The organism is Microbacterium sp. CFBP 13617, from assembly GCF_014839445.1.
GTDB lineage: Bacteria > Actinomycetota > Actinomycetes > Actinomycetales > Microbacteriaceae > Microbacterium.
Window position 1 is genome coordinate 53,731 of record NZ_JACYNW010000003.1, and the last position, 57,671, is coordinate 111,401.

Consider the following 57,671-nt stretch of genomic DNA (forward strand, 5'->3'; position numbering starts at 1 on the left):
CGACCGCTTTGCATCCCGAGTGTCTCATCACGAGACAACAGCGCAGCGTCGCGAGAGCGTCCACCACGCGGGATTGTCAGCCCCACCGCTAAACCGCCAACCACCAGCCCGATGGCCAACAGGCCAATTATGGCCGGCAGCAAGATAGTCGGTGCCGCCGCCTGGTCTTCCAGGTCGAGAGACGACCCAATCTCATCGAGCCACGTGCCGTATTGCGTGCCGTAGACGACAAGCAGCGCAATCATGGTCAGTCCGATCGCCGCAGTGAGTAGCCCCCAAATGATCCCGCGCACCTGGACAGCTTTGCAGGATGAGAGGCGATGCGGAACCAATCAGTTCCGCACCACTGAGATGACGGGGATTTCCACGTGCGGCGGCGTGACAAGTGAGCTGTGACCCGTCGGCGTCGTCGGATGATCAACACGACGGGTCCCGCCAGGCCCGGCCCGGCCAGACGTCGTACGCCTCAGGCTGTTTCGACGTCCTCAGCGAACCAGCGCGCAGCAGAACCCGAGAAGACGGGCTCGCTCGCGATCGGCTCGTCGTCGTCGACGACGTCGCACACGACGACCGTCACGTTGTCACGCGTTCCGGCCTCGAGAGCGAGCGCGACGGCGGAGGCGGCCGCAGCGCGGGGATCCGAAGCCTCGGCGATGATCCGGGCGACGTCGGTTTCCGGAACGTAGTCGGTCAACCCATCGCTGCACAGCACCCAGCGGTCACCGACGACCGGGGGGCGCTCGGCGACGGACACGACGTCGCCCTCGGCGCCCCCGAGCGAGGCCGTGATGATGTTGCGACGCGGGTGGGCCGCAGCGGCCTCCGGCGGGATGATGCCGTGATCGACGAGAGCCTGCACGTACGAGTCATCACGCGTCTCTCGAGTGAACTCGCCGTCGCGGAGCAGATAGGCGCGAGAGTCGCCGGTGTGAGCCAGCAGCAGGTCGCCGCCCGTGCTGAGGAACAGACCGGTGAAGGTCGTCGCCATCCCTTGGAGCGCGGGGTCACGCTCGACATGGGCGCGGATATCCCAGTTCGCCTCGCGAATGCGCACCAGGAGTCCATCGGCGTCGAGGCCACCGCCCCGAGTCGCGACAAGTCGGTGCAGGAGCGCCGCGGAGGCGAGGTCTCCCGACGGGCCTCCACCGACGCCGTCTGCCACTGCCGCACCCCAGGACGCCGCGAAGGCGGCGTCCTGATTGGTGGGACGGTGGGAGCCGGCGTCGGAGACGGCGGCCGCGATCAGCCGAACGGGCACAGGATCAGCGTGCGAAGTACCCGCGGTAGTACTCGTACACCCATCCGACGATGGCGATGACGAAGACCAGGAATCCGACGGGGACGAGCCAGCTACCGACAGCGAGACCGATCACGGCGATCGCGGCGGAACCGGCCAGGACGATGGGCCACCACGACCACGGGCTGAACTCGCCCATCTCGGGGTCACCGTCGTCGATGTCGGCCGTCAGAGTGTCCTCGGGCAGCTCGCCGTTCTGTGCCTTGAGCACGCGGCCGATGTAGAAGGCGATCATGGTCGACATGAGGCCGAGGAAGGCCAGGGCGACCGTTCCGACCCACTCGACGCCACCGTGCTGGAGCAGGCTCCACACGGTGTAGACGCCGGCGATCACGAACGCGAAGACGGCCAGGAGCCACCAGAGTCCGACATTGGTACGCATCGTTACTTGACCTCTCCGGCAGCGGCGTCGACAACAGGCGCGTCGGGGGCATCCTTGGCCGGACCCACACCGACCGGAATGCCGGCCTCGGGGTGGTTCAGGTCGAAGGCGGGGCGCTCGCTACGGATACGCGGGATGGAGGTGAAGTTGTGACGCGGCGGCGGGCACGAGGTGGCCCACTCGAGCGACGCTCCGTAGCCCCACGGGTCGTCGACCGTCACGCGCGGCGCCTTGCGCGCGGTGATCCAGACGTTCAGCAGGAACGGGATCATCGACGCACCGAGGATCATCGATCCCACCGTCGACAGCTGGTTCTCCCACGTCCATCCGTCTGCGGCCGCGTAGTCGGCGTAACGACGCACCATGCCGTCGACGCCCAGCCAGTGCTGGATGAGGAAGGTCATGTGGAAGCCGACGAACAGCATCCAGAAGTGCACCATGCCGAGACGCTCGTTGAGCATCTTGCCGGTCCACTTCGGCCACCAGAAGTAGAAGCCCGCGAACATCGCGAACACGACGGTTCCGAAGACGACGTAGTGGAAGTGCGCGACGACGAAGTACGAGTCCGACAGGTGGAAGTCGAGCGGGGGCGACGCGAGGATGACACCGGTCAGACCGCCGAAGACGAACGAGACCAGGAAGCCCAGGGCGAAGACCATCGGGGTCTCGAAGGTCACCGAGCCGCGCCAGAGCGTACCGATCCAGTTGAAGATCTTCACGCCCGTCGGCACAGCGATCAGCATCGTCATCAGGGCGAAGAACGGCAGCAGCACGCCGCCCGTGACGTACATGTGGTGGGCCCACACGGCCACCGACAGCGCGGCGATCGCGATCGTGGCGTAGACGAGGGTCTTGTACCCGAAGATGGGCTTGCGGCTGAAGACCGGGAAGATCTCGGAGACGATGCCGAAGAACGGCAGCGCGATGATGTACACCTCGGGGTGACCGAAGAACCAGAACAGGTGCTGCCAGAGCAGGACGCCGCCGTTCTCGGGGCTGTAGATGTGCGAGCCGAGCACGCGGTCGGACGCGGCGGCGAAGATGGCCGCGGCGAGCACGGGGAACGCCAGCAGGATCAGGATGCTCGTGATCAGCGTGTTCCACGAGAAGATCGGCATGCGCCACATGGTCATGCCGGGCGCGCGCATCGTGAGGATCGTGGTGATGAAGTTCACCGCGCCGAGGATCGTGCCGAAACCGCTGATGCCGAGTCCCAGCATCCAGAGGTTTCCACCGACGCCCGGCGAGAAACTCGCATTGGCGAGCGGCTGATAGGCGAACCATCCGAAGCCGGCCGCACCCTGCGGGGTGAGGAAGCCGGAGACGGCGATCGTGGATCCGAACAGGAACAGCCAGAAGGCGAAGGCGTTCAGACGCGGGAACGCCACGTCGGGAGCACCGATCTGCAGCGGCAGCAGCGCGTTGGCGAAGCCCGCGAACAGCGGCGTCGCGAACATGAGCAGCATGATCGTGCCGTGCATGGTGAAGAGCTGGTTGTACTGCTCTTTCGTCGGGATGATCTGCATGCCGGGCTCGAAGAGCTCGGCGCGGATGATCAGCGCCATGACGCCACCGAGCATGAAGAACATGACGGAGGCGATCAGGTACATGTACCCGATGGTCTTGTGGTCGGTGGAGGTGATCCACTTGACGACCAGGTTGCCCTTCTGCTCAACACGCGTGGTGCTCAGCAGTGCGGCTTGACGCGGCGGGAGAGTCGTGGGGCGCGAGGCCCCCTTCTCCTGGAGCGGAAGCGTCGTGGCCATGATCACTCGTTCCCTTCGGTGCCGGCCGTGCTCAGGTTCTGCAGGCGCGACAGGTCGCTGATGTCGCCCACGTCGCCGGCCGAGCGCAGCGAGTCGAGGTAGTCCTCGTACTCGGCGTCGCTGACGACCTTGACGTTGAAGAGCATGGCGGAGTGGTATTCACCGCACAGCTCGGCGCACTTGCCCTCGTACGTGCCCTCACGAGTGGGCGTGAACGACCACTCGTTGTCACGGCCGAGGTACATGTCTTTCTTGTAAAGGAAGTCGATGATCCAGAACGAGTGGATGACGTCGCGCGAGCGGAGGTCGATCTTGACCGTCTTGTTCACCGGCAGGTACAGGGTGGGCACGTCCTGCAGGTCGTAGCCGTCGGACGTGGCCTTGGCCTGGACACCCATCGAGTAGACGGCGTCGGAGTTGTCTTCCTGCGTGCCGTTGTACTGGAAGTCCCACGCCCACTGCTTGCCGTACGCCGTGATCGACACATCGGGGTCGTCGTACTGCGTCTCGAGCGTGTTCTGGTCGCGCGCCGTGAAGGCGAAGAAGCCGACGACCAGGATCAGAGGAACGATCGTGTAGAAGATCTCGACCGGCATGTTGTAGCGCAGCTGGACCGGCAGACCGGACTGCCCCTTGCGCCGGCGGTACGCGATGACCGACCACAGCATGAGGCCCCAGGTGACGACACCCACGGCGAGGAGCACGATCCACGAGTTGACCCACAGACCGGCGACCATGTCGGTGTGGTTGGTGGCGGGCGTACCGTCATCGACGAAGCCGGGCAGGAAGCCGTGGAGCTGTGTCGTGGTGCAGCCGGACAGGAGCGCAACCGAGGCGATCCCGACGGGGAGCGCAGCCCAGCGAAGGCGACGTTTGGAGGGCACAGTGCACCTTTCCGGGTCGTGGATGAAGCTTTGACAGTCTACGGCAACCTCTCACCGTTCTCAGGCCATTCGTCCAGTGCCGAGACATCGAGAACCCCCGGGTTCCGCGGTGTGATCCGGGGTCCGGGGGTTCTCGATGTGGCGCCGTGAAACGGCGGCTGAGATCAGTGGAAGCTGTCGCCGCAGGCGCAGGAACCGCCGGCGTTGGGGTTGTCGATCGTGAAGCCCTGCTCCGAGATCGTGTCCTTGAAGTCGATGTTCGCACCGTCGAGGTACGGAACGCTCATGTCGTCGACGATGACCTCGACGCCGTCGAAATCGGCGACCTTGTCACCGTCGAGGTAACGCTCGTCGAAGTAGAGCTGGTAGATGAGTCCGGAGCATCCGCCGGGCTGAACGGCCACGCGCAGACGAAGGTCGTCGCGACCCTCCTGCGAGAGCAGGCTCTTCACCTTGTCGGAGGCGGCGGCGGTGAGGCCGACACCGTGCTCGCGGGTCTCGGCGGAAGACGACAGTGTGGTGTCGGTCATGGCGATGCCCTTCGGTTGATCGGTCGCGGGGACGTGACGAGTCTACGCCCGCCACGGCCCCGCGGTCCGCTCAGACGGTGCGCTCGTTCAAACGCGTCAGCAGGAGGGCCTCCGACACCAGGGCGTTGCGGAACGTGTCGAGGTGCAGCGACTCGTTCGGGCTGTGCGCGCGAGCGTGGGGGTCCTCGACACCGGTCACGAGAATCTGGGCGCTCGGGAACTCGCGGACGAGGTCGGCGATGAAGGGGATCGATCCGCCGACGCCGACGTCGACCGAGTCCACGCCGTACCCGTCGGCGAACGAGGCGCGAGCGTCTTCGACGGCCCATCCGCTCGTGTCGACGAGGAACGCGTCGCCGCAGTCGACGTCGGTGAACTCCAGCTGCGCGCCGAACGGCGCATGGGCGCGCAAGTGAGCCTCGATCGCCCGGTAGGCCTCGTGGGCGTCCTGCCCCGGGGCGACGCGGGCGCTGATCACCACGCGGGTCTGCGGGGCGAGGGTGTTCGACGCCGAGTCGACGGGCGTGGCGTCCCAGCCGGTGATCGTGACCGACGGCTTGTTCCAGATCCGGCTGAGGATGGCGTCGCGGCCGATCGGCCGCACCCCGTCGAGCAGTCCCGACTCGGCGCGCAGGGTCTCTTCGCTGTAGTCGGGCGTGGGGGCGTCGCGCTCGAGGAGACCGTCGACGGCGACGGCGCCGTCGTCGTCCCACAGCGTCGCGAGCAGCTTCACCGTGGCGAGCATGGCATCCGGGACGGCGCCGCCCATCATGCCGGAGTGCGATGCGTGCTCGAGGGTGCGCACGGTGAGCGTGAAGCGCGCGTTCCCGCGGAGCGACACCGTGAGACCGGGGGTGCGGTCGTCCCAGTTGCCCGAGTCGGCGACGACGATCACGTCGGAGCGCAGCACCTCGGCGTTGTCGGAGAGGAACTGCCCGAACGAGCGCGAGCCGTACTCCTCTTCGCCCTCGATGAACACCGCGATGCCCAGGTCGAGGTCGTCTCCGAGGACTTCGCTCACGGCGCGGATGGCACCGACGTGGGCCATGACCCCCGCCTTGTCGTCGGCGGCGCCGCGGCCGTAGAGGCGGCCGTCGCGCACGGTGGGTTCGAAGGGCGGTGAGTCCCACAGGGCTTCGTCGCCGGGAGGCTGGACGTCGTGGTGCGCATAGAGAAGAACGGTGGGCCGACCGTTGCGAGCGGCGCGCGACGCCAGCACGGCGGGCTGTCCCATCTCGTCGGTGCCGGGGATCGCGGCACGCGCGACCTCGACGGAATCGAAGACGCCGGTGCCCCTCAACAGGGCGGCGACGGCGTCGGCGCTCTCGACGAGGGCGGACTGATCGAACGACGGCCACGCGATCGACGGGATGCGTACGAGGGAGCCGAGATCGGACAGGGCGGCGGGGATGCCGGCGTCGGCTGCGCGATGCACAGCCTCGTGCCGGGACAGGTCGGGGGTCATGCGGGTAATCTTAGATCTCCCGATCCGCGAACTGCCGAGGTAACCCGTGGCCAAGTCCCCCGCCCCCGCCCCCAACGACACCCCCGTCGAGCCGACGGTCCTCGGATCGGGCAAGGGTCGCGCGACCCCGTCGCGCGCCGAGCAAGAGGCCGCCCGCAAGCGCCCGCTCGTCCCCGACACCAAAGAGGCCAAGGCCCGCGCCCGAGCCGAGCTCGCCGCCCAGCGCGAGAAGGCCCGCGTCGGCATGGCCGCCGGCGAGGAGCGATACCTCCCGGTGCGCGACCGCGGTCCGCAGCGCCGCTTCGGACGCGACTTCGTCGACGCGGGCTGGCACCTCGGTGAGGGCGTCATGCCGTTCATGGTCCTCGTGATCGTGGCGACGCTGATCCCCGTCGCGTTCTTCCAGTACTGGTCGTTCGTGGCGCTGTGGATCTTCATCCTGTTCGTCGTCGGCGACATGATCATCACCTCGATCCGCGTCAAGCGCGCCGCGAAAGAGAAGTTCGGCGAGAGCAAGCTCGAGAAGGGTCTCGGCTGGTACGCGGCGATGCGCACCGTGCAGATGCGGTTCATGCGTCTGCCCAAGCCGCAGGTCAAGCGCGGGCAGTACCCCGTCTGACACGACCGATCTCCTCGAAGCGGCGCGCCTCCGGGCGTGCCGCTTCGTCGTTTCCGGGGCCACCACCGGCGCGCTCCGGGTCAGCGAATCGCAGCCCGCGCACTCCGGGTCGGCAAATCGGAGCCGGCGCGCTCCGGGTCAGCGGCGCGCGGCGAGACCGCGGCTGATCTGCCGGGCCCACAGCGGACCGCGATACAGGAAGCCCGTGTAGCCCTGCACCAGCGTCGCGCCGGCGGCGAGGCGGTCGCGCACGTCGTCGGCGGTCTCTACTCCCCCGGCCGAGATGACCACGAACTCGGCCGGAACGGCGGCCCGCACGAGTCGGAGCACCTCGGCGGCACGCGCTCTGAGGGGCGCCCCCGACAGGCCACCCGCTCCCGCTGCCTCGACCTTCGCGGCATCGGTGGAGAGCCCCGAACGCGAGATGGTGGTGTTGGCGGCGATGATCCCGGCGAGTCCCGCATCGACCGCGAGGCGCGCGATGTCCTGCACCTCGGCGTCGTCGAGATCCGGAGCGATCTTCACCAGCAGCGGGGTGTCGCCCGCGGCATCCCGAACCTCCGTCAGCAGGGGGCGGAGCGTCTCGACCGCTTGCAGCCCGCGGAGGCCGGGGGTGTTCGGCGACGACACGTTCACCACGAGGTAGTCGGCCAGCGGCGCCAAAAGGCGGGCGCTGCGCACGTAGTCGGTGGCGGCGTCGTCGACGGCGACCACGCGGCTCTTGCCGATGTTGACGCCGATGACCGGACGACGCCGCGCACGACGCAGCCGCCGCAGCTTCGCCGCCGCCGCCGCTGCGCCGTCGTTGTTGAACCCCATGCGGTTGATGACCGCACGGTCGGCGACGAGGCGGAACAGACGCGGACGGGGGTTGCCGGGCTGCGGCAGCGCCGTGACCGTTCCGACCTCGACGTGTCCGAACCCGAGCGCGCCGAGTCCCCGCACCATGGTGACGTTCTTGTCGAAGCCCGCCGCGACTCCGAACGGCGAATCGAAGTGCAGTCCGAGCGCATCCACTCCGTGGCCCGCGGGGGGCGCCGTGAAACGACGGACGACGGATGCCACCGGCTCGACGCCCGCGACACGAATCACGAGCGCACCGAGGTGGTGGGCGAACTCGGGGTCGAGGCGGGTCAGGACCGTGCGGAAGAGAAGGGGATACATCCCCGCCAGGTTACTGGACGTCGTCGCTGTCGTCGGGCACCGCGGTCGGTCGTGCCGCGTGGTCGGCGCGCAGCTGCGCGATGGCCGCGTCGAAGTCGTCGAGCGAGTCGAACGCCTGGTAGACGCTGGCGAAGCGCAGGTAGGCGACCTCGTCGAGCTCGCGGAGCGGTCCGAGGATCGAGAGGCCGATCTCGTTGGCCTCGATCTGCGACGACCCCGTCTGGCGGATGGCCTCTTCGACCTTCTGGGCGAGCACGGCGAGGTCGGCGTCGGTGACGGGTCGACCCTGACAGGCCTTTCGGGCACCCGACATGACTTTCTCGCGGCTGAAGGGTTCGACCACGCCCGAGCGTTTGATGACGTTCAGGCCGGCCGTCTCGACCGTCGAGAAGCGCCCACCGCAGTTGGGGCACTGACGACGCCGACGGATGCTGAGGCCGTCGTCGCTCGTGCGCGAATCGATGACGCGGGAGTCGGGGTGGCGGCAGAACGGGCAGTGCATGACGGCGCCAGACTACGCGTCGAAACGCGCGGTCACGGCCTCGCCGTGCGCGGGCAGCGCCTCGGCCTCGGCGAGGACGACGATGGCGTCGCGCACCTGGGCGAGCGCCGCGCGGTCGTACTCGATGACCTGCTGGGGTCGCAGGAACGTCGACGCCGACAGCCCGGCTCCGTACCGGGCCTGTCCCCCGGTCGGCAGCACGTGGTTGCTGCCCGCCAGGTAGTCACCGAGGCTCACCGGCGTGTAGGGACCGACGAAGACGGCACCCGCGTTGACGAAGTCCTCGGGGCGGGGGTCGGACAACTGCAGCTCGAGGTGCTCGGGCGCGTAGGCATTGCTGAACGCGGTGGCCTGGGCGATGTCGTCGACGAGCACCACGGCCGACTGCGGACCGTCGAACGCGGCGATGACCCGGTCCGTGTGGCGGGTGGCGGCGACCCGGTCCGGCAGCGCCGCCCGCACGGCGTCGGCGAGCTCGACGGAGTCGGTGACGAGGACGGCCGAGGCCTGCTCGTCGTGCTCGGCCTGGCTGACGAGGTCGGCGGCGACCAGATCGGGGCGCGCCGAGGCATCGGCCACGACGAGGATCTCGGTCGCACCGGCCTCGGAGTCGGTTCCCACCCGGCCGGCGACCGCGCGCTTGGCCGAGGCCACGAAGTTGTTGCCCGGTCCGGTGACGACATCGACCGGGTCGAGACCGATCTCGGCCACGCCGTACGCGAAGGCGCCGATGGCACCGGCCCCGCCCATCGCGTACACCTCGGTGACGCCGAGCAGACGCGCGGCGGCCAGGATCACGGGGTGCACACGCCCCCCGAAGGCCGACTGCGCGGGAGAGGCCAGCGCCACCTCGCGCACGCCCGCGACCTGCGCGGGAACGACGTTCATCACCACGCTCGACGGGTAGACGGCCTTCCCGCCCGGAACGTAGAGACCGACGCGGCGCACGGGTTGCCACCGCTGCGTGACACGCGCGCCCGCGCCCAGCTCGGTGACCACGGGGGCCGGAATCTGAGCGGCGGATGCCGCGCGCACACGCGAGATCGCCTCATCGAGGGCGGCCCGGATCGCCGGGTCGAGATCGCGCAGGGCCTCGTCGAGGTGCGCGGCGGGCACGCGGATGACGTGGTCGCTGACGCGGTCGAAACGGGCGGCCTGTTCGCGGAGCGCCTCTTCGCCCCGTCGCGCGACATCGTCGACCAGACGGGCGGCGGTGGCGAGGGCCTCATCGCGGGCGGCCTCGGCCCGCGGAACCACAGCGAGGAGCTCGGCCGGCGAGAGCACGCGGCCGCGGAGATCGATCGTGCGAAGCATGAGTCCAGGCTACCGGCCGCCCGCGAGCCGCTCCGCGCGCGGCGGGCGGCTCGCAGGCGGTCCTCAGCCGCGCGGGTCAGCCGCGGGTGACGCCCGAGACGTCGTGGAGGTAGCCGATGCGACCGTCGTCGTGACGGATGACGAACGTCTCGCCGCGGTCCTCGACCACCAGGGCCCAGGCGGTCGGCCCGACCCGGAAGATGGGCGTGCCGTAGTCGTCGACGACCTCGCGCTCGACTGGGGCCAGCGCCCAGAAGGCCTGGGCGTGGTGTGGTGCGTGCCGGTGGTCGTCCTGAGCATCGTGGCTCGGCGCGTCGGACGCGTGATCGTGCCGGGGATCTTCGTCGCGGACTCCACGGCCATCGTGGTCGTCGCCGCGGAGGGGAGCGAAGACGTCGGTGTCGTTGTGGTCGTCGGCGTGCGTGGGGAGCACGCTGGTGGCCGGGGCGCCCTCGTGCGTCAGGTCGGTCGAACCGGTGTAGCTGCCGGGCACCGGCGCCTCGTCGTGCGCCGACGCGGAGTCGGGGCGCGACCCGTCGTGGTCGTCGGTCACGGGCGCACCGGCGGCGACGTGCACGGGCCGCGGGGTGCGCGGGCGCGGCACGACCGGGCGGATCGGGCGCGCGTTGCGGTGCGCGGCGACCTCGTCACGACCGCGGAAGTCGCGCGAGAACGGCGGGATCCACGGACCCGCCACGGTGAGCACCACACCCGCGAGAAGGAGCACGGCCTCGACCCAGACCACCCAGGAGCGCGTCCAGATGCCCGTGTCACCGAACACCGCGACGGTGTCCCACACCCACGCGACCCACACGAGGGCGGAGATCGAGAACGCCACCGAGGCGAACTGGTCGATCCCGAGCGAACCGACGCGACGAATGCCCTGGGGCGACAGGCGGCGCAGCGCGATCAGACCGACCGCCGCTGTCGGCAGAGCCATCGCCGGGATCCACCACAGCCCCGAAGACCACACGTTGACCCCACCGACGAGCACTCCCGACGGTGAATCGAGGATGTTGGTGCGGAAGAACGAGACGAAGAAGGCGAGGATCCACGTGCCCAGCAGTGCGACTTCGCGGACCGAGAACGGTCCGACACCGAACTGCGGTGCGTCGCCCGGGTTCGCGGTGCCGCCGACGGCGGACGCGTGGCGCGGCGCGCCCTCGTCGACGCGGTCGCCGGTGGAGGCACGCCCGGCGTCGCCGTGCGGGTCGTCGCCGTCGGATGAGGGGTTCGCCGCCCCATCCCGCGCGTGGTCCGCGGCGTCGGGGGAAGCGTGGTCGAGGGAGACGTTCTCGGAGGAGGCGTCGGCAGCGGAGGCGCTGTCGGAGAAAGCCGTGTCGGCGGAGGCGGACGCGTCGTACGCCGGGGCGTCCGGCGCGAAGATCTCGTCGACGTCGCGGGCGGTGCCGGGAGTACCCGGCGCCGTCGCGCGGTCGTGGGGGGTGTGATCGGTCACGGTGGTCCTTTCCGAAGGGCGGCGGAACGCCCGGTCATCGTAACCAGCGGGGGTTCGGCACCGCCGGGGATTGCGGCGCGCCCGTTTCGGCGCGCGAAGTGGTCGTCAGCCGAGGCAGTTGGGGCCGAGCAGACCCTTGAGCTCCCCGAACAGATCGGCGGTCACCCGCACCGGCATCGGCACCTCGAAGACCTTGGCGGTGCTGCCCTTGTGGAGTTTGAGAACGACCTCTGTGCTGCCTGAGTGGCGACGCAGCATCTGCGCCAGTTCTCCGACCAGCGCCTCGCTCGCCCGCTGCTCGGGCACCATCAGCGTGAGCCCGCCGGTCTCGTCGAGACCTTCGAGATCGGGCGCGAAGGCGCTCTGGGCGTGCAGGTTGAGACCGTCATCGCGTCGCGATACGCGCCCTCGGATGACCATGATGCCGTCGGCCACGAGCGCCGGCGAGAACTCGGCGTACGTCTTGCCCATGAACATCACGGTCACCTCACCGTTGAAGTCCTCGATGGTGACCATGCCGTAGGGGTTGCCGCTCTGCTTCGCGACGCGGTGCTGCACGCTCGTGAGCAGACCCGCGACGGTGACCTGGTCGCCGTCCTGGACGTCTTCGGAGGCCAGCAGGTCGTGGATCGAGGTCGACGCGTGCTTGGCCAACGGCACCTCGAGCCCGGCGAGCGGGTGATCGGACACGTACAGGCCGAGCATCTCGCGCTCGAAGGCGAGCTTGTCCTTCTTCGTCCATTCCGGCCGCTCGGGAACCTTCTGCACCTGCTGCGGTTCGTCCCAGAGCGAGTCGAAGTCGAACCCGACCTCGCCGTTGGCTTCTCGCCGCTTGTCGAGCACGGCGCCCTCGCAGGCGTCCTCGTGCACCTCGATGAGCGACCGTCGCGTCGACCCGAGCGTGTCGAAGGCCCCGGCCTTGATGAGCGACTCGACGGTGCGCTTGTTCGCCACGTGCACGGGCACCTTGGACAGGAAGTCGTGGAACGAGGTGTACTTGGCGTCTTGGCGCGCCGAGACGATGCCGTCGACGACGTTGGTGCCGACGTTGCGGATCGCGCCCAGACCGAAGCGGATGTCTTCGCCGACGGCCGCGAAGAACCGGATCGACTCGTTGACGTCGGGCGGCAGAACCTTGATGCCCATGCGACGGCACTCGTTGAGGTACACCGCCATCTTGTCTTTCGAGTCGCCGACGCTCGTCAGCAGCGCGGCCATGTACTCGGCCGGGTAGTGCGCCTTGAGGTAGGCCGTCCAGTACGAGACCAGACCGTAGGCGGCGGTGTGCGCCTTGTTGAAGGCGTAGTCGGCGAACGACTCGAGCACCTTCCACAGCGTCTGCTGCGCGGCGTCGCCGAACCCGCGCTCGGTCATGCCACCGAAGAACGTCTCTTTCTGCTTGTCGAGCTCGCTCTTCTTCTTCTTGCCCATCGCGCGACGCAGCAGGTCGGCCTGGCCCAGGGTGTACCCGGCCACGCGCTGCGCGACGGCCATCACCTGCTCCTGGTAAACGATCAGCCCGTACGTCGTGTCGAGGATGTCGGCGAGGGGCTCCTCGAGTTCGGGGTGGATCGGCTCGATCTCTTGCTGCCGGTTCTTTCGCAAGGCGTAGTTGATGTGCGAGTTCACGCCCATGGGGCCGGGGCGGTACAGCGCGAGCACCGCCGAGATGTCCTCGAAGTTGTCGGGGCGCATGAGCCGCAGAAGCGAGCGCATGGGACCACCGTCGAGCTGGAACACGCCGAGCGTGTCGCCGCGGGCGAGCAGCTCGTACGAGGCCACGTCGTCGAGTTCGAGGTCTTCCAGCACGAGGGGGTGCCCGCGGTTGGCCTCGATGTTGTCGAGGGCGTCGTTGATGATGGTGAGGTTGCGCAGCCCCAGGAAGTCCATCTTGATCAGGCCGAGCGACTCGCACGCGGGGTAGTCGAACTGCGTGACGATCTGGCCGTCCTGCTCGCGGCGCATGATCGGGATGATGTCGATCAGCGGCTCGCTCGACATGATGACGCCGGCCGCGTGCACGCCCCACTGGCGCTTCAGGTTCTCGAGGCCGAGCGCGGTGTCGAAGACCGTCTTCGCCTCGGCGTCGGTCTCGATCAGCGTGCGGAACTCGCTCGCCTCTTTGTATCGCGGGTGCTCGGGGTTGAACATGCCGTCGAGCGGCATGTCTTTGCCCATCACGGCGGGGGGCATGGCCTTGGTGAGCCGGTCGCCCATGCTGAAGGGGAAACCGAGCACGCGCCCGGCGTCTTTCAGCGCCTGCTTGGCCTTGATCGTGCCGTACGTGACGATCTGCGCGACGCGCTCGTCGCCGTACTTCTCGGTGACGTACTGGATCACCTCGCCACGACGACGGTCGTCGAAGTCGACGTCGAAGTCGGGCATCGAGACGCGGTCGGGGTTGAGGAAGCGCTCGAAGATGAGGCCGTGCTGCAGCGGGTCGAGGTCGGTGATCTTCATCGCGTAGGCGACCATGGAGCCCGCGCCGGATCCACGGCCGGGGCCGACGCGGATGCCGTGGTCCTTGGCCCAGTTGATGAAGTCGGCGACGACGAGGAAGTAGCCCGGGAACCCCATCTGCAGGATGACGCCGGTCTCGTACTCGGCCTGCTTGCGCACGGCGTCGGGGATACCGCCCGGGTAGCGGTCGTGGAGGCCGTTCTCGACCTCTTTGATCATCCAGCTGTCTTCGGTCTCGCCCGCGGGGACCGGGAAGCGCGGCATGTAGTTGGCCGAGGTGTTGAACTCGACCTCGCACCGCTCGGCGATGAGCAGCGTGTTGTCGCAGGCTTCGGGGTTGTCGCGGAACACCTGCCGCATCTCGGCGGGCGACTTGACGTAGTACCCGTCGCCGTCGAAGCGGAAGCGCTTGGGATCGTCGAGCGTCGATCCCGACTGCACGCACAGCAGCGCCGCGTGACTCGTGGCGTCGTGCTGGTGGGTGTAGTGGAGGTCGTTGGTGCCGACCAGGGGGATGTCGAGGTCTTTGGAGATCTTGAGCAGATCGCTCATGACGCGACGCTCGATCGAGAGTCCGTGGTCCATGATCTCGGCGAAGTAGTTCTCTTTGCCGAAGATGTCCTGGAACTCGGCCGCCGCGGCGCGCGCGGCCTCGTACTGCCCGAGTCGAAGACGCGTCTGCACCTCGCCCGAGGGGCACCCGGTGGTGGCGATGAGCCCCTTGCCGTAGGTCTGCAGCAGCTCGCGGTCCATGCGGGGCTTGAAGTAGTAGCCCTCCATGCTCGCCTTGGACGACAACCGGAACAGGTTGTGCATGCCCTCGGTGGTCTCGGACAGCAGCGTCATGTGCGTGTAGGCACCGGAGCCCGAGACGTCGTCGCCCTGCTGCTCGGGGGTGCCCCAGCGCACGCGGGTCTTGTCGGAACGATGGGTGCCCGGCGTGACGTACGCCTCGATGCCGATGATCGGCTTGATGCCGGCGTCTTTCGCGGTCTTGTAGAACTCGTAGGCCGCGAAGGTGTTGCCGTGGTCGGTGACGGCGATGGCCGACATGCCCTGCTTCGCCGCTTCTTGGACCATCGGTCCGATGCGGGCCGCACCGTCGAGCATCGAATATTCACTGTGAACATGAAGGTGAACGAAGGAGTCTGCTGCCACGTACCGAGTGTACGTTCGGCCTCCGACATCGGTTCCGGAAGTTCGCGGCGGACGCCCAGTTCGCGTGTCGTCCCCGGGCGCGTCGCCGGGGTCCGGCATCCTGTTCGCGCCCGACGTCGAGATCAGATCGAGTCGGAGAGGATCTCGAGCGCGCTCGCGAGATCGGCGGGGTACGGCGACTCGAACGACACCCACTCCCCCGTACCGGGGTGGCTGAAGGCCAGCCGATGCGCGTGCAGCCACTGCCGCGTCAGCCCCAGGCGCGCCGACAGGGTCGGGTCGGCGCCGTAGAGCGGGTCTCCCGCGCACGGATGCCGGTGCGCGGCCATGTGCACACGGATCTGGTGCGTGCGTCCGGTCTCGAGATGGATCTCGAGCAGCGACGCGCGAGGGAACGCCTCGAGGGTCTCGTAGTGCGTGACCGAGTCTTTTCCGTCGGGGGTCACGGCGAACTTCCACGAGTGGTGCGGATGCCGCCCGATGGGTGCGTCGATCGTTCCCGCGAGGGGGTCGGGGTGCCCCTGCACCACCGCGTGGTAGATCTTCTCGACCTCGCGCTCTTTGAAGGCGCTCTTGAGGAGTGTGTACGCGCGCTCGGTCTTGGCGACGACCATGAGCCCGCTCGTACCGGCGTCGAGACGATGAACGACGCCCCGGCGCTCGGCCGGGCCGCTGGTGGCGATGCGGAAGCCCGCCGCGGCCAGGGCGCCGAGCACCGTGGGCCCGTCCCACCCGACGGAGGGGTGCGCGGCGACACCCGCCGGCTTGTCGACCACGACGATGTCGTCGTCGTCGTGGACGATCCCCAGATCGGGCACGGCGACGGGGATGATCTCGGGGTCGCGCTTGGGCTCCCATTCGACGCTCAACCAGGTGCCCGCGCGCAGGCGGTCGGACCGGCCGGCGGGGCGACCGTCGACACTCACTCCCCCGGCGTCGGCGACCTCGGCGGCGAAGGTGCGGGAGAACCCCAGCATCTTGGCGAGCGCCTGGTCGACGCGCGTTCCGTCGAGCCCGTCGGGGACGGGCAGGCTCCGCGACTCCATGTCAGCGCGTGCCCGTGTCGGTCGACGCGTCGACGACGCCGTCGTCGGCAGCCGCCTCGGCGGCGCGCGACGCGCGGGTTTCACGGGTGCCGTCGAGTCGTAGACCCGAGAGGACGAGGATCGCCACCGAGATCATCATCGACACGATGAAGATGTCGGCGACGTTGTAGATGGCCGGCATCATCCACGGGGTGGAGATGAAGTCCACGACGTGGCCGACCGGGAAGCCGGGCTCGCGGAGCAGGCGGTCGGTGAGGTTGCCGAGGACACCGCCGAGGAGAAGGCCGAGCACGACGGCCCACAGGCGCGAGCGCACCCGTCGGACCGCGAGGTACGCGATGACCACCGCGACCACGGCCAGAGCGATGGTGAACACCCAGGTCACGCTCTCGCCGAGCGAGAAGGCGGCTCCGGGGTTTCGGACGAGGTAAAACTGCAGGGCTTCACCGATCACCGGGACGACGCGCTCCGGGGGGAGGTTGTCGATGGCGACGGTCTTCGCCAACTGGTCGGCGGCCAGCACCACCACCGCGAGAATCGCGATGACGATGCCGGCCGCCGCCGGACGCAGAGGAGATCGACTGCGCAAAGAGTGGTCCTACAGACCGATCGCCGACACCGGCGTCGAGCCCGAGGACGATGCCGTGGTGTCGAGGTCGCGGAGCTGACCCTCGATGTAGGAACGCAGCTGCGAGCGGTAGTCGCGCTCGAAGTTGCGGAGCTCGGTGATGCGTCCCTCGAGCGTGGTGCGCTCCTTCTCGAGACGGGCGCGCTCCTCGCGGCCCTTCTGCTCGGCCTCGGCGACGATGGACGCCGCCTGTGCCTGCGCCTCGCCGATGAGCTGGTCGCGCTGGGCCTTGCCCTCGGCGACGTGCTCGTCGTGCAGACGCTGAGCGAGCTCGATGATGCCGGCGCTCTGGGCCACGGGGGCCGCGTCGTCGGCGGTGGACGCTGCGGGCGCGGCGGCGACGGGAGCCGGAGCCGGCACCTCGGAGACGACGGGCTCCTCGACCTGGGCGGTCTCGGCCACCGGAGCGGCAGCGGCGGGCGCGGCCTCACCGGACTCGAGAGCGGCGAGCTTCGTCTTCAGCTCTTCGTTCTCAGCGATCGTCTTGCGCCACTCGACGACGATCTCGTCGAGGAAGTCGTCGACCTCGTCGGGGTCGAAGCCCTCCTTGAAGCGGACGTGCTGGAACTGCTTGGTGACGACGTCATCGGGGGTCAGTGCCATGGTGTTTCCTCTTTCGAGAGCTCTGAGTCGGAACTGTTAAGGGTGTCGCACCGGGGCGTACCGCTTCGGAACAGCATAGCCGTAGCCCTTCGTCGGTGTCGAAGGGCGACGGCTATGGATGTCAGGCGGCCGCGAGCGACCGGGTGACGCTGAGAAGCATGAAGCAGACGAACAGGGTGATCGCGAAACCGAAATCGAACGCGATACCCCCGATGCGCAGGGGCGGAATGATGCGGCGGATCAGCTTGATCGGCGGATCCGTCACGGTGTAGACGATCTCTGCGGCCACCAGGGTGGCGCCACGCGGACGCCATTCCCGGTTGAACATCGGGATGTACTCGAGCACGAGGCGCGCGAGAAGCAGGACGATGTAGATGAACAGGATCGCGCTGAGGATCGAGCCGACCAGGCTCAGTACGGCCACGAGGGGTTACTGGGGCGCGAAGGGCGCACCCTCGGGGTCGGCCTGCGCGATCGCTCCATCGCCGGAGACGGCGATGTTCTCGGGCGAGAGCAGGAAGACCTTGCTCGTCACCCGCTCGATACGGCCGTACAGCCCGAGCGACAGGCCGCTCGCGAAGTCGATCAGGCGACGCGCGTCGGCGTCGCTCATCTGCGACAGGTTGATGATGACCGGGATTCCCTCGCGGAAATTCTCGGCGATCGTCTGCGCATCCCGGTACTGCTTGGGGTGCACGGTGAGGATCTCGCTGACGGGGCCCACCGAGGGCTGACGCACCACGGCGGGACGGTGCAGCGGGGTCACCGGAGCAGCCTTCTCGACCGGGGCCGTCTGCTGAGGCTGCTTCCGCGCAATGGGCTGCGGCGCAGTCTCCTCATAGGTCTCTTCCTCGTCGGCGAGGCCCAGGTACACCATCGTCTTCTTGAGGGGGTTCGACATCGCATCCTCCGTTCGCTCGTCTGATCCGAGGCTAGTCGCGCGGGGGCCTCGGGCCCGTGATTGCGGAACCGATCCTCAGGTGTGTCGCGCCCATTGCCACGGCTTCCGGGAAGTCACCGGTCATTCCGGCCGAGATCCAGTGCGCGTCGTCGACCACCCGACGCACGGCGTCGGACGAGCGGCGCAGACGCTCGAAGGCGCGAGCGGCCTCTTCGTCGAGCGGCGCGACGGCCATGACACCCCGCAGGCGCACCGTCTCGAGCCCCGCGACATGGGCGGCGAGCTTCTCGACCCCGTCGGGCTCCACCCCTCCGCGACCGACGTCGTCGGTGAGGTTGACCTGCAACAGGACGTCCAGGATGCCGTCGCCCTCGGCCGCGTCGAGGGCGTCGGCGATCCGCGTCCGGTCGACGGAGTGCACGGCGTGCGACGCCGCCCGCACCGCGCGGGCCTTGTTCGTCTGCGCCTGCCCGATGAAGTGCCAGACGAGCCCGTCGAGCCCGCCGGTCTCGGCGCGCTTGGCGGTGAGCTCCTGCTGGCGGTTCTCCCCCACGTCGCGTACCCCGAGGGCGTACAGGTCGGCGACGAGCGACACGGGGTGGAACTTCGTCACGACGATCCGCGTGATGTCGTGCGGGTCGCGATGGGCCGCGCGGGCGGCATCCGCGATGCGGGCGTCGACGGCGGCGAGGCGATCGGACAGGGCGGCATCCATGGTGCTCCTTCGACGACGCAGCGGGCCCGGTGATCACCGGACCCGCTGAATCGAACGCTCGTGCTTACTTGAGGAAGTCCGGCACGTCGAGGTCGTCGTCGGCGTAACCGCTGTCGTACGACGTCTCGGGAACGCGGGCGGCGACCGGGGCCGGCTCCGGGCGACGCTCGGGGGCGCGCTCGGCGGGGCGATCGGTCGAGGCCTTCTGCTCCTCGGCGGCGTCGAGGTCGCGCGCGACGTCGTCGCTCGGGATCACGGGCACCACGGGGGCGGCGACCGAACGCTGCGCTCCGACGGCGTCGATGCGCAGCGAGGGCTCTCCCCCGTCGAATCCGGCGGCGATGACCGTGACACGCACCTCGTCGCCGAGGGTGTCGTCGATGACCGTTCCGAAGATGATGTTGGCCTCGGGGTGCGCGGCCTCCTTCACCAGCTGGGCGGCGTCGTTGATCTCGAAGATGCCGAGGTTCGATCCGCCCTGGATCGACAGCAGCACACCGTGCGCACCCTCGATCGAGGCCTCGAGCAGGGGCGATTCGACGGCGAGCTCGGCGGCCTTGATGGCGCGATCCGCTCCCCGCGCCGAGCCGATGCCCATGAGGGCCGAGCCCGCACCCTGCATGACCGACTTCACGTCGGCGAAGTCGAGGTTGATGAGACCGGGGGTCGTGATGAGGTCGGTGATGCCCTGCACACCGGCGAGCAGCACCTGGTCGGCGGTCGCGAAGGCCTCGATCATCGAGATGCCGCGGTCGCTGATCTCGAGCAGACGGTCGTTGGGGACGACGATGAGGGTGTCGACCTCCTCCTTCAGGCGTCCGACGCCGGCCTCGGCCTGGCTCTGTCGGCGACGCCCCTCGAAGGAGAACGGCTTGGTGACCACACCGATGGTGAGGGCGCCGATCGACTTGGCGATCTTGGCGACCACCGGCGCACCGCCGGTGCCCGTGCCGCCGCCCTCGCCCGCGGTGACGAAGACCATGTCGGCGCCGCGCAGCGCCTCTTCGATCTCTTCCGCATGATCCTCGGCGGCGCGACGGCCGACCTCGGGGTCGGCGCCGGCACCGAGGCCGCGCGTGAGCTCGCGTCCGACGTCGAGCTTGACGTCGGCGTCGCTCATCAGCAGCGCCTGTGCGTCGGTGTTGATCGCGATGAACTCCACGCCGCGCAGGCCGAGCTCGATCATGCGGTTGACGGCGTTGACGCCGCCACCGCCGACGCCGACGACCTTGATCACAGCGAGGTAGTTCTGGTTGTGGCTCATGCCGGCCTCCGTTTGTCCCCGAACCCGAAACTTTAAACCTCATGTTGAGGGTTAAAGAATTGCCCGGTATGCAATTCCTTAGCTCGAAGGTATGCGGCCAGCCCGACGCCACCGGGGCGACACGCGGGGCGCCCGACGATCATCGGGAAAATCCCTTCGGCGCGCGCGGACGCGGCAGCGGTCGCGCGCAGACGGTCGCGGAGACCGAGGCGGAATCAGCGGACGACGCCCGCCTCGGGCGAGGTCACGTCGTACTCCTTCGTGCGGTCGGGCGGGCTCTTCGCCATCAGTCGGTCGAGAACGACGGCTTTCTCGGCCGAGCGGTCGGAACTGCCCCACGCCACACGCGATCCGGTCGCGCCGAGCGTCAGCGTGACGTCGTCGGGGGTCGAGGCCGACACCCCGGTCACCTGCGCGCGCACGGCATCGGGCAACGCCCGCATGACGCGCCCCGCCGCGCGGAACGCGTCGGAATCGGTGCCGCCGGCGATCTCGAGCAGCGGCTGGCCCGCGGGCGCGTCGGGCGTGGTCGACAGGGCGACGCCCGCGGCATCCACCACCGTGAAGCCGGCGGTGCTCTGCAGCACGCCGATGGGAGTGCGTTCCACCACGCGCACGACGAGGTCGTGCGGGGGCCGCGCCTCGAGCGTGTACGACTCCACGAGCGGGAAGCGCACCAGCGCCGCCTTCACGGCGCTGTCGTCGACCAGCGCCAGGGGCGTACCGACCTGCCCGTCGAGGGCGTCGGTGACCGCGGCGACATCGAGCTGCGACGCGCCCACGACCTCGATGCGCTCGACCGCGAACAGGGGGCTGTACGCCGCGCCCGCCGTGCCGAGCACCATGACGAGGAACGCCGCCGCCACCCCGATCCACACGCGCCGGCGCCGACGCTGACGCACCGTGAAGCGCCGCACCTCGGCGGAGAGCGCACGACGACGGGCGCGCGAGGCACGCCAGACGTCGCGCAGGCTCGCGCCCTCGGCATCCGGAGCCGCCACGAACGACGCGGAGCCGGTCGGCTCGGAACCGTTCGCATACGAGACGCTCGGCCGCACGAGCGGCACCACGGGCGCGGTCTCGTCGGCGGGATCGGGATGCCGCGTCGGCGGTGCGGAGACGGGCTCGTCGACCCGCCGGCGGGAGGGCTGCTCCGACGCCGGGGGCGGGGGCAGGGGCGACGGCCGGCGCACGCTCAGACCGCCGCGGCCTCGGTGCGGGAGAGCGCCTCGAGCACCTGCGGGATGATCTGGTAGACGTTGCCGCACCCGAGGGTGATGACGTAGTCGCCGGGGCGGGCGATGTCGGCCGTGTAGTCGGCGGCCGCCTGCCAGTCGGGCACGTAGTGCACGTGCGCCGGATCGGCGAAGGCGCCGCTGACGAGTTCACCCGTCACTCCCGGCACCGGGTCTTCGCGGGCGCCGTAGACGTCGAGCATGACGGTGTGGTCGGCGTGCGTCTCGAGCACCTCGGCGAACTCGCGGTACATCTCCTGCGTGCGCGAGTACGTGTGCGGCTGCTGGATCGCGATGATGCGCCCCTCGCCCACGACCGTGCGCGCGGCGGAGAGGGCCGCGGCGACCTCGGTGGGGTGGTGCGCGTAGTCGTCGTAGACGCTGACGCCCTGCGACACCCCGTGCAACTCGAAGCGACGCACCGTGCCGCCGAAGCCCTCGACGGCGCGGGCGGCGGCGGCGAGCGGGTGGCCGAGCACGCGCAGCACCGCGACGGCCCCCGCGGCGTTGACCGCGTTGTGCGCACCGGGGACGCGCAGCTGCACCTCGACGCTCTCGCCGTCGGCGGTGAGCGTGAAGGCGACGGGGCCGTCGGTGCGGATGCCGGTCAGCCGGACGTCGGCGGAGGGATCCTCGCCGAAGGTGACGACGTGGGCGTGCGTGATGCGCTCGCGCACCGCGCGGGCGCCGGCGTCGTCGGACGAGATGACCACGGCCTCGCGCGCGGCATCGGCGAAGCGGGCGAAGGCGGCGTCGAACGCATCGCGCGAGCCGTAGTGGTCGAGGTGGTCGGGATCCACGTTGGTGATGAGCGCCACGGAGGTGTCGTACAGCTCGAAGGTGCCGTCGGACTCGTCGGCCTCGATCACGAACAGCTCGTCGCCCCCCGTGCCGCTGGAGGCGCCGAGGTCGGCGATCACTCCGCCGTTGACGAATGTCGGGTCCTCGTCGAGGGCACGCAGCGCCGTGACGATCATGCCGGTCGAGGTGGTCTTGCCGTGCGCGCCGGCGACCGATACGAGACGGCGACCGCCGATGAGCCAGTGCAGCGCCTGCGAGCGGTGGATGACGTGCAGCCCCCGCTGCTTCGCCGTGACGAACTCGGGGTTCTCGGGCCAGATCGCCCCCGTGTGCACGACCGTGTCGGCGTCGCCGAGGTGCGCCGCGTCGTGGCCGACGTGCACCGTGGCTCCGCGCGCGGCGAGGTCGCGCAGCGCGGCGCTGTCGGAGCGATCGGACCCGGAGACCCGGATGCCGCGGTCGAGGAACATGCGCGCGAGTCCGGACATGCCCGAGCCGCCGACACCGATGAAGTGCGCGGAGGAGATGGACTCGGGGAGGGGGAGACTCAGGTCGGGTCTGATCATGGCGAATGCGAGTTTACGTCGCCCACCCGGGGCCCAGGCCTCGGCGCGCCCGGGAGCGTGCGTCAGCGGCGATCGGTCGGCGTGCGGCCCCTCAGCGGTCGGTCGCGCCCGCTGGGCGGGCGCCGCGCGCCGCGCGCGGGAGCACCCGCACCCGGTGTCAGCGGGCGAGCGCCTCGTCGACGAGGGCGATGACGTTCTCGGTCCCGACCCGGATGCCGGTGCGTGCGGCCGCGGAGCGCATGGTGTTGCGGCGCTCGTCGTCGCGCAGCAGCGGCACCACCTCGCTCCGCACGCGCTCGGGGGTGAGGTCCGCGTCGTCGACGAGCAGGGCGGCACCCGCGCGGACCGCCGCCGCGGCGTTCAGCCGCTGCTCGCCGTTGCCGACGGCGTAGGGCACGTACACGGCGGGGATGCCGAGAGCGCTGATCTCGCTCACGGTGGCCGCACCCGAGCGAGAGACGATGAAGTCGGCGAGGGCGAACGCGAGGTCCATGCGGTCCACGTACCGCACGACGGCGTACCCGTCGACGCCGGGGTCGGGCAGGTCGGAGTTCTGCCCGGTGACGTGCAGCAGCTGCCAACCGGCGTCGAGCACGTCTCGCCATGCCTCGCCGAACGCCGCGTTCAGTCGCAACGCCCCGAGCGAGCCGCCGAAGACGAGGAGCGTGGGGCGGGCGGCATCCAATCCGAAATGGGTGGCGGCCTCGTCGCGGAGGGCCGCGGGGTCGAGCTCGACGATCTCGCGCCGCAGCGGCATGCCCACCACGCGCGCGCCGCGCAGCGGTGTGCCCTCGAAGGCCACACCCACCCCCGCCGCCCCCCGCGCTCCGAGCACGTTCGCCAGCCCCGGCTTGGCGTTGGCCTCGTGCACCACGAAGGGCACCCGCTCGCGGCGCGCCGCGACGTACGCGGGGGCTGCGGCATAGCCGCCGAAGCCCACCACGACGTCGACACCACGCTCGCGGATCAGGCGGCGCACCACCGCGACCGCTCGCAGGAACTGGGCCGGGAACACGGCCGCTGCCCGGTTGGGTCGACGCGGGAACGGCACCTTCGCCACCGTGAGCAGCTCGTAGCCCCGCAGCGGCACGAGGCGGGCCTCGAGACCCTCGCGGGTGCCCAGCACCAGCACGTCGGCCGACGCATCGCGCGCGCGCAGACCGTCGGCGACGGCGAGGAGGGGGTTCACGTGCCCGGCGGTACCGCCGCCGGCGAGGAGGTAAGTCGTCACCGTACGACCCTAGCCAGAACCGCGGAGCGTTCCGCGCGGGGCGGACGCCGGGTGGGCTGTTCGCCTACTCAGAGATGCGGGAGCGCGTTCCGGACGGCGCGGTGCAGCCCGGCGCCGGCTCCCCGCGTCTCAGCGCGTGCGGGTCTTCGTCGCCGGGGCGGTCGCCGCACGGCGCCGCGGGGCGCGCGCGGGAAGCTCGGCGACGGCGCGCCGGTCGGGCAGCGTGCGCGCGCACGACAGCAGCACGCCGCAGGCGATCAGCACCGACAGCAGCGAGGTTCCGCCCTGCGACATGAACGGCAGCGGCACACCCAGCACGGGGAACACGCGCAGCACGACCGCGACGTTGATCAGGGCCTGGCCGATGATCCAGATGGTGATCGCGCCGCACACGATGCGCACGAACGGGTCGTCGGTGCGGCGGATGATGTGGAACGCCCCCACGGCGAAGAGGGCGAACAGCGCGAGCACGACGATGCAGCCGATCAGACCGAGCTCCTCGCCGACGATGGCGAAGATGTAGTCGTTGGCCGCGGCCGGGAGCCAGTCGTACTTCTCGGCCGAGTTGCCCAGGCCCACCCCGAACACTCCCCCGGCGGCCAGACCCCAGATGCCGTGCAGCGGCTGGTAGCAGTCGCCGAGGTAGTTCGCGATGCAATCCTGGTCGAGGAAGCTCATGATGCGCCGCATGCGGTCGGCGCTGGTGATGGCGAGCAGCGCCACCGCCCCGATCGCCCCGATCGCCGGCAGCAGGAAGATGCGCAGTCGCACCCCGGAGAAGAACAGCGCCCCCAGCAGCACGAGCACGAGGATCATCGCGGTGCCGAGGTCTTTGCCCCCCATGACGGTGGCGATGACCAGCGCCGCCACCGGCACGATCGGGATGAACACGTGGCGCCAGTTGCCGAGCAGCGTCTGCTTGCGGAAGAGCACGTAGCCCAGCCACAACGCCAGCGCGAGCTTGAGGAACTCGGCGGGCTGCGCCTGGATACCCGCGAGGTTGATCCAGTTGCGGTTTCCGTTGGCCGAGATACCCAGCGGGGTGAAGACCAGCAGCTGGAACATCGTGGCCAGGATCAACGCCGGCCACGCCATGCGCTTCCAGAACTTCAGCGGGGCGCGGCTGAGCACGAACATCAGGGGGATGCCGATGACGGCGAACACGCCCTGCTTGAGCACGTGCTCGAACGGGCTCTGCGCACCGTCGAGAGCCGACGTGGCCGACAGCACCATCACCAGGCCGAAGCCGGTGAGCAGGAGCGCCGCCGACGTGATGAGCAGGAACTCGCTCGGCACCGGCCGGAAGGCCCGACCGAGCGACACCCGCGCCGCGAGACCCGCGCGGGCGGGCTCGTCGGGGGTCTGCCGGGAACGAGGCGCCGTCGTGGTCACGCGTGTCCCCTCAGTCCTGCGATCGAGATGCTCCGTCGTCGTGCCGCGAGATCCACGTCCGCACCGCGTCGGCGAAGCGTTCGCCGCGGTCGGAGTAGGACGAGAACTGATCGAACGACGCCGCTGCCGGGGCGAGGAGAACCGTGTCTCCGTCCCGGGCGACGGCCGCCGCCAGTTCCACGACCTGCGCCATGACGTCTTCAGTCTCGGCGTGGTCGACCTCGAACAGCGGCACCGCGGGGGCGTGTCGCGCGAACGCCGCGACGATATCGTCGCGCACCGTGCCGATCACGATCGCGGCGCGCACCGCACCACCGCGGGCGCGGACGAGTTCGCCGAGGTCGACGCCCTTCAGCAGACCCCCGACGATCCAGACCGAGCCCGGGTACGCGGCGAGCGACGAAGCCGCCGCGTGCGGGTTGGTCGCCTTCGAGTCGTCGACCCAGGTGACGCCCGCGTGGGCGCCGACGACCTGGATGCGGTGCGGATCGAGACGGAACCGCTCGAGCGCGTCGTGGATCTGCGCGGGCGTCGCGCCGAGCGAGCGCGCGAGGGCGCTCGCGGCGAGGATGTTGGAGACGACGTGGGGGGCGGCGAGGCCGCGGGCGGCCAGGTCGGCGACGGTCGTCAGTTCGAGGGCCGAGGTGGCGCGCTCCTCGAGGAAGGCGCGATCGACCAGGATGCCGTTGACCACACCGACGTCGCTCGGCCCCGGAACCCCCAGGTCGAATCCGACGGCGCGGGCGCCCTCGACGACCTCGGCGTCTTCGACCATCTCGCGGGTGGCATCGTCGGCCTTGTTGTAGACGCACGCCACGCGCGTGCGGGCGTAGACGCCGGCCTTGGCGTCGCGGTAGGCGTCGGCCCCGCCGTGCCACTCGAGGTGGTCGTCGGCGAGGTTGAGGCACACCGCCGCGTGCGGCGACAGCGCGTCGTCGCCGGTCTGCAGGTTGAGGTACCAGAGCTGGTGGCTCGACAACTCGACGACGAGCACGTCGAACCCGTTCGGATCGCGCACGGCATCGAGCACCGGGGTGCCGATGTTGCCCACGGGAGCGGCGCGCAGGCCCGCCGCCACGAGCATCTCGGCCGTGAGCCGGGTCGTGGTGGTCTTGCCGTTGGTTCCGGTGATGAGCACCCAGTCGGCGGGGCGGCCGTCGGGACGCACCACCTTGTCGCGCACGCGCCACGCGAGCTCGACGTCGCCCCAGAGCGCGATGCCCTGCTCCTGCGTCCACCGGATGACGGGGTGGTGGGGCGCGAATCCGGGCGAGGCCACGACCACGTCGGGCGCGAACGCGGTGAGCTCGTGCGGGACGGTGTCGAGCGGGCCCTCGTGCAGCCGCACGCCGAGCACGGGCAGCAACCGCGAGTACTCGGCATCCGCCCGCTCGGTCACCACGAGCACGTCGGCGCCGAGCTCGCTGAGCGTGTCGGCGGCCGAGAACCCGGTGACCGACAGGCCGAGGACGACGACGCGCAGACCCTTCCAGTCGGCGTGCCAGCTGGTGAGGGAGGCGAAAGAGGTCATACGCGTGCGAGCCATTCGACGTAGAAGAAACCGATGCCGGAGACGGCGAGGAGCCCCGCGATGATCCACATGCGCACCACGATGGTGACCTCGGGCCACCCCCTCATCTCGAGGTGGTGGTGCAGCGGACTCATGAGGAACAGGCGCTTGCCGCGCGTGATCTTGAAGTACGCGCGCTGAAGGATGACCGACCCCGACGCGATGACGTAGACGCCGGCGATGAGCACGAGCAGCAGTTCGGTGCGGGTGAAGATCGCCATCGCGGCGATGACGCCGCCGATGGCCATCGACCCGCAGTCGCCCATGAAGACCTTGGCCTTGGGGGCGTTCCACCAGAGGAATCCGACCAGGGCGCCCACGAACGACGCCGAGACGATGGCGAGGTCGAACGGGTCGCGGACGGCATAGCATCCGGCCTGCACCGACGCGTCGAGCACGTCGGCGCACATCTGCTTGTTCTGCCAGAAGGCCATCAGGCTGTACGCGCCGACGACGAAGATGCCCGATCCCGCGGCCAACCCGTCCAGGCCGTCGGCCACGTTGACGGAGTTCGACGCCGCCGTGCCGATGAGCGAGATCCACGCGAGATAGAGCAGCCACCCGAGGATCGGGCCGAGGGCGAACAGCGACAGCACCTGGATGTCACGGAAGACCGAGATGTACTCGGACGCGGGGGCCTGGCCGAAGGCGTTCCGGGCGTTCAGCGCCACGATCGCGAAGGGGACGACGACGATGACCTGGCCGGCGATCTTGCGCCAGCCCGAGAGGCCGAGACTGCGCTGCTGGCGGATCTTCATGTAGTCGTCGATGAAGCCGACCACGCCGAAACCGAGCATGAGCCACAGCACGAGCAGGCCCGAGATCGTGGGCGGGTTGTTGCCCGCGTACGAGCCGATGAAGTAGCCGATCATCGTGCCGAGGATGAAGATCGTGCCGCCCATGGTAGGCGTGCCGCGCTTGGCCCCGTGCGAGGGGTTGTGCACGTTCTCGGGCGTGCGGATGACCTGACCCCAGCCCCACTTCCGGAACCACCGGAGGAACACCGGGGTGAGGAAGAGGGTGAAGGCCAGCGAGATCGCCGCCGACGTCAGAAGTGATCTCACGCGAACAAGTCTCCCAGACGGTCGCCGAGATGCCGGAGCCCCGCCGAGTTCGACGACTTCACCAGCACGCGGTCACCGTCGCGCAGTTCGGTCGAGAGGTAGTCGTAGGCGGCGTCGGCGTCGGCGAAGAAGACCGCCTCGCCGTCCCAGGACCCCTGGGCGATGGCCTCGAGGAACATGCGCCGCGCCTCGGGCCCCACGATGACGATGCGCTGGATGCGCAGGCGCACCGCGAGCAGGCCCACGCGATCGTGCTCCTCGTCGGCGTACTCGCCGAGCTCGCTCATCGCGCCGAGGACCGCGACCGTGCGCTCGTCGGGACCGGTGATCTGGGCGAGGGTGCGAAGAGCTGCGGCCATGGAATCGGGGCTGGCGTTGTATGCGTCGTTGATGATGCGCACCCGGTCGGAGCCGAGCGGCTGCATGCGCCACCGCTCGGCGATCTCGACGGTCTCGAGTCGCGCGATCGCGTCGGCCGCCGACACGCCCAGGGCGATGGCCGCCGTGAGGGCCGCGAGGGCGTTCATGACGTGGTGCTCGCCGAGCACGTGCAGGGTGAGGGTGTGGGGCTCGCCGTCGACCAGCAGATCGGCGCGGGTGCCGGATGCCGAGACCTCGACGTCGACGGCCCGCACCTGCGCGCGCTCGCCCCGGCCGAACCACCGCACCTCGAGGTCGCGCTCGCGCGCGATCGGCTCCATCGCGGCGACCCGGGGGTCGTCGGCGTTGAGCACGGCGAGGCCGCCGGGACGCGTCGCCCGCACGAGCTCGCTCTTGGCGTGGAAGGTCGACTCGATGCCGCCGAAGCCCCCGGCGTGCGCCATGCCGACCATCAGCACGACGCCGATGTCGGGGGTGACGAGGCCGGCGAGGTGGGCGATGGCCCCGGGGCCGCTCGCGCCGAACTCGCTCACGAGGTAGCGGGTGTCGTCGGTGACGCGGAGCATCGTGAGAGGAGCGCCGACCTCGTTGTTGAACGAGGCGCGGGGCGAGACGGTGTCGCCCTCGTCGGAGAGGATGCGGGCCAGCAGGTTCTTGGTCGTCGTCTTGCCGTTGGAGCCGGTGATGCCGACGATCCGCAGGTCTCCCCCGGCGCGCACGCGACCCACGACGTCGCGGGCGAGGTCGCTGAGCGCGGCCACGGCGTCGGCGACGACGATCTGGCTCACCGCGTCGTCGAGCTCGCGTTCCACGATCGCCAGCGCCGCCCCGCGCTCGACCGCGGCGGCGACGAACAGGTGGCCGTCGGTGGCCTCGCCGGGCTTGGCGACGAAGATGCCGCCGGGCTCGATCAGGCGCGAGTCGGTGTCGACGTCGCCCGAGACGGTGGTGTCGGGGGTGTCGGTGCCGCGGACGACGAGGCGCCCGCCGAGCACGTCGGCGAGGTGGGAGAGGCTGGTGGAGATCATTGCTGTGCGGACGCCCTTTCCGTGTCGCATTCGTTACCGAGACGAGACCGGCGTCGGCGGTGTCTCAGCCGAACTTGGGCAGTTCGGGGGTCGTGGTTCCGGACGGGATCACGCGGTAGGTCTTGAGAACCTGCGTGAGGGCCTTCTGGAACGCGGGGGCGGTGGCCGCCGACGATTTTACCGTCCGCGGTTCGTCGAGGTTGACCGCGACGACGTACTGCGGGTCGTCGGCGGGGGCGAAGCCGATCATGGTCGTGAAGTACGCGTCGGGCTTGTACGCCCCGGTGTTCTCGTCGACCTTCTCGCCGGTTCCGGTCTTGATCGCGATGCGGTAGCCGGGGATGGCGATCTTCGAGGCCAGCTCGCCCTGGGTAGCGACGTTCTCGAGCATGAGCGACACCGCCCGCGCGGTGTCGGTGGAGACCACCTGCGTGCCCTCGGTCGACGGGACGTCGGTGACGGTGCCGTCGGCGGCGGTGCACCCCTCGACCAACGACAGCGGCATCTTGAGCCCGCCGTTGGCGATGGTCTGGTACGCGCCCACGAGCTGCGGCACGGTGACCGACAGGCCCTGACCGAAGGTCGTGTTGTAGAAGGTCTGCGTGTCCCAGTCCTGGGCCGGGTGCAGGATGCCGCCGGATTCGCCCGGGAAGTCGATCGCGCTGAGCGAGCCCATGCCGAACTTCTGCAGGTAGTCGTAGCGCGTCTCTTTGGGGATCATCTCGCCGAACTTCGAGATGCCGACGTTCGAGGAGTCGATGAGCACGCCCGCGGGCGTGTAGACGTTGGGGCCGTGCGAGAACGCGTCGGAGACGCGGGCGTCGCCGCCGAGCACCTCGCGCGACGACGCGGTGACGGTCGTCTCGGGCGTGTACGAGCCGCTGTCCAGACCGATCGCGGTGGTGAGCGCCTTGAACGTGGAGCCCGGCTCGAACGGGCTCGAGAACGCCCGGCTCCCCCGGTCTTCCGACGGGGTCGCGGTGGGGTTGTTCGGGTCGACGGTGGGGTACTCCGCCAGCGCGCGGATCTTGCCCGTCTTGGCCTCGACGACGGTGATCGTGCCGCGCAGCGATCCCGTGTTCTGCACCTGCTCGGCGATGAGCTGGCCCATGTACCACTGCAGGTCGCGATCGACGGTGAGCTTCAGCGTGCCGCCGTCGACCGCGGGCTCGGCCACGGTCTCGGTGCCCGGCAGCACCACGCCGTCACGGCTCTGCTGGAAGACGACCTTGCCGTTGGTGGAGGCGAGGCAGTCGTTGTCGGCCGCCTCCAGCCCGGCGAGGGGCTGACCGTCGCTGCCGACGAAGCCGATGAGGTTTCCGCCGACGGCGCCGTCGGGGTACACGCGGCCGGCCTGGGGCGGGAAGCTCAGGAACGGCAGACCGAGGGCGACCAGCGCGCGGTACTGCTCGGTCGAGACGTTCTTGGTGATCATCGCGTAGCGCGAGTCGGGGTTTTCGGCGACGGCGTCGGTGACGCTGGCCTCGACGTCGGCGGCATCTTGCCCGGTGACGGCCGCGATCTTCGCGGCGATCTCGGGCCATCCCGTCGTGGTCTCGTTCTCGTCGTCGTCACGGGTGGTCACGCCCTTGATCGCGAGCATGGGGTCGACCTGCACGTCGTAGCGGTTCACGCTCGACGCCAGGATCACGCCGTTCTCGTCGACGATCGAGCCGCGCGAGGCGTACTCGACGCGGGAGTTCTGGAGCCCCATCGCGAGCGAGTCGTCGACGTGCTCCTTCGCGTTGACGACCTGGATGTCGACGAGGCGCACCACGAAGGCGAGCAGGACGGTGAGGACGATCGCGAGAGCGACGACGGTGCGACGCCGAGGGGACCGGTGGGTAGTCGTCGTCATGGGTCTCATCGTGTCGCGGGAGTCGGCAGACCGTCGCTGATCGACGGGGGTGTCGCCGATTCGGCGGGGGGCGTGGCGTCGGTGGGGGCCGCCGGGTCCGTCGGCGCCGCCGCCGCGGGGTCCGTCGGCGCCGCGGCCGCGGGGTCCGTCGGCGCCGCGGCCGCGGGGGCGACGGGTGCCTGCGGGTTGGTCACGAGCGGCTTGTCGGCGATCAGGGCGTTGCGCACCGAACCTCGGCCCATGGCATCCACCGACGAGACGGCGTCGGCGGGCTTGTCGCTACCGATGACGGCGCCGTCGCTCAGGCGCAGGTAGGTCGGCGACTCGTCGATGACCATGCCGAGGGCGGCGGCGTTGGCCGCGAGGTACTGGGGCGAGCTGAGCCCGGCGTTGTCGTCGGCGAGGATCTGCTTCTGGTACGTCAGGTCGCGCTGCTGCTGGGTGAGCGACGCGATCTCGAACGAGCTCTGAGTGGTCAGGATGCCGAGCCCCATCTGCACGAGCACGATGGCCAGCGCACCGGTGACGGCGATCACGCCGAACAGGCGGCGCGGAGCGCGGCGACGCGCGGGGGCGACGACGTGGAGTCGGCGCGGTTCGCGCACCGGCGCCGGGAAATCCGGGAGGAAGTCCGCATCGACGGTCTGGGTGGCACTCATGCGTCCTCCTGGATTCGCGCGGCCGCGCGCAGACGCACGGGGGTGGCACGGGGGTTGACGGCCCGCTCGTCGTCTCCGGCGAGCTCGGCTCCACGGACGAGCAGGCGGAACTTCGGCGCGTGCTCGGGCAGCTCGACGGGAAGCCCCCGGGGGGCGGTCGAGGTCGAGGCGTCGGCGAACACGCGCTTGACGAGGCGATCCTCGAGCGACTGGTACGACAGCACGACGATGCGCCCGCCGACCGAGAGGGTGCCGAGGGCCGCGGGAATCGTGCGTTCGAGGACCGACAGCTCGGCGTTGACCTCGATGCGCAGCGCCTGGAAGACGCGCTTGGCGGGGTGGCGCTCACGCAGCACGGCGGCGGGGGTCGCGGCCTGCAGCACGTCGACCAGCTGACCCGAGCGCTCCAGGGGCGCGACGGCGCGAGCGGCGATGATCGCCCGGGCGTAGCGGCCGGCGAGCTTCTCTTCGCCGTACCGCTCGAAGATGCGACGCAGATCGCCCTCGCCGTAGGTGGCCACCACGTGCGCGGCGGTGATGCCGCTGGTCTGGTCCATGCGCATGTCGAGCGGGGCGTCCTGCGCGTAGGCGAAGCCGCGGGAGGCCTCGTCGAGCTGCAGCGACGAGACTCCGAGATCGAAGAGGATGCCGTCGACCTTCTTCACCCCCGCGGATGCCACGGCCTCGGCGATGCCGTCGTAGACGGTGTGCACGAGGGTGACGCGGTCGCCGAAACGGGCCAGCCGCTCCCCCGCGATGCGCAGGGCGTCGGTGTCGCGATCGAGGCCGATCAGGCGGGTCGTCGGGAAGCGCTCGAGGAAGGCCTCGGAGTGCCCGCCCATGCCCAGCGTGCCGTCGACGAAGACGGAGCCGGGGCGCTGGAGTGCGGGCGCCAGCAACTCGGCGCAGCGTTCGAGAAGGACGGGGGTGTGGATGTCGCGGATGTCCATGATGTCGGGCTCCGAATCCTCGGGCTCTGATGCCCATCCGCAGGACCTGGCGCCGGGGAAGTGCGTCAGGGCGTGCGGCTGGACATCACAGCCGGAGGGTCAGAACAGTCCCGGGATCACCTCCTGCTCCATCTCGGCGTACGTGTCTTCGTTGCTCTCGGCGTAGGCGTTCCAGGCCTCGGCATCCCAGATCTCGGCGTGGGCGCCGACACCCGTGACGACCAGCTCGCGACCGAGCCCGGCGTAGGCGCGCAGCGCCGGGGGAACGGTGATGCGGTTCTGGCTGTCGGGCTTCTCGGCGCTGGCCCCCGAGAGGAACATGCGCAGGAAGTCGCGGGCCTGCTTGTTGCTGAGCGGGGCCTCGCGGATCCGCTCGTGCACGCGCTCGAACTCCTCGGTGCTGAACACGTAGAGGCAGCGGTCCTGCCCCCGGGTGATCACCACTCCGGCTCCGAGATCGTCACGGAACTTCGCGGGCAGGATGACGCGCCCTTTGTCGTCGAGCTTGGGGCTGTGCGTTCCGAGCAGCATTCGAGCGTCCACCCCCTTCGTCCGGCCAGCGAAGTTTCCCCCACTTTACTCCACTGCCCTCCACTTAGCTATCGAATCCTGCGATCTTCCGCGAAGGAATGCCGCCGTGTACTGTTGCTGGCCCTCCCTCGACGGCGCGACGAGATCAGCGTGTTTCCGCGGCTCGAGAACGGTCGAACACCGTGGGAAGACGGCCGGTGGAGCAAAAGGGAGGGGGCACGGCGAAAAAGGGGCACTCCCCCACTCGCCCCATTCCGTCGCAACCCGCTCCCCGGGCGCACGAAAAAGCACCGGCTCCGAAGAGCCGGTGCTGATTCAGGATGCGGGAGGGTCAGTGCCCTTCGCGGCGGCGGTCCCACCGATCGTTCATGCGGTCCATGAACGACGTGCTCGCCGCGCGAGGGGCGCGTGCACCCGAGGCGGAGGCGACGGGCGCCGTGGGAGCCGAACCGCGCATCGGCGTGACCGCGAAGACCACGCCTCCCACCATGAGGAGGAACCCGACGACGCCGATGGCGATGCCGAGGAACCCGGTGTTGAAGCCGATCGACACACCGACCACCAGCGCTCCGAGCCCCGCGAGAACGAGGATCGAGCCGAGGACGATGTTGCGATAGCTCAGGGCGCGACTGGGGGCGGTGACGACATCGGTGTCGTTGCTCATGAGATGGCGCTCCATCTCATCCAGCAGACGCTGCTCCTGTTCGGAGAGTGGCATGCATCCCCCTCTGTTGTTCGGTGCGGACGATTCTACGCGCGGCGTGGATCACTAGGCTAGGCCCGTGCCAGCCTCCCCGGAACCGATCGAAGCTGTTTCCCAGCGACTCGACAAGTTCCTCTCTGATCAGCTATCGTACGCGGCCATGCTCGGCCCCGAGGCCGAGGCGCTCACCCGCTCCGGTGCAGCCGCTCTCCGCGGCGGAAAGCGCCTGCGCGCGCGCTTCTGCCTCACCGGCTGGCGCGCGGTCGACGAGCTCGACCACCCCGACGCGCACGGCCTCGACGACGCCGCCCTCGCGGTGGCGTCATCGCTCGAGGTGTTCCACGCCGCGGCCCTCGTGCACGACGACCTCGTCGACAACTCCGACACGCGACGGGGTCAGCCCGCCGCGCACCGCGCCCTGCAGAACGCGCACGGCGAAGCCGGGTGGACCGGCGACCCCGAGACCTTCGGACGCTCGGGCGCCATCCTGTTGGGCGACCTCCTCGTCGCCTGGAGCGACGACCTGCTCGAAGAAGGACTCGACGGAGCCGCGACCGCCGGCGCCACCCGGCGGGCTTACGCGCGGATGCGCCGCGACGTCACGATCGGGCAATTCCTCGACGTCGCCGAAGAGTCGGCCCACGTCGTCTACCCAGACGACACCCACGCCGAGCGGGCACTGCGCATCGCGTCGTACAAGTCGGCGCGCTACAGCATCCAGCAGCCGCTGCTCATCGGCGCGGAACTCGCCGGGGCCGACGACGCGCAGCTCGAGGCCCTCGGGCATTTCGGGCACGACGTGGGAATGGCCTTCCAGCTGCGCGACGACGTGCTGGGCGTGTTCGGCGACAGCGCCGTCACCGGCAAGCCCGTCGGCGACGACCTGCGCGAGGGCAAGCGCACCGTGCTCGTCGCCTACGCCCGGGAATCGCTGCCCGAGGCCGAACGCCGCGAGATCGACGCGTTGCTCGGCGACGCCACCCTCGACGCCGACCGGATCGCGGGCCTGCAGCGCACGATCGTCGACACCGGCGCGTTGGCTCGCACCGAGGAGCTCATCGCCGACTACGCCCGTCGGGCCGACGCCGCCCTGACCGACGCGCGCCTGGGTGCCTCGGCCGTCGGCGAACTGCGTGCGTTGGCGCGGGCGGCCACCGAACGCTCCGCCTGACGCGGCGACATCCGGCGCCCGAGCGGGCGGTGGGCTCAGGCGAGCGACGCCGCGACGCGGCGCACTTCGCTCTTGCGACCGGCGCGCAGCGCCTCGATGGGGGCGACGCCGATGCTGTCCTCGGGAGTCAGCAGCCAGTCGATCGTCTCGTCCTCGTCGTACCCGGCGTCGTGCAGCACGATGATCGTGCCGCGCAGCGACGCGAGGGGACGACCGTCGACCAGGAAGACCTCGGGAACACGCAGCGCACCGTGCCGACGCGAGCCGACCAGGTAGTTCTCGTCGAGCAGGCGACGCACCCGGCCGAGGGGCTCGTCCAGGATCTCCACCAGATCGGGGAGGGTCAGCCAGGCGGTCTCATAGGGGGAAGTGTCGGTCACGATGCCACTATCTCACCCTCCGCGCGGGCAGTGGTGCCGGCGCCGCCAGGCCCGGGCGGGTCACACGCGTCACACGAGCCCCACGCGTTGACATCTCTCACAGCCCGTGCGAGCGTCGAAGGAAGTCGGAAGAACGGACATCCCCCACCATGCAACGACTCCCCTCTCTCGCCGCGCCGGCCCCGGCCGCATCGACGCCGCCCACCGCGAAGATCTCCACGGCAAAGCGGGTCGCCGCGATCTGGCCGGCCGCGGTGGCCGGTTCCATCGCCCTGGCCCTCACGGGCGAGCACGCCGCGCACGCGGCACCACCCGCCCCGCCCCTCGCGGCGCTGCCGCCGGCGCCCCGCGCGCTCGACGTTCCCGCCACGGCCGCGCTCGCGGCATCCGCCACCTACACCGTGCAGCCGGGCGACACCGTCTGGGGCATCGCCCGTGCCCACGGCCTCGACACCGCGGCGGTGCTCGCGGCCAACGGGCTCGACGCCTCCGCCGTCATCCGCCCCGGGCAGGTCCTCGCCCTCGTCGCCGCGGCCGCGCCGCCGGCGGCTCCCGCTGACGCCCCGACGCCCACCTACGAGGTGCGACCGGGAGACACCGTCTCGGCGATCGCCGCCGCCCACGGCGTCTCGATCGACGCCGTCCTCGCCGCCAACGACCTCACGCGTTCGTCGATCATCTACCCCGGCGAGGTGCTGCGGATCCCCTCCGGCTCCGCTCCGTCGGCTCCCGCCCCGGCGGCGCTCCCCCCGGCGACCGCTCCCGGACTCGACGCCGAGCAGTCCGAGAACGCGCGCCTCATCATCCGGATCGGGCGGGAGCTCGGCGTGTCGGATCACGGCATCCGGATCGCCCTCGGCACCGCGATGCAGGAGTCGTGGCTGCGCAACCTCGACGGGGGCGACCGCGACTCGCGCGGTCTCTTCCAGCAGCGGCCCAGCACGGGGTGGGGCTCGCCCGAGCAGATCCTCGACCCCGACCGGTCGACCCGGGCCTTCTACGGCGGATCCGCCGACCCCAACGGCTCCGACACGCGCGGACTGCTCGACATCGAGGGCTGGGAGCAGCTGTCGTACGCCGACGCGGCTCAGGCCGTGCAGATCTCGGCCTACCCCGATCGCTACGCGCAATGGGAGCAGCCCGCGACCACCTGGCTCGCCGTTCTCGGCTGAGGTGGCGGTGAGCCGTTGCCCGGGCTCCCAGGGGGCGCTCCGTAGACTCGACCCGTGAGCACGAGTCAGCAGGCCGACCCGCTGATCGGCCGTCTCGTCGACGGCCGGTACCGGGTCCGCGCGCGCATTGCGCGCGGCGGCATGGCGACCGTGTACGTCGCGACCGATCTGCGCCTCGAGCGCCGCGTCGCGTTGAAGGTCATGCACGGGCACCTCAGCGACGACACCGTGTTCCAGAGCCGGTTCATCCAAGAGGCCCGCTCCGCGGCGCGCCTGAGCGACCCGCACGTGGTGAACGTCTTCGACCAGGGCCAGGACGGCGAGATGGCCTACCTGGTCATGGAGTACCTGCCCGGCATCACGCTGCGCGAGCTTCTGCGCGAGCACAAGCGCCTCACGGTCGATCAGACCCTGACGATCATGGATGCCATCCTCTCGGGGCTGGCCGCCGCGCACCGCGCCGGCATCGTGCACCGCGACGTGAAGCCCGAGAACGTGCTGCTGGCCGAGGACGGCCGCATCAAGATCGGCGACTTCGGTCTCGCCCGAGCCACCACGGCGAACACCGCCAGCGGCGCCCAGCTGATGGGGACGATCGCCTACCTGGCTCCCGAGCTCGTCACGCGCGGCACCGCCGACGCCCGCAGCGACATCTACTCGCTCGGCATCATGCTGTACGAGATGCTCACCGGCGAGCAGCCCTACAAGGGCGAGCAGCCGATGCAGATCGCCTACCAGCACGCCACCGACTCCGTGCCCCGCCCGAGCGCCAAGAACCCCTCCGTCCCCGAGCAGCTCGACGAGCTCGTGCTGTGGTCGACCGAGCGCGAGCCCGACGATCGGCCGCTCGACGCCGCGGTGATGCTCGAGCGCCTGCGCGCCGTCGAGAAGGAGCTGGGCCTCGCCCCGCAGGTGGCCCGCGCCGTCTCGGTCGGCACGACGAGCCCGGCGACCGCGGCGGAGTCTCGAGAGCTCACCAAGGTGCTGCCCCAGACCGCGTCCCTGCCGTCGGCGCCCGCAGACGAGCCCGACAACGCGGCCCGGCTCCGCACGAAGACCCGCCGCCGCACCGCCCGCGGCATCTGGATGCTGATGCTCGTGCTGCTGCTGGCCGCGGGCGCCGCCGGCACGGGCTGGTACTTCGGTTCCGGCCCCGGATCGCTCGTCGCCGTGCCCGACGTCTCGGGGCGCAGCTTCGCCGACGCCGAGGCGCTGCTCGCCCAGCAGCAGTTGCGTGCTCAGGCGCAAGAGGTCACCGACTTCGACATCGCCGCCGGCACCACGATCTCCTCGGATCCTCCCTCGAATACGCGGGTCGATAAGGACACCGTTGTGACGGTCACCGTGTCGCTCGGTCCCGCCACCCATCAGATCGAACCACTCGCCGGCCGCTCGCAGACAGAGGCGCGCGCCGCACTCGAGGCGGCGCGCGTCAGCGTGGGAGACGACGGTTTCGAGTTCACTGATTCCGATCAGGGAACCGTCTTGTCAGCGACCGTGACTCCGCGGTCCGGTGCCGAAGCGATTGACTGCACGGATGGTTGCACCGTCTACGAGGGCGATGCCGCCTCGATGCTGATCTCTAGCGGTCCAGTCCCCGACGTCACCGGACTCGGGGTCGACCGTGCCATTCGCGAGCTCGAGGCCGCCGGGCTGCAAGTCTCCGGAGACCGTCCCACCGACTTCAGCGACTCGATCGATGATGGGGCCGTCCTTGGCATCCTGGATCGCGCGGAGGACGGTAACTGGCGTCCGGGTGAAACAGTTACCCTGCTCGTCTCTAAGGGGCCGCGTCCGATCATCGTGCCCGATGTCGCCGGGCAGTCCGTCGCCGATGCGATCTCGACGCTCCGCGAAGCGGGCTTCGAACCCGGCACAGCGCTTCCCGAGTTGGTGTGGGGAATCTTCACTGTGAGTCGCACGGATCCGGCCCCAGGCACCAGCCACCGGCCGGGGACCCCCGTGCGCGTCTTCAGCACCGGCTGAGCTCGACCGCGCGGCACGGCAGCACGATCACGCCGACATTCCACCGAGGCATCCACCGACGGCCCGGCCGACCTTTCCCCTCACACTCACGACGCCCCCGACCACAGCGGATCGGGGGCGTCGAAGCGACGGAGACGCGGCTCAGCGCTTCTCGAGCTCCTCGGCGACGAGGAACGCCAGCTCGAGGCTCTGCCGGTGGTTCAGACGCGGGTCGCACAGGCTCTCGTAGCGGGTCGCGAGGGTGGCCTCGTCGATCATCTCGGAGCCTCCCAGGCACTCGGTGACGTCGTCGCCGGTCAACTCGACGTGGATGCCACCCGGGTGCGTGCCCACGGAGCGGTGCGCCTCGAAGAACCCGCGCACCTCGTCGACGACGTCGTCGAAGCGACGCGTCTTGTACCCGGTGGGCGTGGTGATGCCGTTGCCGTGCATCGGGTCGGTCACCCAGAGCGGTGTGGCGCCCGAATCGCGGACGGCCTCGAGCAGCGGCGGCAGGGCGTCGCGGATCTTGCCCGCGCCCATGCGCGTGATGAACGTCAGGCGACCGGGCTCGCGCTCGGGGTCGAGCTTGTCGATGAGGGCGAGCGCCGTCTCGGCCGTCGTGGTGGGGCCGAGCTTGACGCCGATGGGGTTGCGGATCTTCGAGAAGTAGTCGACGTGCGCGCCGTCGAGCTCGCGCGTGCGCTCACCGATCCACTGGAAGTGCGACGAGGTGTTGTACGGCATGCCCGTGCGCGAGTCGATACGCGTCATGGGGCGCTCGTAGTCCATGAGCAGACCCTCGTGGCCGGTGTAGAACTCGACGCGCGTGAGCTCGTCGAAGTTGGCGCCGGCGGCCTCCATGAACTTGATCGCGCGGTCGATCTCGGTCGCCATGCTCTCGTAGGCCTGGTTGGCCGGGGTGCTGGCGAAGCCCTTGTTCCAGCTGTGCACCTCGCGCAGGTCGGCGAAGCCGCCCTGCGTGAACGCGCGGATGAGGTTCAGCGTCGAGGCGGCCGTGTGGTAGCCCTTGAGCAGCCGCGCCGGGTCGGCCTTGCGGGACTCCTCGGTGAAGTCGTACCCGTTGACGATGTCGCCGCGGTAGGCCGGCAGCGTCACGTCACCGCGCGTCTCGACGTCGCTCGAACGGGGCTTGGCGAACTGGCCCGCCATGCGGCCCATCTTCACCACCGGCATCGACGCCCCGTAGGTGAGCACGACGGCCATCTGCAGGACCGTCTTGATGCGGTTGCGGATCTGCTCGGCGGTCGCGCCGGCGAAGGTCTCGGCGCAGTCACCGCCCTGCAGGAGGAACGCTTGACCGGCGGCGGCGCGCGCGAGGCGATCGCGCAGATTGTCGACCTCGCCGGCGAAGACCAGCGGCGGGAGGGTCGCCAGCTCTGCGGATGCCGCGTCGACCGCGGCCTCGTCATACCACTGGGGCTGCTGCTTGATGGGCAGGGTTCGCCAGTGGTCGAGGTCGTGGAGCTGCTGATTCACCCCTGAAGTCTAGTGGCGCGCCGCGGGCGCCTTCGCCGCCTGCGCGGTGGCCAGGCGGTCCTTCACGGTCGACGCGTACACGTCTTCGTACCGCTGTTCGCCGAGGCGCTGCAGCGCCACCATGATCTCGTCGGTGACCGACCGCAGCACGTAGCGATCGCCCTCCATGCCCTCGAAACGCGAGAAGTCGAGCGGCTCGCCGATGACGATGCCGACGCGTCCCACCCGCGGCAGGCGCTGACCGATGGGCATGACGGCGCCGGTGTCGACCATGACGACCGGAACGACGGGGACGCGCGCCTCGAGCGCCATGCGCGCGATGCCCGTGCGGCCCCGGTACAGGGTGCCGTCGGGGCTGCGGGTGCCCTCGGGGTAGATGCCGAGCAGCTCGCCCCGGCCGAGCACGCCCAGACCGGTGTTGAGCGATGCCTCCGACGCCTTGCCGCCGGAGCGGTCGATGGGCAGCTGGCCCGTGGCGGTGAAGAACAGGCGGGTGGCCCAGCCCTTCAGACCGCGCCCGGTGAAGTAGTCGCTCTTGGCGAGGAAGGCCATGCGCCGGTCGATCATCAGGGGCAGGAAGATCGAGTCCGAGAACGACAGGTGGTTGCTGGCGAGGATCGCCGCGCCCTCGACGGGGATGTTTCGCCGGCCCACCATCCACGGGCGGAAGATCGCCTTGATGATCGGTCCGATCACCACGTACTTCATGAGCCAGTAGAACATCGTCAGCGTTCCTTCCCGGCGAGGTCGGCGACCCCGATGAGACCGGCGTCGTTGCCCAAGCGTGCGATCGCGAACTCCGCGACCGGACGTTCACCGTATCCCGGCAGCGACGTCTCGTACGCGAGTTTCACCGGTTCCAGCAGGTCGGCACCGAGCTGCGCGACTCCCCCGCCGATGACGAACACCTCGGGGTCGAGCACCGCCTGGAAGCCTCCGCAGGCCTCGCCGAGGGCCGTGGCCACCCGGCGCAGCGCCTCGACGGCACCCGGGTCGCCCGCCAGCACGAGTCGCGAGACGGCGGGACCGGGGATGGCCCCCTTCTCGTCGCGGACCGCCGCGAGAGCCGCGCCGATCCCGCCCTCGTCGGCGATGGCGTTCGCCTCGCGCTGCAGTGCGCGGCCCGAGGCGTACTGCTCGAGGCATCCGTTCTGCCCGCAGCCGCAGGGGTGTCCCCCGCGCACGAAACGCAGGTGCCCGAGCTCGGCTCCGATGCCGTGTCCGCCGCGGAAGAGCTCGCCGTCGGTGACGACGGCGCCGCCCACTCCCGTGCCCATCGTGAGCATGACCATGTCGCGCACGCCCTGGCCCGCGCCGAAGCGGTACTCGCCCCAGCCGGCGGCGTTGGCGTCGTTCTCGATGGTGACGGGGGCATCGAGGCGCTGCTCGAGTCGCGCGCGCAGCGGCTCGTCGCGCCAGTCGATGTTGGGCGCGTAGATCACGGTGCTGCGGTCGCGGCTGATGAAGCCCGCCGCCGCGACGCCGATGGCGTGCACCTCGTGGGCGCGACGCAGGTGGTCGGCCATGTCGACCACGGCATCCACGAGGGCCGACGGGTCGATGGGGGTGTCGACGCGGAGCTTCTCGATGATCGTCCCGTCGGCGTCGACGACGCCGCCCGCGATCTTCGTGCCCCCGATGTCGATGCCGACGTTCTGCACCGCGTTCCCTTCCGGGCCCACCGCTCGGCCGGCCCGGAGCAGTCTAGCCACCCGGGACACCCGCGCGAGGAACGCACTTCACCCGGGGCAGGGAAAGACGTGCGGATAGACTCGACGAACCGCTCGACGTTCTTCCGGTGCCAAAGGAGTTACCGTGATCCAGTTCGACCTCTCCCCCCTCGTCGCCGCCGACCCGGACGCCAACACGTCCGACCTGCTGGCCGACCGCGTGCGGGCGACCCCCGACCGCGCGTTGTTCGCGGTGCCCGATGCCGACGGATGGCGCGACGTCACCGCCGCCGAGTTCGAACGGCAGGTGATCTCGCTCGCGAAGGGATTCGTCGCCGCGGGCATCCAGCCCGGCGAGAAGGTGGCGTTCATCGCGCGCACGACCTACGACTGGACGCTCGTCGATTTCGCGCTGTTCTACGCCGGCGCCGTGATGGTGCCGGTGTACGAGACGAGCTCCCCCGCGCAGATCTCGTGGATCCTCTCGGATTCGGGCGCCATCGCCGTCGTCCTGGAGTCGGCGGAGCACGCCGAACGCCTCGACGAGGTGCGCAGCGACGTGCCGCTCATCCGCGACGTGTGGCAGATGCACACGGGCGCGCTCGACACGCTCGTGGCCGGGGGCGGCCACATCACCGACGAAGAGATCGAGCGCCGCCGCCACCTGGCCAAGGCGTCGGATGTCGCGACCCTCATCTACACCTCGGGGTCGACGGGGCGCCCGAAGGGCTGCGTGCTGGTGCACAGCAACTTCGTCGAGCTCGCCCGCAACTCCGCCAAGGCGCTGCACGAGGTCGTCGAGACGCCCGGCGCCTCGACGCTGCTGTTCATCACGACGGCGCACGTCTTCGCCCGCTTCATCTCGCTGCTGAACGTGCACGCCGGGGTCAAGACCGGCCACCAGCCCGACACGAAGCAGCTGCTGCCCGCACTCGGCTCGTTCCGGCCCTCGTTCCTGCTGGCCGTGCCGCGCGTGTTCGAGAAGGTCTACAACTCGGCCGAGCAGAAGGCCGAGGCCGGCGGCAAGGGCAAGATCTTCCGCGCGGCCGCCGCGGCGGCCATCGAGCACTCCGAGCGTCTGCAGGACGGCCGGTCCATCCCGCTCGGCCTCAGAATCAAATTCGCGCTCTTCGACAAGCTCGTGTACTCGAAGCTGCGGGATGCCATGGGCGGGCGGATCGTGTACGCGGTGTCGGGGTCGGCTCCGCTCGGCCCCCGGCTCGGTCACTTCTTCCGCAGCCTCGGCGTGATCATCCTCGAGGGCTACGGCCTCACCGAGACCACGGCGCCGGCGACGGTCAACCTCGCCACGAAGTCGAAGATCGGCTCGGTCGGTCCGGTACTGCCCGGCGTGGGCGTGCGTCTCGCCGACGACGGCGAGATCCAGGTGCGGGGCATCAACGTCTTCCGCGAGTACTGGCAGAACCCCGAGGCCACCGCCGAGGCGTTCGAGGGAGAGTGGTTCAAGACGGGTGACATCGGTGCCTTCGACAGCGACGGCTTCCTCTCGATCACCGGTCGCAAGAAAGAGATCATCGTCACCGCCGGCGGCAAGAACGTCGCCCCCGCGGCTCTCGAAGACCCCATCCGCGCGAACCCGATCGTCGGCCAGGTCGTCGTGGTCGGCGACCACAAGCCGTTCATCTCGGCCCTCGTGACCCTGGACTCCGAGATGCTTCCCACGTGGCTCGCCAACAACGGCCTGCCCTCCGACATGACGCTCACGGCCGCCGCGGCGAACGAGAAGGTGCGCGCCGAGGTGCAGGGCGCCATCGACCGGGCCAACGCGCGGGTGTCCCGCGCGGAGTCGATCCGCAAGTTCACCATCCTGCCCACGGAGTGGACCGAGGCCAGCGGGCACCTCACGCCGAAGATGAGCATCAAGCGCAACGTCATCGTGGCCGACTTCGCCGACGACATCGAGGACATCTACGCGGTGCCGGTCAACACCACCAACGTCTCGCTGCCCTGACGGGCGCGACGCGAACGGCCCGGTCCCCCGCGTGGGGGCCGGGCCGTTGTCTGTCGATGGCGCATGACCTCCGCGACGCGCGCGACCTCGGTCCCTCCGCCGCGGATCGGGCTCGCCCCGCGCACATCGCGGACGATGCACCCGACCGGATGCGATGGCGTGCGGGTCAGAACCAGTCGCTCTCGCGCACCTGGCGCATGGCCTCGCGGCGCGTGTCGGCGGGAAGACGCGACAGGTACAGCATGCCGTCGAGGTGGTCGGTCTCGTGCTGCAGCGCCTGGGCGAGCAAGCCCTCCCCCTCGAGCACCACGGGGTCGCCGTCGAGGTCGATGCCCTCGACCCGCGCCCAGGGGAAGCGCTGCGCGTCGTGCCAGAGGCCCGGAACCGAGAGGCAGCCCTCTCCCACCGGCTGCGGTTCGCCGCGGGTCTCGACCAGCACGGGGTTCAGCACGTAGCCGATGTCACCGTCGATGTTGTAGCTGAAGGCGCGCAGGTTCACCCCGATCTGGGGCGCCGCGACCCCGGCCCGGCCGGGGAGCGCGACCGTGTCGAGCAGATCCCGCACGAGCGAGCGGATGCCATCGTCGATCGTCTCGATGGGCGCGCTGACGGCGCGGAGCACGGGGTCGCCGAACAGCCGGATCGCACGGACGGTCATGCCGCGGCCACCGGAGCGCGAAGCCCTTCGACCACGGCCGCCGCCAGCTCACGGGCCGCCTGGCGGGTAGCCGGCTGCAGCTCGCGGAACGTGATCGCGCTGCCCGCGGCGATGCGCGCGTCGTACGGCATACGGATGACGGTGCGCACGCGCGAACGGAAGTGCGCCTCGAGCTCGCTCTCGCGCACGAGCGGTGCACCGGGCCGCGAGTTGTTGAGCACGACGACGGCATCGCGCACCTGCGTCGTGTACCCGTTCGTCTCGAGCCACGTCAGCGTCTCCGACGCCAGGCGGGCCTCGTCGACCGAGAGGCCGGCGACGATGACGAGCGTGTCCGCGAGCTCGAGGGTGGCCCCCATCACCGAGTGGACGATGCCCGTGCCGGTGTCGGTCAGCACGATCGAATAGTAGTGCGCGGCGACGTCGGCGACCTGACGGTAGTCGTCGTCGCTGAAGGCCTCCGACACCCGCGGGTCGGTATCGGATGCCAGCACGTCCAGGCGCGTGGCATCCCGGGCCACGATCGAGGAGACGTCGTTGTATCCCGACATCTCGTCGTGCGCGCGGACGAGGTCGCGCACGGTGCGGCCGTTGGCGCTCCCGACACGATCGGCGAGGGTTCCGCGGTCGGGGTTCGCGTCGACCGCGATGATGCGGTCCTCGCGGGCGTCGGCCAAGGCCATACCCAGCAGCGACGTCACGGTCGTCTTGCCGACGCCGCCCTTGCGCGAGAGCACCGGCACGAATCGCGCACCGCCGACGAGCGGGGCCGAGATGCGGCGGTCGAGCTCTTTGCGCTGGCGCGCACGACGGCCGTCGCCGAGGTTGATGCGGTGACCCGACACCGAGTACACCAGCTGACGCCACAGGCCCTCGGGCTCGGGGCGGGCGATCTGCCGCGGATCGAGCAGCCGGTCGGCGGTGAGCAGGTCGGCGCTCTCACGCGTGTCCCCCACCTGGCCGAGACGCTTGCTCGTGAGCGACACCTCGGGCTCGGGCGTCTTGACGCGTTCGAGCGCGTGGGCGCGCCCGACGCGCGCGGCCTCGTCGGCTTGCTGGGCGCTGCGGCGCGTGAGCGGCACCGTTCCGATCACACCGGTCGCCGCGCGCTCTGCGCGGGTGGTCGGGACCGTCCCCGTGGCGGGGGCGGTGGCCTTCCGCGGCGCGACCTCGGCCTGTGCGACCTCCTCCGCGGGGGACGCGGGCTCGGGGGTAACGGTGGTCGACGCGGTGGTCGGCGCAATGGTCGACGCGGTGGTCGGAGCCTTCGGCGCGATCGGGGTGGCGCCGGTGGCGGACGGGGCACCGGTGGATGCCGCGGCCGCCGCGACGTCATCGGTAGGGGTCGCCATCACGATCGACGTCGAAGACGTTTCGAACTCGCGGACGACCGGGCGCGCGTCGAGCTGCTCGGCGTCGGGCACATCGGCCTCCTCCGCGGACGTGCGGGCGGAAGCCTCTGCGGCGGTGTCACCTGCCTCGACGGGAAGGTCGGTGTCGACGGCCGCATCGGTGTCCGTGTGCGCGTCGGTGTCGGCGTGCGCGTCGTCTTCGCCGGGCGCCTCGGCCTCGGCACGGGGTCCGCCCGCCGCGGGGGCGGGAACCCACGGAGCACGCGTGAGCGACGTTGAGGCGTCGAAGTCGGAAACGACGGCGGCCTCACGCGCGCTCTCGTCGTCGGCGCGCAGTCCGACGGCCTCGGCCGCGGTGTCGAAACCTGCGGGCTCGGCGACGTCGTCATCGATCTCGGTGCGCGCGACGTCGGTCGACTCGGCCTCCCGCGGCGTATCGCCCTCGGGATCGGCGGGCTCGGCCAGCGCCGGATCGGCGGCCAGCTCGGTCTGCTCGACGTCTCCGTCCGCGGCATCCGCGGCGAACAGTTCGGCGTCGTCGACGATCTCGACGTCGTGGAGGTCGTCAAGGGCGGCGGAGCTCTCGTTCACGCCGCTCTCCTCGTCGTCGGCCGACGACGTCACGCCGTCGAACGCGTGAGCTTCCGCGTCGTGCGCGTCCGGGGCGTGAGCGTCGTCGTCGTGGTCCGCAGCGTCGTCCTGCGGGTCGACGGCGGGCGCATCGCCGCCGTGCGCATCGCCGCCGTGCGCATCGCCGCGGTCGCTCTCGGCGCCGTCGCTCTCGACGACGTCGCCCTCCGAGTCCTGGCCGCCCGCGTCGTGGCCGTGCTCCGCCTCGCCGCGGTCCACGTCCGTGCTCTCGGGCTCCGAGGTCTCGTCGACCTCCGACTCGGCGGCATGAGACTCGTGCGCGTGCGACGGCGCGGAATCCTCCCGCGCGTCGATGTCTCCGGCATCCCCCTCGTCGTCCGCCGTCGCGTGAGCGACGGCCACGTCGACCCACGTATCGCCCGCCGACGCATGACCGGCCTGGTCGTCGTCGTGCACGATCTCGGCGTCGTGGATGTCGTGATCGCCGTCTTCGGCGTTGCCTGCAGAGACCTCGTCGTGGTGCGGCTCGAGGATGATGTCGCCGGTCGGCAGCTGCTCGACGTGCGGCTCGTGCACGATCTCGGTGGAACGCTCGAGGGGGGAATCGCGGAACTCGGGCGCCTCGAGGGGGCGCAGGTCGGCGTCGTCGATCACGACCTCGTCCTCGATGACGTCGTCGTCGAGGTCGTCGTCGTCGGACACGGTCGGCAGGTCGACGTTGACCTGGGCGATGTGTCCTCCGAGGATCGTGATGCTGGCGGTGTCGAGGTTCCCGCTCTCGTCGAGGACGCCGTGTTCTGCGTTCTCGTCGGGGTTCGCGTCGGTGCGGTCGGGGGTCACTGCAGTCTCCAAACGGGAAGAGGGCGCGAAAGCGCCCCCTCCCAGGCTACTGCGCGTGGCGGATTACCAGCAAAAGGTCTCCCGCTTCCACCTGCTGTGTGGTAGCGATGGCAACACGTTCGACGACACCGTCGACGGATGCCGCGATCGCGGCCTCCATCTTCATGGCCTCGATCGACGCGACGGCCTGACCCGCGCTGACGTGGTCGCCGACGGCGGCCTTGATGGTGACCACACCCGAGAAGGGGGCTGCCACCTGCCCCGGCGTGGACGTGTCGGCCTTCTCGGCCTGACGCGCCTCGACGTTGACGGAGCGGTCCCGCACGAACACCGGGCGCAACTGCCCGTTCAGCGTGGTCATGACGGTGCGCATGCCCTTGTCGTCGGCGTCGCCCACGGCCTCGAGGCCCACGAACAGCTGAACGCCGCGCTCGATCTCGACGGTGTGCTCCCCGCCCGCGCGGAGCCCGTACAGGTAGTCGGCCGTGTCGAGCACGCTGAGATCGCCGTACGACGCGCGCATCTCCTCGAAGATGCGGGTGGGCCCGGGGAACAGCAGGTGGTTCAGGCGCGCGCGGCGCTCGGCCGGGGTTCCCGCGAGGGCAGCCGTGTCGTCGTCGGAGAGGGGCGTGACGCCGATCTTCACGTCGCGGCCGGCGAGCACCTTCGACCGGAACGGCTCCGGCCACCCACCGGGCAGGTCGCCGAGCTCGCCCGCCATGAACGACACGACCGAGTCGGGGACGTCGTACTTGTCGGGGTTCTGCTCGAAGTCGGCCGGGTCCGCCTTGACCGCGGCGAGGTGCAGGGCGAGATCGCCCACCACCTTCGACGACGGCGTGACCTTGGGAACGCGCCCCAGGATGCGATCGGCGGCGGCGTACATGTCCTCGATGAGCTCGAAGTCGTCGGACAGGCCCAGCGCGATGGCCTGCTGACGCAGGTTCGACAGCTGGCCACCCGGGATCTCATGGCGGTACACGCGGCCGGTGGGGCCCGAGAGACCCGACTCGAACGGACGGTACAGGTGGCGCACGGCCTCCCAGTACGGCTCCAGGTCGCTCACGGCCTCGAGATCCAGCCCGGTGTCGCGCTCGGTGTGCGCGAGGGCGGCGACGAGGGCCGACAACGACGGCTGGCTCGTGGTGCCCGCCATGGGAGCGGCGGCCGCGTCCACGGCATCCGCCCCCGCCGCCGACGCGGCCAGGAGGGTGGCGAGCTGTCCCCCGGCGGTGTCGTGGGTGTGCACGTGCACGGGCAGGTCGAACCTCTCACGCAGCGCCGTGACCAGGCGCGACGCCGCGGCCGGGCGTAGCAGACCCGCCATGTCCTTGATGGCGAGGATGTGCGCGCCCGCGTCGACGATCTGCTCCGCGAGCCCCAGGTAGTAGTCGAGCGTGTACAGGCTCTCGGCCGGGTCGAGCAGGTCGCCGGTGTAGCAGATGGCCACCTCGGCCACCGCGGTTCCGGTCGCCAGCACCGCATCGATCGCCGGGCGCATCTGCGACACGTCGTTGAGGGCGTCGAAGATGCGGAAGATGTCGACACCGGATGCCGCTGCCTCGGCGACGAATGCGTGGGTGACCTCGGTGGGGTACGGGGTGTACCCGACGGTGTTCCGCCCGCGCAGGAGCATCTGGATCGCGACGTTCGGGAGCGCGGCGCGGAGGGCGTCGAGGCGCTCCCACGGGTCTTCGCCGAGGAAGCGCAGGGCGACGTCGTACGTCGCGCCGCCCCAGGCCTCGACCGACAGCAGGCCGGGCGTCATGCGCGCGACGTACGGCGCGACGCGGGCGAGGTCACGGGTGCGCACGCGGGTGGCGAGCAGAGACTGGTGGGCGTCGCGGAACGTCGTCTCGGTGACCGCGAGAGCCGTCTGCTCCCGCAGCGCTCGGGCGAAGCCGACGGGCCCGAGCTCCTGCAGGCGCTGGCGCGAGCCCGCGGGCGCAGGCTCCACAAGGTCGAGGGCGGGGAGCTTGGCGCCCGGGTCGATCGACAGCGGGTTCTCGCCGTTCGGACGGTTCACCGTGGTGTCGACGAGCCACGACAGCACCTTGGTACCGCGGTCCTTCGACTCGCGGCCCGCCAGCAGTTCGGGGCGCTCGTCGATGAACGACGTGCTGAGGTCGCCCGCCACGAAGGCGGGATCGTCGAGCACCGCCCGCAGGAACGAGATGTTCGTCGACACTCCGCGGATGCGGAACTCCGCCAGGGCGCGGCGGGCGCGGGCGACGGCCGCCGGGAAGTCGCGGCCGCGGCAGCTGAGCTTCGACAGCATCGAATCGAAGTGCGGGCTCACCTGCGAGCCCGCGGCGGTCGTGCCGCCGTCGAGACGGATGCCGGCGCCGCCTGGCGAACGGTACGTGGTGATCTTGCCGGTGTCGGGGCGGAAGCCCTGCGTGGGGTCCTCGGTGGTGATTCGGCACTGCAGGGCGGCACCGCGCAGGTGCACCTCGTCCTGCGTGAGGTGCAGGTCGGCGAGGGTCTCGCCGGCGGCGATGCGCATCTGCGACTGCACGAGGTCGACGTCGGTGACCTCCTCGGTCACGGTGTGCTCGACCTGGATGCGGGGGTTCATCTCGATGAAGACGACCTCGCCGGTGCGCGGCCCCGCGGTCTCGAGCAGGAACTCGACGGTTCCGGCGTTCTGGTAGCCGATCGACCGGGCGAACGCGACCCCGTAGCGGTGCAGGTCCTGGCGCACCGTCTCGTCGAGGTTGGGCGCGGGGGCGATCTCGATGACCTTCTGGTGCCGGCGCTGCACCGAGCAGTCGCGCTCGAACAGGTGGATGGTCTCGCCCGTGGCATCCGCGAGGATCTGCACCTCGATATGGCGGGGACGCTGCACCGCCTGTTCGAGGAACATGCGCGCGTCGCCGAAGGCGCTCTGCGCTTCGCGCATCGCCTCGGCCAGCGCCGGAGCGAGTTCGCCGAGTGCCTCGACCCGACGCATGCCGCGCCCGCCGCCGCCGGCCACGGCCTTGGCGAAGAGCGGGAAGCCGATGTCGTCGGCCTGCGCGACCAGGGCGTCGATGTCGTCGGAGGCCGGGGTGGAGCGCAGCACCGGAACGCCGGCGGCGACCGCGTGCTCTTTGGCGGTGACCTTGTTGCCCGCCATCGACAGCACCTCGGCGGGCGGGCCGATGAAGGTGATGCCGTGGGCGGCGGCCTTCTCGGCGAGCTCCGGGTTCTCGGAGAGGAACCCGTAGCCCGGGTAGATGGCATCCGCCCCGCATTCGCGTGCGACGCGGATGATCTCGTCGACGTCGAGGTAGGCGCGCACCGGGTGGCCGCGCTCGCCGATCTGGTATGCCTCGTCGGCCTTCAGGCGGTGCAGCGACGCACGGTCCTCGTAGGGGTAGACCGCGACCGTGCGCGCGCCGACCTCGTAGGCGGCTCGGAACGCGCGGATGGCGATCTCTCCCCGATTGGCGACCAGAATCTTCGAGAACATGCGCACCTCACGTCAAGCTGGCGGAGCTGAATGTGCTCACAGCCTAGGGGACGGTAACGTGGACTCTCGTGCACGTACTCTCCGTCAGCTCTTTGAAAGGCGGGGTCGGCAAGACGACCGTGACGCTCGGGCTGGCATCCGCTGCCTTCGCACGTGGCGTTCGCACTCTCGTCGTCGACCTCGACCCCCAGTCCGATGTGTCGACCGGTATGGACATCCAGGTCGCCGGCCGTCTCAACATCGCCGATGTCCTCGCGAACCCGAAAGAGAAGGTCGTCCGTCAGGCGATCACCTCGAGCGGCTGGGCGAAGGTCCACCCCGGCACGATCGATGTGCTCATCGGCAGCCCCTCGGCCATCAACTTCGACGGTCCGCACCCGAGCGTCCGCGATGTGTGGAAGCTCGAGGAGGCGCTCGCGACGATCGAGGCCGACTACGACCTCGTGCTCATCGACTGCGCCCCGTCGCTGAACGCCCTCACGCGCACCGCGTGGGCGGCGAGCGACCGCGTCGTCGTGGTGACCGAGCCGGGCCTGTTCTCGGTGGCCGCCGCCGACCGAGCTCTCCGCGCGATCGAGGAGATCCGCCGCGGTCTCTCGCCGCGGCTGCAGCCCCTCGGCGTCGTGGTGAACCGCGTGCGCCCGCAGTCGATCGAGCACCAGTTCCGCATCAAGGAGCTCCGCGACATGTTCGGCCCCCTCGTGCTCAACCCGCAGCTGCCCGAGCGCACCTCGCTGCAGCAGGCGCAGGGTGCGGCCAAGCCGCTGCACGTCTGGCCCGGCGACAGCGCGCAGGAACTCGCCGCCGACTTCGATGCCCTGCTCGACCGGATCGTGCGCACCGGCCGCATCCCCGTCGAGAACGAGGCCCCGCAGGCCTGACCGACGCCGCTTTTTCGACGAGACGCCGTCCCGCTGCCCCGCAGCCGGGCGGCGTCTCTCGTCTCGCTCCCCGTGGTCACCCCCGCGTGAGTCGCCGAGCATTGTCGCCTCGGGTCGGGGCGAAGCGACAAAACGTGGCCCCTCGCGCGCGGGACAAAGCGAAACCCGGATGCCGTGGCATCCGGGGGGCGGAGAGGTGCGGGGTGCGGTCAGGCGGTGCGGGCGGCACGACGGGCCGCCAGCTCGTCGACGGAGTCGGACGTGGCCGACTCGAAGTCGACCAGCGTCGACTCGACCTCGCGCAGCACCTTGCCGACCGCGATGCCGAAGACGCCCTGACCGCGGCTCACGAGGTCGATGACCTCGTCGTTCGAGGTGCACAGGTAGACCGAGGCCCCGTCGCTCATCAGCGTGGTGCCGGCGAGGTCGCGGATCCCCGCCGCGCGGAGCTGATCGACGGCGGTGCGGATCTGCTGCAGCGAGATGCCGGTGTCGAGCAGGCGCTTGACGAGCTTGAGCACGAGGATGTCGCGGAAGCCGTACAGACGCTGCGAACCCGAGCCGCTCGCCCCGCGGACGGTCGGAACGACGAGTTCGGTGCGGGCCCAGTAGTCGAGCTGACGGTACGTGATGCCGGCGGCACGGGCGGCGACGGCGCCGCGATAACCGGTGTCGTCGTCCATCTCGGGCAGACCGTCGGTGAAGAGGAGATCGGAAGCGAACCGGGGTTCACCGAGTGCGTCGCCAGCGTTCATGCTCGCGTTCCTCCTCATCGGTTCGTTCCTTCCACGCTAGATCAGCGAGGGTCCCCCGGCAATGACATCCGCGTCGGGGGCTGCGGCGTGTCGCAATCAGGACAGGATCCGCTCGAGCGCTTCGCGCACGAACATCCCCCGCACCTCGTCGAGACGGGTGGCGAGCTCGGGCGCGAGCTCGCTCGCACGGGCTCGGGATGCCGCGTCGGGACGACGTAGCAGGGCCGACATCGCCGACTCGACGAGAGCCACCTCGCGCTCCGCGCTCTGGCGCAGCGCCCGCACGTGGCGGGGCTCGATCCCGTGACGGTCGAGGGCGACCAGGGCGCGCAGCAGCGCGACGGTCTGCTCCGGGTAGGTCTCGGCCGCCGTGATCACGCCGGTGCTCACGGCATCGTTCAGCAGCTGGGGGCCGGCACCCGCGGTGCTCAGCAGCTCGTCGCGCCGGTAGCGGCGCGGGGCGGCGGTCATCGACGGGATCGACGTCGGCGGGGCGGGGTTACGGCCCGCGTCGAGCTCGGCCAGGTAGTCGCGGATGACGACGAGCGGCAGGTAGTGGTCGCGCTGGAGCGTGAGCGCCATGCGCAGACGCTCGAGGTCGGCCGGTGAGAACTTTCGGTAGCCCGACTCCGTGCGCGTGGGCGAGACGATTCCCTGCACCTCGAGGAAGCGCAGCTTGCTGGAGGTGAGGGCCGGGAAATCGGGGGTCAGACGCGCGAGCACCTGACCGATGCTGAGCAGCCCCGCAGCCGTCTGACGACCACGGGAGGGGGCTGCCGCCATCAGTGCTCTGCCGCGGGCAGGTCGACCGGCGAACCGAAGAAGTTCAGCCGGAACTTGCCGATGCGCACCTCGGCGCCGTTGACGAGGGCGGAGCGGTCGACGCGTTCGCCGTTGACGTAGCTCCCGTTGAGCGAGCGCTGGTCGACGATCTCGAACGCCGTGCCCGTGCGGATGATCTCGGCGTGGCGACGCGAGACGGTCACGTCGTCGAAGAAGAGGTCGGCCTCGGGGTGGCGTCCGACCGTGGTGACGTCGGTGTCGAGCAAATACCGGGCGCCGGTGGTCGGGCCGGAGCGCACGATCAGAAGGGCGGCTCCTCCGGGAAGCGCGTCGATGGCTTCGAGCTCGGCCTCGGTGAGGTCGGCGCCGAAGGGGACGAACGACAGGTCGGCGTCGTGGCCGAAGGTCTCGGTCGTGTCGTGCGAACGCTCGGACGCGACGGCGTCAGCCGCGCGCCGAATGTCGTCGCGATCGAATCGGCGGGTCTCGTCCACGGCTTCTCCTTCTCGTTCACCATAACCCGACCGGTTCGCCTGGGGAGGGGGAACCGGCCTCGCGCGGGCCGTGATGATGCGTGATGTGTCTTCGTTCGTCGACGCCGGGCAACGCGTTTCGGGTCGCGGAAGGCCAGGCGGGGACACTCGAACCTACCGACCCGGAGACGGCCCTGTCGAGTCCGCGCCCGCGCGGCGTCATCGTTGTCATGCCGCGCCCCGCCCGCGACGGGTCTGAGGGACGGACACCGCCCCGCTCCGGGTCACCCGCGCGCACTCCTTCTCTCACCCGACGCGGACGCGTCACGGACGCTCCCAGGCCCGTGTCGGGAGGCCTCGTTAGGGTCGGAGAGTGACTTCCCCCGTGGCGCCGCGTCGGCGCACCCTCCCCGCCCTTCTCGCGACCGCCCTGCTGGCCGCCGCCGCTCTGCTCGTGCCGGCGCTTCCCGCCGCAGCGCACGACGACCTGGTCTCGACCGACCCGTCGGCCGATGCCGTGCTCGAGGCGTTGCCCGCCGAGATCACCTTCACCTACAGCGCCGATGTGCTGACCGACCCCGGCGCCACCGTCGTGCAGGTCACCGACGCGTCGGGTGCGTCGCTGACCTCCGGCGCGCCGGTCGTCGACGGCAGCACCGTCGTGCAGCCGCTGGCCGGACCCGCATCGGGCGCCGTCTCGGTGCTCTGGCGCGTGGTGTCGAGCGACGGTCACCCCATCGACGGGTCGTTCTCGTTCACCGTGCCCGCGGCCGCCCCCACCCCGACCGCGACGGCCACGCCCACCTCCTCACCCGCGCCCTCGGCGAGCCAGACCACGGCCGAGAGCGCCGCTCCCACGTCGACTCCGGATGCCACCGCCGTCCCGGCGGACACCGCGTCAGAGGCCTCTCCCCTGCCGTGGATCCTGCTGGTGGTCGCGCTCGTGCTGGTCGCCGCGGTGATCATCGTCGTCGTCGTGTCGCGCGGCCGTCGTCGTGCGTCCGGTGGCGGGTCGACCGGCACACCCGCGCGATAGGATTTGCGCATGCCTCATTACGATCTGGTCATTCTCGGTGCGGGTCCCGGCGGGTATGTGGCCGCCGTCCGCGGCGCACAGCTCGGACTCTCGGTCGCGATCGTCGAAGAGAAGTACTGGGGCGGTGTGTGCCTCAACGTCGGGTGCATCCCCTCCAAGGCCCTTCTGCGCAACGCCGACCTCGCTCACACCTTCCACGCGAAGGCCGACATGTTCGGCATCTCGGGTGACGTGCACTTCGACTTCGGCAAGGCGTTCGACCGTTCGCGGTCGGTGGCCGCCGGCCACGTCAAGGGTATCCACTACCTGATGAAGAAGAACAAGGTCACCGAGTACGAGGGTCGCGGGTACTTCGCCGACGACCACACGCTCGACGTGACCAAGACCGACGGCTCGAAGGAGCAGGTCACCTTCGACAACGTCATCATCGCCACGGGCTCCACCGTGCGTCTGCTCCCGGGCGTCACGCTGAGCGAGAACGTCGTGACCTATGAGGAGCAGATCCTCACCCGCGAGCTCCCCGAGTCGATCGTCATCGTCGGCGCCGGTGCCATCGGCATGGAGTTCGCCTACGTCATGACGAACTACGGCGTGAAGGTCACCATCATCGAGTTCCTCGATCGCGCCCTGCCCAACGAAGACGCCGAGGTCTCGAAAGAGATCCAGAAGCAGTACAAGGGCTACGGCGTCGACATCCTCACCTCGACCAAGGTCGACTCGGTCACCGACCACGGCGACAAGGTCACCGTCGCCTACACGGCGAAGGACGGCTCGCAGGGGTCGATCGACGCCGGCCGCGTGCTCATGTCGATCGGCTTCGCGCCGAAGGTCGACGGCTTCGGTCTCGAGAACACGGGCGTGAAGCTCACCGAGCGCGGTGCCATCGAGATCGACGACCACATGCGCACCAACGTGCCGCACATCTACTCCATCGGCGACGTCACCGCGAAGCTGCAGCTCGCGCACGTGGCCGAGGCCCAGGGCGTCGTCGCGGCCGAGACCATCGGCAATGCCGAGACGCAGACCCTCGGCGACTACCGCAACATGCCGCGCGCGACGTTCTGCAACCCGCAGGTCGCCTCGTTCGGCCTGACCGAGCAGCAGGCACGCGACGCGGGCCACGACATCAAGGTGTCGAAGTTCCCGTTCTCGGCCAACGGCAAGGCGAACGGCCTCGGCGAGCCCGTCGGTTTCGTCAAGCTCGTCGCCGACGCCGAGACCCTCGAGCTCATCGGCGGCCACCTCATCGGCCCCGACGTCTCGGAGCTTCTGCCCGAGCTCACGCTGGCGCAGAAGTGGGACCTCACCGCTCTCGAAGCAGCCCGCAACGTGCACACCCACCCGACGCTGTCGGAGGGCCTGCAGGAGGCCTTCCACGGCCTCGCGGGGCACATGATCAACCTCTGACCCGTCAGAGAACGAAGGCCCGCCCGGTGTTCCGGGCGGGCCTTCGTCGTTGGTGTGAGGCCTGTGGAGTCGAGGCGCGTCAGAGGCCGAGCGCCCGAGCGAGCTTCGATCCGGATGCCGCGGGGCGACCGCCCGCGGCGAACACCGCCGCGTCGACGGCGGCGAAGAAGGACGCGCGCCCCTGCTCGTCGGCGGGACCGGCGGGGCCCAGCTCGACCTCCCACTCGCGCCACGCCGATTCCACGCCGCGGCGCTCATCGTGCGCGCGCACGTGATCGTCGACGAACTCGGCGACCTGCTCACCGTCGGCGTCGAGCAGGGCGTACGCGGTGCGGTCGTTCCGCAGCCGCGCGAGCGGGATGAACGGTGGCGCCGCGTGAGCGGCGACGGCATCCTGAACCGCCGGAGGCACCACCGGGTCTGCATCGGGGGCGGTGGACGTGTCGTCGTCCAACGGCCAGTGGGTCTCGGTGCGACCCGCGCCGTCGAGCGGGCCCTTCACGTGCCACCCCGCGTCGGGGCCGCCGGTGCGTCGACGCACGGCGATGCCGGCGCGGGCGAGGTCGGCCGCGGGCGTGTCCACGTAGCGCGCATCGAGGTCACGCGGTTCGGCCGCGCCGACCGACACCACACCCGGCAGCGCCGACCAATCGGGCAGGGGCGTGGTGTCGTCGACGTCGTACTTCGACTCGATCTCGACGCTGGAGGCGCCGTGCGAGTCTGCGCTCAATCGTCGCGTCCGTCGGCGTTCGGGTTGATGTCCTCGGTCTCCTCCGAGAAGACGAAGACCGCCTGCGTGGGGCCGTCGGCGTCTCCGGTGTTCTCGAGACCGCCGTCGCGACGGTAGACGAGCTGTCCCTCGCTGTAGGGCATGATCAGCGTGTCGTCGGTCTCGTTCTCGAGGGGGAGCACCTGCCCGTCGAGCGGGCCTCCGGTCAGTCGTGCAATAGCCATGCCGCCAGCGTAGACCGCGGGGCCGACCGCGCCCCGCGCCTTGACAGGGCGGGCTTAGAATCGCTCGGGTGACATGGACGGACCTGCCCGGTGATCGCCCGTTCGTCCTTCTCGCCACGCGCGCGCAGGACGGCCCGGCAGACGAGGAGTGCGCGCTCTTCCTCCGTTTCACGGGTCTGCCTCCCGAGCGCCTGCGACGTGTGCGCCTGGAACGCGAGTCGATGCCCGATCTCGACCTCGACGAGATCTCCGGCATCCTGGTCGGGGGAAGTCCGTTCAACGCCTCGGACCCGATCGAGCGCAAGTCCGCGGTGCAGCAGCGGGTCGAGGCCGAGATCGCCGCGCTCGTCGAGGCGGTCGTCGCGCGCGACACCCCCTTCCTCGGCGCGTGTTACGGCGTGGGCACCCTGGGGACGCACCTGGGGGCACCCATCGACGGCACGTACGCCGAGCCGATCAGCGTCGTCGACGTGACCCTCACCGCCGAGGGACGCGACGACCCGCTCGCCGCGGGGCTTCCCGAAACCTTCC

Annotated in this window: 52 protein-coding genes (2 of these 52 only partly in view); 9 read left to right on the forward strand and 43 right to left on the reverse strand. The window is 70.2% G+C overall.

The window, feature by feature from the left end; genetic code table 11:
• The 7 genes from IFU40_RS08780 to IFU40_RS08810 all read right to left on the reverse strand — a co-directional run.
• A protein-coding gene (locus IFU40_RS08780) for a hypothetical protein (protein WP_191926098.1) crosses the window boundary here: on the reverse strand, positions 1 to 245 show its 5' portion. It extends 19 nt beyond the left edge of the window; only the first 245 of its 264 coding nucleotides appear in the window; its start codon is at positions 243 to 245; its stop codon lies beyond the left edge, outside the window.
• 221 nt (positions 246 to 466) lie between these two features.
• Positions 467 to 1,258: a protein phosphatase 2C domain-containing protein gene (locus IFU40_RS08785; RefSeq protein WP_191926099.1), complete on the reverse strand. Its 792-nt coding sequence runs from the start codon at positions 1,256 to 1,258 to the stop codon at positions 467 to 469.
• 4 nt (positions 1,259 to 1,262) lie between these two features.
• Entirely contained in the window at positions 1,263 to 1,679 is a 417-nt protein-coding gene (locus tag IFU40_RS08790) for a cytochrome c oxidase subunit 4 (protein WP_055835591.1), read from the reverse strand.
• Positions 1,680 to 1,681: 2 nt separating this feature from the next.
• Complete coding sequence (gene ctaD, locus IFU40_RS08795; protein ID WP_055835588.1) at positions 1,682 to 3,445, reverse strand: aa3-type cytochrome oxidase subunit I; 1,764 nt, start codon at positions 3,443 to 3,445, stop codon at positions 1,682 to 1,684.
• Positions 3,446 to 3,447: 2 nt separating this feature from the next.
• Positions 3,448 to 4,329: an aa3-type cytochrome oxidase subunit II gene (gene ctaC / locus IFU40_RS08800; protein WP_082509361.1), complete on the reverse strand. Its 882-nt coding sequence runs from the start codon at positions 4,327 to 4,329 to the stop codon at positions 3,448 to 3,450.
• Between the two features lie 164 nt (positions 4,330 to 4,493).
• Positions 4,494 to 4,859, reverse strand: a complete 366-nt coding sequence (locus IFU40_RS08805) for a HesB/IscA family protein (RefSeq protein WP_055835582.1) — start codon at positions 4,857 to 4,859, stop codon at positions 4,494 to 4,496.
• A gap of 70 nt (positions 4,860 to 4,929) precedes the next feature.
• On the reverse strand, positions 4,930 to 6,324 hold the full coding sequence (locus IFU40_RS08810) for a dipeptidase (protein WP_055835579.1): 1,395 nt from the start codon (positions 6,322 to 6,324) through the stop codon (positions 4,930 to 4,932).
• 46 nt (positions 6,325 to 6,370) lie between these two features.
• On the opposite strand from IFU40_RS08810, the gene IFU40_RS08815 reads away from it, so the two are divergent.
• Entirely contained in the window at positions 6,371 to 6,943 is a 573-nt protein-coding gene (locus tag IFU40_RS08815; RefSeq protein ID WP_055835576.1) for a DUF3043 domain-containing protein, read from the forward strand.
• 138 nt (positions 6,944 to 7,081) lie between these two features.
• Here the strand turns inward: IFU40_RS08815 and IFU40_RS08820 are convergent, their stop codons facing one another.
• From IFU40_RS08820 to IFU40_RS08935, 24 genes are all read right to left on the reverse strand, one after another.
• Positions 7,082 to 8,107, reverse strand: coding sequence for a quinone-dependent dihydroorotate dehydrogenase (locus IFU40_RS08820; RefSeq protein ID WP_191926100.1), 1,026 nt, complete (start codon positions 8,105 to 8,107; stop codon positions 7,082 to 7,084).
• A 10-nt stretch (positions 8,108 to 8,117) separates the two neighbouring features.
• Positions 8,118 to 8,609: a transcriptional regulator NrdR gene (nrdR, locus tag IFU40_RS08825; protein WP_191926101.1), complete on the reverse strand. Its 492-nt coding sequence runs from the start codon at positions 8,607 to 8,609 to the stop codon at positions 8,118 to 8,120.
• 12 nt (positions 8,610 to 8,621) lie between these two features.
• Positions 8,622 to 9,923, reverse strand: coding sequence for a histidinol dehydrogenase (hisD, locus tag IFU40_RS08830; protein ID WP_055937405.1), 1,302 nt, complete (start codon positions 9,921 to 9,923; stop codon positions 8,622 to 8,624).
• 76 nt (positions 9,924 to 9,999) lie between these two features.
• Entirely contained in the window at positions 10,000 to 11,382 is a 1,383-nt protein-coding gene (locus tag IFU40_RS16800; RefSeq protein WP_249404158.1) for a hypothetical protein, read from the reverse strand.
• Positions 11,383 to 11,487: 105 nt separating this feature from the next.
• Positions 11,488 to 14,952: a DNA polymerase III subunit alpha gene (gene dnaE, locus IFU40_RS08840; RefSeq protein ID WP_070408123.1), complete on the reverse strand. Its 3,465-nt coding sequence runs from the start codon at positions 14,950 to 14,952 to the stop codon at positions 11,488 to 11,490.
• Positions 14,953 to 15,122: 170 nt separating this feature from the next.
• Positions 15,123 to 16,046: an RluA family pseudouridine synthase gene (locus IFU40_RS08845; protein ID WP_055937398.1), complete on the reverse strand. Its 924-nt coding sequence runs from the start codon at positions 16,044 to 16,046 to the stop codon at positions 15,123 to 15,125.
• Between the two features lies 1 nt (position 16,047).
• A complete protein-coding gene (gene lspA, locus IFU40_RS08850) occupies positions 16,048 to 16,635 on the reverse strand; it encodes a signal peptidase II (RefSeq protein WP_055937395.1) in 588 nt (195 codons plus the stop codon).
• A gap of 9 nt (positions 16,636 to 16,644) precedes the next feature.
• Complete coding sequence (locus IFU40_RS08855; protein WP_055937393.1) at positions 16,645 to 17,277, reverse strand: DivIVA domain-containing protein; 633 nt, start codon at positions 17,275 to 17,277, stop codon at positions 16,645 to 16,647.
• A gap of 121 nt (positions 17,278 to 17,398) precedes the next feature.
• A complete protein-coding gene (locus IFU40_RS08860) occupies positions 17,399 to 17,701 on the reverse strand; it encodes a YggT family protein (RefSeq protein WP_055835550.1) in 303 nt (100 codons plus the stop codon).
• 6 nt (positions 17,702 to 17,707) lie between these two features.
• The gene (locus IFU40_RS08865) at positions 17,708 to 18,178 is read right to left on the reverse strand and encodes a cell division protein SepF (RefSeq protein WP_055835547.1); all 471 of its coding nucleotides are present in this window, start codon (positions 18,176 to 18,178) and stop codon (positions 17,708 to 17,710) included.
• Positions 18,179 to 18,209: 31 nt separating this feature from the next.
• Positions 18,210 to 18,893 carry a YggS family pyridoxal phosphate-dependent enzyme gene (locus IFU40_RS08870; protein ID WP_191926102.1) on the reverse strand — a complete coding sequence of 228 codons (684 nt, stop codon included), beginning with the start codon at positions 18,891 to 18,893 and terminating at the stop codon, positions 18,210 to 18,212.
• A 64-nt stretch (positions 18,894 to 18,957) separates the two neighbouring features.
• Positions 18,958 to 20,157, reverse strand: a complete 1,200-nt coding sequence (gene ftsZ / locus IFU40_RS08875; RefSeq protein WP_055835541.1) for a cell division protein FtsZ — start codon at positions 20,155 to 20,157, stop codon at positions 18,958 to 18,960.
• Between the two features lie 215 nt (positions 20,158 to 20,372).
• Positions 20,373 to 21,350, reverse strand: coding sequence for an FtsQ-type POTRA domain-containing protein (locus tag IFU40_RS08880; protein WP_191926103.1), 978 nt, complete (start codon positions 21,348 to 21,350; stop codon positions 20,373 to 20,375).
• Between the two features lie 2 nt (positions 21,351 to 21,352).
• Positions 21,353 to 22,759, reverse strand: coding sequence for a UDP-N-acetylmuramate--L-alanine ligase (murC, locus tag IFU40_RS08885; protein WP_055835535.1), 1,407 nt, complete (start codon positions 22,757 to 22,759; stop codon positions 21,353 to 21,355).
• Between the two features lie 157 nt (positions 22,760 to 22,916).
• Positions 22,917 to 23,990, reverse strand: coding sequence for a glycosyltransferase (locus IFU40_RS08890; protein WP_191926104.1), 1,074 nt, complete (start codon positions 23,988 to 23,990; stop codon positions 22,917 to 22,919).
• A 129-nt stretch (positions 23,991 to 24,119) separates the two neighbouring features.
• Positions 24,120 to 25,382 carry a putative lipid II flippase FtsW gene (gene ftsW / locus IFU40_RS08895; RefSeq protein ID WP_070408128.1) on the reverse strand — a complete coding sequence of 421 codons (1,263 nt, stop codon included), beginning with the start codon at positions 25,380 to 25,382 and terminating at the stop codon, positions 24,120 to 24,122.
• 10 nt (positions 25,383 to 25,392) lie between these two features.
• The gene (murD, locus tag IFU40_RS08900; RefSeq protein ID WP_191926105.1) at positions 25,393 to 26,913 is read right to left on the reverse strand and encodes a UDP-N-acetylmuramoyl-L-alanine--D-glutamate ligase; all 1,521 of its coding nucleotides are present in this window, start codon (positions 26,911 to 26,913) and stop codon (positions 25,393 to 25,395) included.
• Positions 26,910 to 28,016, reverse strand: coding sequence for a phospho-N-acetylmuramoyl-pentapeptide-transferase (gene mraY / locus IFU40_RS08905; RefSeq protein ID WP_055835525.1), 1,107 nt, complete (start codon positions 28,014 to 28,016; stop codon positions 26,910 to 26,912). Before mraY ends, murD begins: the two co-directional genes overlap by 4 nt.
• Positions 28,013 to 29,425 (reverse strand): UDP-N-acetylmuramoyl-tripeptide--D-alanyl-D-alanine ligase, encoded by a 1,413-nt coding sequence (locus tag IFU40_RS08910; protein ID WP_055835523.1) that lies wholly within the window; start codon positions 29,423 to 29,425, stop codon positions 28,013 to 28,015. The genes mraY and IFU40_RS08910 overlap by 4 nt, the downstream gene beginning before the upstream one ends.
• Before the next feature lie 64 nt (positions 29,426 to 29,489).
• Positions 29,490 to 31,283 (reverse strand): peptidoglycan D,D-transpeptidase FtsI family protein, encoded by a 1,794-nt coding sequence (locus IFU40_RS08915; RefSeq protein ID WP_070408129.1) that lies wholly within the window; start codon positions 31,281 to 31,283, stop codon positions 29,490 to 29,492.
• Between the two features lie 5 nt (positions 31,284 to 31,288).
• The gene (locus tag IFU40_RS08920) at positions 31,289 to 31,942 is read right to left on the reverse strand and encodes a hypothetical protein (protein ID WP_191916272.1); all 654 of its coding nucleotides are present in this window, start codon (positions 31,940 to 31,942) and stop codon (positions 31,289 to 31,291) included.
• Positions 31,939 to 32,892, reverse strand: a complete 954-nt coding sequence (gene rsmH / locus IFU40_RS08925; RefSeq protein ID WP_191926106.1) for a 16S rRNA (cytosine(1402)-N(4))-methyltransferase RsmH — start codon at positions 32,890 to 32,892, stop codon at positions 31,939 to 31,941. The genes IFU40_RS08920 and rsmH overlap by 4 nt, the downstream gene beginning before the upstream one ends.
• 99 nt (positions 32,893 to 32,991) lie before the next feature.
• The gene (gene mraZ, locus IFU40_RS08930; RefSeq protein WP_055835511.1) at positions 32,992 to 33,423 is read right to left on the reverse strand and encodes a division/cell wall cluster transcriptional repressor MraZ; all 432 of its coding nucleotides are present in this window, start codon (positions 33,421 to 33,423) and stop codon (positions 32,992 to 32,994) included.
• 331 nt (positions 33,424 to 33,754) lie between these two features.
• Complete coding sequence (locus tag IFU40_RS08935; RefSeq protein ID WP_055835507.1) at positions 33,755 to 34,141, reverse strand: DUF3040 domain-containing protein; 387 nt, start codon at positions 34,139 to 34,141, stop codon at positions 33,755 to 33,757.
• Between the two features lie 64 nt (positions 34,142 to 34,205).
• Here IFU40_RS08935 and IFU40_RS08940 point away from each other — a divergent pair, with 64 nt between their 5' ends.
• Entirely contained in the window at positions 34,206 to 35,297 is a 1,092-nt protein-coding gene (locus tag IFU40_RS08940; protein WP_191926107.1) for a polyprenyl synthetase family protein, read from the forward strand.
• Positions 35,298 to 35,332: 35 nt separating this feature from the next.
• On the opposite strand, the gene IFU40_RS08945 is transcribed toward IFU40_RS08940, so the two are convergent.
• Positions 35,333 to 35,677, reverse strand: coding sequence for an Rv2175c family DNA-binding protein (locus IFU40_RS08945; RefSeq protein WP_055835502.1), 345 nt, complete (start codon positions 35,675 to 35,677; stop codon positions 35,333 to 35,335).
• Between the two features lie 149 nt (positions 35,678 to 35,826).
• Here IFU40_RS08945 and IFU40_RS08950 point away from each other — a divergent pair, with 149 nt between their 5' ends.
• Both IFU40_RS08950 and pknB read left to right on the forward strand, forming a co-directional pair.
• Positions 35,827 to 36,849, forward strand: coding sequence for a lytic transglycosylase (locus IFU40_RS08950; RefSeq protein ID WP_191926108.1), 1,023 nt, complete (start codon positions 35,827 to 35,829; stop codon positions 36,847 to 36,849).
• A 54-nt stretch (positions 36,850 to 36,903) separates the two neighbouring features.
• Positions 36,904 to 38,835 carry a Stk1 family PASTA domain-containing Ser/Thr kinase gene (gene pknB, locus IFU40_RS08955; RefSeq protein ID WP_191926109.1) on the forward strand — a complete coding sequence of 644 codons (1,932 nt, stop codon included), beginning with the start codon at positions 36,904 to 36,906 and terminating at the stop codon, positions 38,833 to 38,835.
• A gap of 141 nt (positions 38,836 to 38,976) precedes the next feature.
• Here the strand turns inward: pknB and IFU40_RS08960 are convergent, their stop codons facing one another.
• From IFU40_RS08960 to IFU40_RS08970, 3 genes are read right to left on the reverse strand one after another with little or no spacing between them, the layout of a single operon-like run.
• A complete protein-coding gene (locus tag IFU40_RS08960) occupies positions 38,977 to 40,314 on the reverse strand; it encodes a class II 3-deoxy-7-phosphoheptulonate synthase (RefSeq protein ID WP_055835493.1) in 1,338 nt (445 codons plus the stop codon).
• A 9-nt stretch (positions 40,315 to 40,323) separates the two neighbouring features.
• Positions 40,324 to 41,037: a lysophospholipid acyltransferase family protein gene (locus IFU40_RS08965; protein ID WP_070408134.1), complete on the reverse strand. Its 714-nt coding sequence runs from the start codon at positions 41,035 to 41,037 to the stop codon at positions 40,324 to 40,326.
• Positions 41,038 to 41,039: 2 nt separating this feature from the next.
• Entirely contained in the window at positions 41,040 to 41,975 is a 936-nt protein-coding gene (locus tag IFU40_RS08970) for an ROK family glucokinase (protein WP_055835486.1), read from the reverse strand.
• Between the two features lie 154 nt (positions 41,976 to 42,129).
• Between IFU40_RS08970 and IFU40_RS08975 the strand changes: the two genes are divergently transcribed.
• Positions 42,130 to 43,956 carry an AMP-binding protein gene (locus IFU40_RS08975; RefSeq protein WP_191926110.1) on the forward strand — a complete coding sequence of 609 codons (1,827 nt, stop codon included), beginning with the start codon at positions 42,130 to 42,132 and terminating at the stop codon, positions 43,954 to 43,956.
• A 166-nt stretch (positions 43,957 to 44,122) separates the two neighbouring features.
• Here IFU40_RS08975 and IFU40_RS08980 read toward each other — a convergent pair whose 3' ends face one another.
• Genes IFU40_RS08980 through IFU40_RS08990 form a run of 3 tightly spaced genes read right to left on the reverse strand, consistent with a single transcriptional unit; the run spans position 44,123 to position 50,851 of the window.
• Positions 44,123 to 44,614, reverse strand: coding sequence for a peptide deformylase (locus IFU40_RS08980; protein WP_070408136.1), 492 nt, complete (start codon positions 44,612 to 44,614; stop codon positions 44,123 to 44,125).
• A complete protein-coding gene (locus tag IFU40_RS17185; protein ID WP_342343507.1) occupies positions 44,611 to 47,397 on the reverse strand; it encodes a nucleotide-binding protein in 2,787 nt (928 codons plus the stop codon). The genes IFU40_RS08980 and IFU40_RS17185 overlap by 4 nt, the downstream gene beginning before the upstream one ends.
• Positions 47,398 to 47,443: 46 nt before the next feature.
• Positions 47,444 to 50,851, reverse strand: coding sequence for a pyruvate carboxylase (locus IFU40_RS08990; protein ID WP_191926111.1), 3,408 nt, complete (start codon positions 50,849 to 50,851; stop codon positions 47,444 to 47,446).
• 68 nt (positions 50,852 to 50,919) lie between these two features.
• On the opposite strand from IFU40_RS08990, the gene IFU40_RS08995 reads away from it, so the two are divergent.
• The gene (locus tag IFU40_RS08995) at positions 50,920 to 51,732 is read left to right on the forward strand and encodes a ParA family protein (protein ID WP_055835478.1); all 813 of its coding nucleotides are present in this window, start codon (positions 50,920 to 50,922) and stop codon (positions 51,730 to 51,732) included.
• A gap of 209 nt (positions 51,733 to 51,941) precedes the next feature.
• Here the strand turns inward: IFU40_RS08995 and IFU40_RS09000 are convergent, their stop codons facing one another.
• The 3 genes from IFU40_RS09000 to IFU40_RS09010 all read right to left on the reverse strand — a co-directional run bounded on the left by IFU40_RS09000 (position 51,942) and on the right by IFU40_RS09010 (position 53,764).
• Positions 51,942 to 52,487 (reverse strand): MerR family transcriptional regulator, encoded by a 546-nt coding sequence (locus IFU40_RS09000; RefSeq protein WP_055835475.1) that lies wholly within the window; start codon positions 52,485 to 52,487, stop codon positions 51,942 to 51,944.
• 96 nt (positions 52,488 to 52,583) lie between these two features.
• Entirely contained in the window at positions 52,584 to 53,270 is a 687-nt protein-coding gene (ftsR, locus tag IFU40_RS09005) for a transcriptional regulator FtsR (protein WP_055835472.1), read from the reverse strand.
• Positions 53,270 to 53,764 (reverse strand): FHA domain-containing protein, encoded by a 495-nt coding sequence (locus IFU40_RS09010; protein WP_055835469.1) that lies wholly within the window; start codon positions 53,762 to 53,764, stop codon positions 53,270 to 53,272. The genes ftsR and IFU40_RS09010 overlap by 1 nt, the downstream gene beginning before the upstream one ends.
• A gap of 352 nt (positions 53,765 to 54,116) precedes the next feature.
• On the opposite strand from IFU40_RS09010, the gene IFU40_RS09015 reads away from it, so the two are divergent.
• Positions 54,117 to 54,779: a copper resistance CopC family protein gene (locus IFU40_RS09015; protein WP_156784791.1), complete on the forward strand. Its 663-nt coding sequence runs from the start codon at positions 54,117 to 54,119 to the stop codon at positions 54,777 to 54,779.
• A gap of 9 nt (positions 54,780 to 54,788) precedes the next feature.
• Entirely contained in the window at positions 54,789 to 56,186 is a 1,398-nt protein-coding gene (gene lpdA / locus IFU40_RS09020) for a dihydrolipoyl dehydrogenase (protein ID WP_055835463.1), read from the forward strand.
• Between the two features lie 79 nt (positions 56,187 to 56,265).
• On the opposite strand, the gene IFU40_RS09025 is transcribed toward lpdA, so the two are convergent.
• Together IFU40_RS09025 and IFU40_RS09030 are read right to left on the reverse strand one after the other, a co-directional pair.
• The gene (locus tag IFU40_RS09025) at positions 56,266 to 56,916 is read right to left on the reverse strand and encodes a CYTH domain-containing protein (RefSeq protein ID WP_191926112.1); all 651 of its coding nucleotides are present in this window, start codon (positions 56,914 to 56,916) and stop codon (positions 56,266 to 56,268) included.
• Positions 56,913 to 57,140: a hypothetical protein gene (locus IFU40_RS09030; RefSeq protein ID WP_055835457.1), complete on the reverse strand. Its 228-nt coding sequence runs from the start codon at positions 57,138 to 57,140 to the stop codon at positions 56,913 to 56,915. Before IFU40_RS09030 ends, IFU40_RS09025 begins: the two co-directional genes overlap by 4 nt.
• Positions 57,141 to 57,208: 68 nt before the next feature.
• On the opposite strand from IFU40_RS09030, the gene IFU40_RS09035 reads away from it, so the two are divergent.
• Positions 57,209 to 57,671, forward strand: partial view of a glutamine amidotransferase gene (locus IFU40_RS09035; protein ID WP_191926113.1) — the 5' portion only. 293 nt of this gene lie beyond the right edge of the window; the window shows 463 of its 756 coding nt (coding positions 1-463); its start codon is at positions 57,209 to 57,211; its stop codon lies beyond the right edge, outside the window.

What these genes read in the sequence shown, in the direction of transcription:
- IFU40_RS08935 (WP_055835507.1), bottom strand. Translation starts at nt 34,141, where the DNA reads ATGCCACTCTCCGAACAGGAGCAGCGTCTGCTGGATGAGATGGAGCGC.
- IFU40_RS08980 (WP_070408136.1), bottom strand. Translation starts at nt 44,614, where the DNA reads ATGACCGTCCGTGCGATCCGGCTGTTCGGCGACCCCGTGCTCCGCGCC.
- hisD (WP_055937405.1), bottom strand. Translation starts at nt 9,923, where the DNA reads ATGCTTCGCACGATCGATCTCCGCGGCCGCGTGCTCTCGCCGGCCGAG.
- nrdR (WP_191926101.1), bottom strand. Translation starts at nt 8,609, where the DNA reads ATGCACTGCCCGTTCTGCCGCCACCCCGACTCCCGCGTCATCGATTCG.
- mraZ (WP_055835511.1), bottom strand. Translation starts at nt 33,423, where the DNA reads ATGCTGCTCGGAACGCACAGCCCCAAGCTCGACGACAAAGGGCGCGTC.
- dnaE (WP_070408123.1), bottom strand. Translation starts at nt 14,952, where the DNA reads ATGCTCGACGGTGCGGCCCGCATCGGACCGATGGTCCAAGAAGCGGCG.
- ftsR (WP_055835472.1), bottom strand. Translation starts at nt 53,270, where the DNA reads ATGGCGGCAGCCCCCTCCCGTGGTCGTCAGACGGCTGCGGGGCTGCTC.
- IFU40_RS08790 (WP_055835591.1), bottom strand. Translation starts at nt 1,679, where the DNA reads ATGCGTACCAATGTCGGACTCTGGTGGCTCCTGGCCGTCTTCGCGTTC.
- IFU40_RS08805 (WP_055835582.1), bottom strand. Translation starts at nt 4,859, where the DNA reads ATGACCGACACCACACTGTCGTCTTCCGCCGAGACCCGCGAGCACGGT.
- IFU40_RS09030 (WP_055835457.1), bottom strand. Translation starts at nt 57,140, where the DNA reads ATGGCTATTGCACGACTGACCGGAGGCCCGCTCGACGGGCAGGTGCTC.
- IFU40_RS09000 (WP_055835475.1), bottom strand. Translation starts at nt 52,487, where the DNA reads ATGAACGCTGGCGACGCACTCGGTGAACCCCGGTTCGCTTCCGATCTC.
- IFU40_RS08950 (WP_191926108.1), top strand. Translation starts at nt 35,827, where the DNA reads ATGCAACGACTCCCCTCTCTCGCCGCGCCGGCCCCGGCCGCATCGACG.
- ctaD (WP_055835588.1), bottom strand. Translation starts at nt 3,445, where the DNA reads ATGGCCACGACGCTTCCGCTCCAGGAGAAGGGGGCCTCGCGCCCCACG.
- ftsZ (WP_055835541.1), bottom strand. Translation starts at nt 20,157, where the DNA reads ATGAGCCACAACCAGAACTACCTCGCTGTGATCAAGGTCGTCGGCGTC.
- IFU40_RS08990 (WP_191926111.1), bottom strand. Translation starts at nt 50,851, where the DNA reads ATGTTCTCGAAGATTCTGGTCGCCAATCGGGGAGAGATCGCCATCCGC.
- IFU40_RS08965 (WP_070408134.1), bottom strand. Translation starts at nt 41,037, where the DNA reads ATGTTCTACTGGCTCATGAAGTACGTGGTGATCGGACCGATCATCAAG.
- IFU40_RS08855 (WP_055937393.1), bottom strand. Translation starts at nt 17,277, where the DNA reads ATGGCACTGACCCCCGATGACGTCGTCACCAAGCAGTTCCAGCACGTC.
- murD (WP_191926105.1), bottom strand. Translation starts at nt 26,913, where the DNA reads ATGACCTCTTTCGCCTCCCTCACCAGCTGGCACGCCGACTGGAAGGGT.
- lpdA (WP_055835463.1), top strand. Translation starts at nt 54,789, where the DNA reads ATGCCTCATTACGATCTGGTCATTCTCGGTGCGGGTCCCGGCGGGTAT.
- murC (WP_055835535.1), bottom strand. Translation starts at nt 22,759, where the DNA reads ATGATCAGACCCGACCTGAGTCTCCCCCTCCCCGAGTCCATCTCCTCC.
- IFU40_RS08910 (WP_055835523.1), bottom strand. Translation starts at nt 29,425, where the DNA reads ATGATCTCCACCAGCCTCTCCCACCTCGCCGACGTGCTCGGCGGGCGC.
- IFU40_RS08865 (WP_055835547.1), bottom strand. Translation starts at nt 18,178, where the DNA reads ATGTCGAACCCCCTCAAGAAGACGATGGTGTACCTGGGCCTCGCCGAC.
- IFU40_RS08845 (WP_055937398.1), bottom strand. Translation starts at nt 16,046, where the DNA reads ATGGAGTCGCGGAGCCTGCCCGTCCCCGACGGGCTCGACGGAACGCGC.
- rsmH (WP_191926106.1), bottom strand. Translation starts at nt 32,892, where the DNA reads ATGGACATCCGCGACATCCACACCCCCGTCCTTCTCGAACGCTGCGCC.
- IFU40_RS08870 (WP_191926102.1), bottom strand. Translation starts at nt 18,893, where the DNA reads ATGGATGCCGCCCTGTCCGATCGCCTCGCCGCCGTCGACGCCCGCATC.
- IFU40_RS08915 (WP_070408129.1), bottom strand. Translation starts at nt 31,283, where the DNA reads ATGACGACGACTACCCACCGGTCCCCTCGGCGTCGCACCGTCGTCGCT.
- IFU40_RS08820 (WP_191926100.1), bottom strand. Translation starts at nt 8,107, where the DNA reads ATGTATCCCCTTCTCTTCCGCACGGTCCTGACCCGCCTCGACCCCGAG.
- IFU40_RS08810 (WP_055835579.1), bottom strand. Translation starts at nt 6,324, where the DNA reads ATGACCCCCGACCTGTCCCGGCACGAGGCTGTGCATCGCGCAGCCGAC.
- IFU40_RS08920 (WP_191916272.1), bottom strand. Translation starts at nt 31,942, where the DNA reads ATGAGTGCCACCCAGACCGTCGATGCGGACTTCCTCCCGGATTTCCCG.